Origin of the sequence: Humitalea sp. 24SJ18S-53 (assembly GCF_050632385.1) — a bacterium.
Lineage (GTDB): Bacteria > Pseudomonadota > Alphaproteobacteria > Acetobacterales > Acetobacteraceae > Humitalea.
In genome coordinates this window covers 1,398,422-1,455,289 of record NZ_CP192599.1, presented here as the reverse complement: position 1 = coordinate 1,455,289, position 56,868 = coordinate 1,398,422, and the positions used below count along the sequence as shown (strand labels likewise).

Annotated in this window: 54 protein-coding genes (1 of these 54 running past the window's edge); 36 read left to right on the top strand and 18 right to left on the bottom strand. The window is 68.8% G+C overall.

All coding sequences use genetic code 11. From position 1 onward, the window contains the following. On the top strand, positions 1-668 hold the 3' portion of the coding sequence (locus tag ACQW02_RS07095) for a Bug family tripartite tricarboxylate transporter substrate binding protein (RefSeq protein WP_431284564.1). 301 nt of this gene lie to the left of the window's left edge; the window shows 668 of its 969 coding nt (coding positions 302-969); the start codon falls outside the window, past its left edge; its stop codon occupies positions 666-668. On the opposite strand, the gene ACQW02_RS07090 is transcribed toward ACQW02_RS07095, so the two are convergent. After that, positions 649-1,116 (bottom strand): hypothetical protein, encoded by a 468-nt coding sequence (locus ACQW02_RS07090; RefSeq protein ID WP_431284563.1) that lies wholly within the window; start codon positions 1,114-1,116, stop codon positions 649-651. The two genes, ACQW02_RS07095 and ACQW02_RS07090, sit on opposite strands and share 20 nt — an antisense overlap. A gap of 200 nt (positions 1,117-1,316) precedes the next feature. Here ACQW02_RS07090 and ACQW02_RS07085 point away from each other — a divergent pair, with 200 nt between their 5' ends. Further along, on the top strand, positions 1,317-3,470 hold the full coding sequence (locus ACQW02_RS07085; protein WP_431284562.1) for a catalase: 2,154 nt from the start codon (positions 1,317-1,319) through the stop codon (positions 3,468-3,470). A 2-nt stretch (positions 3,471-3,472) separates the two neighbouring features. On the opposite strand, the gene ACQW02_RS07080 is transcribed toward ACQW02_RS07085, so the two are convergent. Next, a complete protein-coding gene (locus tag ACQW02_RS07080; protein ID WP_431284561.1) occupies positions 3,473-4,216 on the bottom strand; it encodes an IclR family transcriptional regulator in 744 nt (247 codons plus the stop codon). A gap of 110 nt (positions 4,217-4,326) precedes the next feature. Here ACQW02_RS07080 and ACQW02_RS07075 point away from each other — a divergent pair, with 110 nt between their 5' ends. The 4 genes from ACQW02_RS07075 to ACQW02_RS07060 all read left to right on the top strand — a co-directional run bounded on the left by ACQW02_RS07075 (position 4,327) and on the right by ACQW02_RS07060 (position 8,558). Continuing rightward, entirely contained in the window at positions 4,327-5,304 is a 978-nt protein-coding gene (locus ACQW02_RS07075; RefSeq protein ID WP_431284560.1) for a hydroxymethylglutaryl-CoA lyase, read from the top strand. Then, positions 5,301-6,482 (top strand): CaiB/BaiF CoA transferase family protein, encoded by a 1,182-nt coding sequence (locus ACQW02_RS07070; protein WP_431284559.1) that lies wholly within the window; start codon positions 5,301-5,303, stop codon positions 6,480-6,482. Before ACQW02_RS07075 ends, ACQW02_RS07070 begins: the two co-directional genes overlap by 4 nt. A gap of 41 nt (positions 6,483-6,523) precedes the next feature. Then, on the top strand, positions 6,524-7,498 hold the full coding sequence (locus tag ACQW02_RS07065; protein ID WP_431284558.1) for a Bug family tripartite tricarboxylate transporter substrate binding protein: 975 nt from the start codon (positions 6,524-6,526) through the stop codon (positions 7,496-7,498). A gap of 79 nt (positions 7,499-7,577) precedes the next feature. Further along, complete coding sequence (locus ACQW02_RS07060) at positions 7,578-8,558, top strand: tripartite tricarboxylate transporter substrate binding protein (protein ID WP_431284557.1); 981 nt, start codon at positions 7,578-7,580, stop codon at positions 8,556-8,558. Positions 8,559-8,888: 330 nt separating this feature from the next. Here ACQW02_RS07060 and ACQW02_RS07055 read toward each other — a convergent pair whose 3' ends face one another. Both ACQW02_RS07055 and ACQW02_RS07050 read right to left on the bottom strand, forming a co-directional pair. Further along, positions 8,889-9,728, bottom strand: a complete 840-nt coding sequence (locus tag ACQW02_RS07055; protein WP_431284556.1) for a molybdate ABC transporter substrate-binding protein — start codon at positions 9,726-9,728, stop codon at positions 8,889-8,891. Then, a complete protein-coding gene (locus ACQW02_RS07050; protein ID WP_431284555.1) occupies positions 9,728-10,126 on the bottom strand; it encodes a hypothetical protein in 399 nt (132 codons plus the stop codon). The genes ACQW02_RS07055 and ACQW02_RS07050 overlap by 1 nt, the downstream gene beginning before the upstream one ends. 185 nt (positions 10,127-10,311) lie before the next feature. Here ACQW02_RS07050 and ACQW02_RS07045 point away from each other — a divergent pair, with 185 nt between their 5' ends. From ACQW02_RS07045 to ACQW02_RS06980, 14 genes are all read left to right on the top strand, one after another. Further along, positions 10,312-11,502, top strand: a complete 1,191-nt coding sequence (locus ACQW02_RS07045; protein WP_431284554.1) for a DUF2325 domain-containing protein — start codon at positions 10,312-10,314, stop codon at positions 11,500-11,502. A gap of 61 nt (positions 11,503-11,563) precedes the next feature. Then, positions 11,564-12,349: a molybdate ABC transporter substrate-binding protein gene (gene modA, locus ACQW02_RS07040; RefSeq protein WP_431284553.1), complete on the top strand. Its 786-nt coding sequence runs from the start codon at positions 11,564-11,566 to the stop codon at positions 12,347-12,349. 22 nt (positions 12,350-12,371) lie between these two features. Then, positions 12,372-13,064, top strand: coding sequence for a molybdate ABC transporter permease subunit (gene modB / locus ACQW02_RS07035; protein WP_431284552.1), 693 nt, complete (start codon positions 12,372-12,374; stop codon positions 13,062-13,064). Then, positions 13,064-14,212: a molybdenum ABC transporter ATP-binding protein gene (modC, locus tag ACQW02_RS07030; protein WP_431284551.1), complete on the top strand. Its 1,149-nt coding sequence runs from the start codon at positions 13,064-13,066 to the stop codon at positions 14,210-14,212. Before modB ends, modC begins: the two co-directional genes overlap by 1 nt. A gap of 84 nt (positions 14,213-14,296) precedes the next feature. Next, positions 14,297-15,151: a ModD protein gene (gene modD, locus ACQW02_RS07025; RefSeq protein WP_431284550.1), complete on the top strand. Its 855-nt coding sequence runs from the start codon at positions 14,297-14,299 to the stop codon at positions 15,149-15,151. 14 nt (positions 15,152-15,165) lie between these two features. Continuing rightward, positions 15,166-15,318, top strand: a complete 153-nt coding sequence (locus ACQW02_RS07020) for a TOBE domain-containing protein (RefSeq protein ID WP_431284549.1) — start codon at positions 15,166-15,168, stop codon at positions 15,316-15,318. A 15-nt stretch (positions 15,319-15,333) separates the two neighbouring features. Next, entirely contained in the window at positions 15,334-15,702 is a 369-nt protein-coding gene (locus tag ACQW02_RS07015) for a winged helix-turn-helix domain-containing protein (RefSeq protein ID WP_431284548.1), read from the top strand. 186 nt (positions 15,703-15,888) lie between these two features. Further along, positions 15,889-17,418 carry an ABC transporter substrate-binding protein gene (locus ACQW02_RS07010; RefSeq protein WP_431284547.1) on the top strand — a complete coding sequence of 510 codons (1,530 nt, stop codon included), beginning with the start codon at positions 15,889-15,891 and terminating at the stop codon, positions 17,416-17,418. Beyond that, positions 17,418-18,368 carry an ABC transporter permease gene (locus ACQW02_RS07005; protein ID WP_431284546.1) on the top strand — a complete coding sequence of 317 codons (951 nt, stop codon included), beginning with the start codon at positions 17,418-17,420 and terminating at the stop codon, positions 18,366-18,368. The genes ACQW02_RS07010 and ACQW02_RS07005 overlap by 1 nt, the downstream gene beginning before the upstream one ends. Beyond that, the gene (locus ACQW02_RS07000; protein ID WP_431284545.1) at positions 18,365-20,161 is read left to right on the top strand and encodes a dipeptide/oligopeptide/nickel ABC transporter permease/ATP-binding protein; all 1,797 of its coding nucleotides are present in this window, start codon (positions 18,365-18,367) and stop codon (positions 20,159-20,161) included. The genes ACQW02_RS07005 and ACQW02_RS07000 overlap by 4 nt, the downstream gene beginning before the upstream one ends. Continuing rightward, positions 20,158-21,108, top strand: a complete 951-nt coding sequence (locus ACQW02_RS06995; protein ID WP_431284544.1) for an ABC transporter ATP-binding protein — start codon at positions 20,158-20,160, stop codon at positions 21,106-21,108. The genes ACQW02_RS07000 and ACQW02_RS06995 overlap by 4 nt, the downstream gene beginning before the upstream one ends. A gap of 13 nt (positions 21,109-21,121) precedes the next feature. After that, the gene (locus ACQW02_RS06990; RefSeq protein ID WP_431284543.1) at positions 21,122-21,937 is read left to right on the top strand and encodes a creatininase family protein; all 816 of its coding nucleotides are present in this window, start codon (positions 21,122-21,124) and stop codon (positions 21,935-21,937) included. Positions 21,938-22,075: 138 nt separating this feature from the next. Further along, positions 22,076-22,774 (top strand): DUF6792 domain-containing protein, encoded by a 699-nt coding sequence (locus ACQW02_RS06985; RefSeq protein WP_431284542.1) that lies wholly within the window; start codon positions 22,076-22,078, stop codon positions 22,772-22,774. Positions 22,775-22,950: 176 nt separating this feature from the next. Continuing rightward, entirely contained in the window at positions 22,951-23,685 is a 735-nt protein-coding gene (locus ACQW02_RS06980; protein ID WP_431284541.1) for a FadR/GntR family transcriptional regulator, read from the top strand. Between the two features lie 255 nt (positions 23,686-23,940). Here the strand turns inward: ACQW02_RS06980 and ACQW02_RS06975 are convergent, their stop codons facing one another. Further along, a complete protein-coding gene (locus tag ACQW02_RS06975; RefSeq protein ID WP_431284540.1) occupies positions 23,941-26,151 on the bottom strand; it encodes a molybdopterin cofactor-binding domain-containing protein in 2,211 nt (736 codons plus the stop codon). A gap of 13 nt (positions 26,152-26,164) precedes the next feature. Next, positions 26,165-26,611 (bottom strand): (2Fe-2S)-binding protein, encoded by a 447-nt coding sequence (locus tag ACQW02_RS06970; RefSeq protein ID WP_431284539.1) that lies wholly within the window; start codon positions 26,609-26,611, stop codon positions 26,165-26,167. 144 nt (positions 26,612-26,755) lie between these two features. Here ACQW02_RS06970 and ACQW02_RS06965 point away from each other — a divergent pair, with 144 nt between their 5' ends. The 6 genes from ACQW02_RS06965 to ACQW02_RS06940 all read left to right on the top strand — a co-directional run bounded on the left by ACQW02_RS06965 (position 26,756) and on the right by ACQW02_RS06940 (position 34,881). Then, a complete protein-coding gene (locus ACQW02_RS06965) occupies positions 26,756-27,667 on the top strand; it encodes a LysR family transcriptional regulator (protein ID WP_431284538.1) in 912 nt (303 codons plus the stop codon). A 135-nt stretch (positions 27,668-27,802) separates the two neighbouring features. Beyond that, positions 27,803-28,765: a hydroxymethylglutaryl-CoA lyase gene (locus tag ACQW02_RS06960; protein WP_431284537.1), complete on the top strand. Its 963-nt coding sequence runs from the start codon at positions 27,803-27,805 to the stop codon at positions 28,763-28,765. After that, on the top strand, positions 28,755-29,990 hold the full coding sequence (locus ACQW02_RS06955; RefSeq protein WP_431284536.1) for a CaiB/BaiF CoA transferase family protein: 1,236 nt from the start codon (positions 28,755-28,757) through the stop codon (positions 29,988-29,990). Before ACQW02_RS06960 ends, ACQW02_RS06955 begins: the two co-directional genes overlap by 11 nt. Before the next feature lie 312 nt (positions 29,991-30,302). Continuing rightward, positions 30,303-31,484, top strand: coding sequence for an IS481 family transposase (locus tag ACQW02_RS06950; RefSeq protein ID WP_431284535.1), 1,182 nt, complete (start codon positions 30,303-30,305; stop codon positions 31,482-31,484). 70 nt (positions 31,485-31,554) lie between these two features. Then, entirely contained in the window at positions 31,555-32,463 is a 909-nt protein-coding gene (locus ACQW02_RS06945) for an SMP-30/gluconolactonase/LRE family protein (RefSeq protein ID WP_431284534.1), read from the top strand. A 75-nt stretch (positions 32,464-32,538) separates the two neighbouring features. Next, positions 32,539-34,881 carry a xanthine dehydrogenase family protein molybdopterin-binding subunit gene (locus ACQW02_RS06940; protein WP_431284533.1) on the top strand — a complete coding sequence of 781 codons (2,343 nt, stop codon included), beginning with the start codon at positions 32,539-32,541 and terminating at the stop codon, positions 34,879-34,881. A gap of 4 nt (positions 34,882-34,885) precedes the next feature. On the opposite strand, the gene ACQW02_RS06935 is transcribed toward ACQW02_RS06940, so the two are convergent. The 5 genes from ACQW02_RS06935 to ACQW02_RS06915 all read right to left on the bottom strand — a co-directional run bounded on the left by ACQW02_RS06935 (position 34,886) and on the right by ACQW02_RS06915 (position 40,103). Next, on the bottom strand, positions 34,886-35,851 hold the full coding sequence (locus ACQW02_RS06935) for a Bug family tripartite tricarboxylate transporter substrate binding protein (RefSeq protein WP_431284532.1): 966 nt from the start codon (positions 35,849-35,851) through the stop codon (positions 34,886-34,888). 14 nt (positions 35,852-35,865) lie between these two features. Next, positions 35,866-37,272: a CoA transferase gene (locus tag ACQW02_RS06930; protein WP_431284531.1), complete on the bottom strand. Its 1,407-nt coding sequence runs from the start codon at positions 37,270-37,272 to the stop codon at positions 35,866-35,868. A gap of 62 nt (positions 37,273-37,334) precedes the next feature. Next, positions 37,335-38,105, bottom strand: a complete 771-nt coding sequence (locus ACQW02_RS06925) for a class II aldolase/adducin family protein (protein WP_431284530.1) — start codon at positions 38,103-38,105, stop codon at positions 37,335-37,337. A gap of 101 nt (positions 38,106-38,206) precedes the next feature. Beyond that, positions 38,207-39,088: a LysR family transcriptional regulator gene (locus tag ACQW02_RS06920; protein ID WP_431285870.1), complete on the bottom strand. Its 882-nt coding sequence runs from the start codon at positions 39,086-39,088 to the stop codon at positions 38,207-38,209. A 10-nt stretch (positions 39,089-39,098) separates the two neighbouring features. Continuing rightward, positions 39,099-40,103, bottom strand: coding sequence for an NADP-dependent oxidoreductase (locus tag ACQW02_RS06915; protein WP_431284529.1), 1,005 nt, complete (start codon positions 40,101-40,103; stop codon positions 39,099-39,101). Positions 40,104-40,286: 183 nt separating this feature from the next. Here ACQW02_RS06915 and ACQW02_RS06910 point away from each other — a divergent pair, with 183 nt between their 5' ends. The 10 genes from ACQW02_RS06910 (at position 40,287) to ACQW02_RS06865 (ending at position 49,555) form a co-directional block, all read left to right on the top strand. After that, positions 40,287-40,823 (top strand): carboxymuconolactone decarboxylase family protein, encoded by a 537-nt coding sequence (locus ACQW02_RS06910; protein ID WP_431284528.1) that lies wholly within the window; start codon positions 40,287-40,289, stop codon positions 40,821-40,823. A 30-nt stretch (positions 40,824-40,853) separates the two neighbouring features. Further along, complete coding sequence (locus ACQW02_RS06905) at positions 40,854-41,819, top strand: Bug family tripartite tricarboxylate transporter substrate binding protein (protein WP_431284527.1); 966 nt, start codon at positions 40,854-40,856, stop codon at positions 41,817-41,819. Positions 41,820-41,850: 31 nt separating this feature from the next. Then, entirely contained in the window at positions 41,851-42,858 is a 1,008-nt protein-coding gene (locus tag ACQW02_RS06900) for a Bug family tripartite tricarboxylate transporter substrate binding protein (protein ID WP_431284526.1), read from the top strand. 108 nt (positions 42,859-42,966) lie between these two features. Then, a complete protein-coding gene (locus ACQW02_RS06895) occupies positions 42,967-44,121 on the top strand; it encodes an acyl-CoA dehydrogenase family protein (protein ID WP_431284525.1) in 1,155 nt (384 codons plus the stop codon). 25 nt (positions 44,122-44,146) lie between these two features. Next, entirely contained in the window at positions 44,147-44,608 is a 462-nt protein-coding gene (locus tag ACQW02_RS06890) for a MaoC family dehydratase (RefSeq protein ID WP_431284524.1), read from the top strand. Further along, complete coding sequence (locus ACQW02_RS06885) at positions 44,601-45,791, top strand: CaiB/BaiF CoA transferase family protein (protein WP_431284523.1); 1,191 nt, start codon at positions 44,601-44,603, stop codon at positions 45,789-45,791. The genes ACQW02_RS06890 and ACQW02_RS06885 overlap by 8 nt, the downstream gene beginning before the upstream one ends. A gap of 18 nt (positions 45,792-45,809) precedes the next feature. Further along, positions 45,810-46,685 (top strand): HpcH/HpaI aldolase/citrate lyase family protein, encoded by an 876-nt coding sequence (locus ACQW02_RS06880; RefSeq protein ID WP_431284522.1) that lies wholly within the window; start codon positions 45,810-45,812, stop codon positions 46,683-46,685. Continuing rightward, complete coding sequence (locus ACQW02_RS06875) at positions 46,682-47,539, top strand: MBL fold metallo-hydrolase (RefSeq protein WP_431284521.1); 858 nt, start codon at positions 46,682-46,684, stop codon at positions 47,537-47,539. Before ACQW02_RS06880 ends, ACQW02_RS06875 begins: the two co-directional genes overlap by 4 nt. A 25-nt stretch (positions 47,540-47,564) precedes the next feature. Next, positions 47,565-48,533: a Bug family tripartite tricarboxylate transporter substrate binding protein gene (locus ACQW02_RS06870; RefSeq protein WP_431284520.1), complete on the top strand. Its 969-nt coding sequence runs from the start codon at positions 47,565-47,567 to the stop codon at positions 48,531-48,533. A 281-nt stretch (positions 48,534-48,814) separates the two neighbouring features. After that, positions 48,815-49,555 (top strand): SDR family NAD(P)-dependent oxidoreductase, encoded by a 741-nt coding sequence (locus ACQW02_RS06865; protein WP_431284519.1) that lies wholly within the window; start codon positions 48,815-48,817, stop codon positions 49,553-49,555. Positions 49,556-49,559: 4 nt separating this feature from the next. On the opposite strand, the gene ACQW02_RS06860 is transcribed toward ACQW02_RS06865, so the two are convergent. From ACQW02_RS06860 to ACQW02_RS06830, 7 genes are read right to left on the bottom strand one after another with little or no spacing between them, the layout of a single operon-like run. After that, positions 49,560-50,525, bottom strand: coding sequence for a 2-hydroxyacid dehydrogenase (locus ACQW02_RS06860; RefSeq protein ID WP_431284518.1), 966 nt, complete (start codon positions 50,523-50,525; stop codon positions 49,560-49,562). A gap of 12 nt (positions 50,526-50,537) precedes the next feature. Continuing rightward, positions 50,538-52,175, bottom strand: coding sequence for a gamma-glutamyltransferase (ggt, locus tag ACQW02_RS06855; RefSeq protein ID WP_431284517.1), 1,638 nt, complete (start codon positions 52,173-52,175; stop codon positions 50,538-50,540). Beyond that, a complete protein-coding gene (locus tag ACQW02_RS06850; protein WP_431284516.1) occupies positions 52,172-52,837 on the bottom strand; it encodes an RraA family protein in 666 nt (221 codons plus the stop codon). The genes ggt and ACQW02_RS06850 overlap by 4 nt, the downstream gene beginning before the upstream one ends. Before the next feature lie 5 nt (positions 52,838-52,842). Then, on the bottom strand, positions 52,843-53,649 hold the full coding sequence (locus tag ACQW02_RS06845) for an ABC transporter permease (RefSeq protein ID WP_431284515.1): 807 nt from the start codon (positions 53,647-53,649) through the stop codon (positions 52,843-52,845). After that, on the bottom strand, positions 53,646-54,467 hold the full coding sequence (locus ACQW02_RS06840) for an ABC transporter permease (RefSeq protein ID WP_431284514.1): 822 nt from the start codon (positions 54,465-54,467) through the stop codon (positions 53,646-53,648). Before ACQW02_RS06840 ends, ACQW02_RS06845 begins: the two co-directional genes overlap by 4 nt. After that, complete coding sequence (locus tag ACQW02_RS06835) at positions 54,464-55,504, bottom strand: ABC transporter ATP-binding protein (RefSeq protein WP_431284513.1); 1,041 nt, start codon at positions 55,502-55,504, stop codon at positions 54,464-54,466. The genes ACQW02_RS06840 and ACQW02_RS06835 overlap by 4 nt, the downstream gene beginning before the upstream one ends. Before the next feature lie 52 nt (positions 55,505-55,556). Beyond that, positions 55,557-56,591 carry an extracellular solute-binding protein gene (locus ACQW02_RS06830; RefSeq protein WP_431284512.1) on the bottom strand — a complete coding sequence of 345 codons (1,035 nt, stop codon included), beginning with the start codon at positions 56,589-56,591 and terminating at the stop codon, positions 55,557-55,559. Between the last annotated feature and the right edge of the window lie 277 nt (positions 56,592-56,868).

The window sequence follows — 56,868 nt, the reverse complement described above, 5'->3', positions numbered from 1 at the left end:
CGCTGGTCTACTCGCGCCTTACCTACGATCCGGTCGCGGGCTTCGAACCGATCACCGTCTTCGCGAATGGGCCCTTCGCCCTCGTCGTCCGCTCGGGGCTCGGGACGGATTCGCTCGATGCCTTCGTCAATCTCGCGCGGAGCCGCCCGGGCCAACTGACCTACGCGTCCTGGGGCATCGGGTCGACATCGCAGCTTGCCGCGGCAAGCGTGATCCAGCGCGCCGGGCTGGATCTGCTGCATGTGCCCTACACGGGGGCGGCCCCGGCCTATACGGCCCTCGTGGCGGCCCAGGTTGACGCCATGTTCATGAACGCGGGACCGGCCGAGGCGCTGGCGCGCGATGGGCGCGTCAAGATCCTGGGCATCGGCTCGGCCGAACGCGTGCCGCTGTTGCCCGCCGTGCCGACCCTGCGGGAACTCGGCATGCCGCTCGACGCCGCGAACTGGTTCGCCCTGCTCGCCCCGGCCCGCACACCGCCCGCGGTCGTGGCGCGCATCGCCACCGCCTCGTCGGAGGCCCTGCGCACGCCGGCGGTGCAGGAGGTTTTCCGTGCCCAGGGCATCCTCCCTGTCGGGATGTCGCCCGAGGAGACGCGCGCCTTTATCGCCGCCGATCGGGAAAGCCTGGGCGTGGTCGTGCGCAGCCTCAATATCCGCCTGGACTAAGGATCGCCCGACCGGGAGGCAGGCAGCCCGTTTGGCGGCTCCCTGCCTCCCTCGGTTGGTCAGCCGGCTGTGTGGGGAACATGACGTCACCACCACCATTGTAACCGTTCCAGCCCGCCTTGCGGTATTCCGCCTCGCGGCTGGCAATGTTCACCGGCATATGGCGCGTCAGAATGTTCGCCGCGTGCGAGACGCGGGTCGCGTCGGTGCGGACCGTCACGATCGTGCCGCCACGCCGAATGCCCTCGGCATGGACATGGGCGTCCTTCTCATCGACGCCACCCTCCGTCAGCAGGCCAAGCAGCCCGCCAGCACCGGTCGCCATGTCCGCGTAGTTGCCGACGATGCGAATTTCTTCATTGGTGAAGCCCGTCGCCTCAAGGTCGCGCACCGCGGCAATGGCGTCACTATGGGTGTCGAACAGGCTGGTGTGCGTTCGAATGCTCATGGTCTGACTCCTGTTCTCGGGCGTGGTGTCGCTCTCCGGCCGCGGCGAGCGCGCCGAGAAGCACCAGGACGGCGGCCCCCGGGAGGGCAACTATTGCGGAGGGAGAAAGTTGCCCTGGCCCCGCAAAGCGGTGATCGCGCAACCATCCAGCCCGGGAAACGTTCCTGATCCACGACCCGTGCGATCGAGGAATCGGACCCATGCCTGGAAAAAAAACGCCGCGATCCGTTCAGAGCAGCCCGCAAGGCTTTCGTGGCAAGGGCGGCGAGACCCATCAGACCGCCGGCGGCGATGTGCCCGTTCTGACCACGCAGCAAGGCAGCCCGGTATCCGATGACCAGAACAGCCTGCGCATCGGCGCACGCGGCCCTGCCCTGCTGGAAGATGCGCATTTCCGCGAGAAGATTTTCCACTTCGACCACGAACGCATCCCCGAACGCGTCGTCCATGCACGCGGCTTTGCCGCGCATGGGTTCTTCGAGACCTACGAACCGCTGACCGATATCACCCGTGCCGACATCTTCGCCCGCAAGGGCGAACGCACACCGGCCTTCGTCCGCTTCTCGACGGTCGCCGGCAACAAGGGTTCGCCGGATCTCGCGCGCGACGTGCGCGGTTTCGCGGTAAAACTCTACACGCAGGAGGGCAACTGGGACATCGTCGGCAACAACATTCCGGTCTTCTTCATCCAGGACCCCATCAAGTTCCCCGACCTGATCCATGCCGCGAAGGAAGAACCCGATCGCGGCTTCCCCCAGGCCGCGACGGCGCATGACAACTTCTGGGACTTCGTCTCGCTCACCCCGGAATCCACGCATATGCTGATGTGGGCGATGTCCGACCGGGCGATCCCACGGTCGCTGCGCTTCATGGAAGGTTTTGGCGTCCATACCTTCCGCCTGGTCAATGCCGAAGGGCGCGCCACCTTCGTGAAGTTCCACTGGAAGCCCAAGGGCGGCATGCAGTCGGTGGTGTGGAACGAGGCCGTGAAACTGAACGGCGCCGATGCCGATTTCCACCGCCGCGACATGTGGGCGGCGATCCAGTCCGGTGATTTTCCCGAATGGGAACTCGGCCTGCAATTGTTCGATGAGGAATTTGCCAAGACCTTCGCGTTCGATGTCCTGGACCCGACCAAGCTGATTCCGGAGGAGCAGGTCCCCATCCGCCGCGTCGGGCGCCTGGTGCTCGATCGCGTGGTGGACAATTTCTTCGCCGAGACGGAGCAGGTCGCCTTCATGACCCAGAACATCGTCCCCGGCGTGGACTTCACCAATGACCCGCTGCTGCAGGGACGCAACTTCTCCTACCTCGACACCCAGTTGAAGCGGCTTGGCGGGCCGAACTTCGTGCACCTGCCGATCAACGCACCGAAATGCCCCTTCGCGCATTTCCAGCAGGATGGGCACATGGCCTTCCACAACCCGAAAGGCCGGGCGAATTACGAACCCAATTCCTGGGGCGGCGCCGCCGGCGGCCCCCGCGAATCGCCAAAGCACGGCTTCGTGACGCATCCCGTGGAGGAATCAGGCGCCAAGCTGCGGGCGCGGCCGGAGCGCTTCGCCGACCACTACAGCCAGGCGCGGCAGTTCTACATCAGCCAGACTCCCGTGGAGCAGGGCCATATCCGCGACGCCTTCGCCTTTGAACTCGGCAAGGTGGAGACGCTGGCGATCCGCCTGCGCGTCGTATCCCACCTGCTCAATGTGGATGGCGCGCTGGCGGCCGCGGTCGCGGAAAAACTCGGCATCGCGAAACTGCCGGCGGCCGCCGAGCCGGCCCGCCCGATCCGCACCGACCTGCCGCCTTCATCGGCGCTGAGCATATTGCTCAACCCGCCGCCGAACTTCGGTGGCCGCAAGGTGGGCGCCCTGGTGACCGACGGCACCGATGCGGCCCTGCTGACGGCACTGCGTTCGGTGCTTGAGGCCGAAGGCGCGACGCTGGAACTGGTCGCACCGAGCATCGCCGGCATCGTCGCCAGCGATGGCAACACGATCGCCGCGCATCATGCCCTGGTCGCAGCCCCCTCCGTGCTGTTCGACGCGGTGGCCATCCTGCCATCCACCGATGGCGCGGCGCTTCTGGCGACGATGCCCGCGGCGCGCGATTTCCTCGCCGATGCCGTCGCCCATTGCAAATTCATCGGCCATGTCGAAGCCGCCGGAACACTATTCGCGAAGATTGGCGTGCCGACCGATGATGGCGGCTTCGTGCCGCTGCGCGGCGCGGCCGACGCGACAGGCTTCGTTGTCCGTTGCCGGGCGATGCGGTTCTGGGACCGTGAGGCCGACCTGCCCCCACCACGACCGACGTCGGCCGGCCCAACGAAACCGCATAAGAAGCAAGCTTGACCTCAGCCTGGCGCCCGGCCGCCGAGCAGGCGCGTCAGCACCTCGGCCGCGGCGACAATGACGCCCGCGCGCTCGTCGCGATCGACGCGTTCGAAGCGCTCGCGCGGGCCCGTCACGCCGAGCGCGCCGACCAGCCTCTCCGGCCCGAACACCGGGGCGGCCACCGCGACGCTGTCCTGATCGCGCTCGCCCATCGAGATATGGAAGCCCTGCTTCCGCACGATCGCATCCATCGCCGTCACCCCGCCGGTGAAGGCGGTCAGCACGCGCCCGCTGGCACCGCGATCGATCGGCAGCGCTGAACCTTCCTCGATATGATGCCGGATGCTCCGGTCGGCGTGGTGGCGGAACAGGCAAACACGGGTGTCGCCCTCGCGGATGAAGAAGGACGCTGTCTCCCCGGTGCATTCGGTCAGGGCCATCAACGCGGGGCGGACGCGGTCGGCCAGGTTGAAATTCGCCTGGTAGAGCAGTCCCAGGCGCAGCGGCGCGGGGCCGAGGCGAAACTGCCCATCGGCCTCACGATGCAAATAACCGAACCGCGCCAGCGACCCGGCGAGCCGTAGCACCGTGCTGGGATAAAGCCCGGCGCGGGCGGCCAGTTCGCTCAGCGCCAACCGGGCGCGACCATCGGCGAAGGCGTTCAGCAGGGACAGCGCCCGTTCGACCGCTTCGACGCGGGGTTCGATCGCGTCCTCGGCCGCGACGGATCGCGGACGGCCACGACGTTTTGCTGGCGCCTCCATCCACCCGTTTCCTTGACCATGGCTGAAGCTCTTGATAGTTTTCTCTACACAAGAAATATTTTCTGTACAATAGAAAATTGCCTCGTCCGCAGTTTTGAGGGAACATCGCAATGAACATCCTCGTCAGTGAGGTCGGGCCGCGCGACGGCCTGCAATCCATCCACCGTACCATGCCGACCGAGGCCAAGCTGCGCTGGATCCGCGCCCTGGCCGCGGCCGGCCTGCGGGAGATCGAGGTCGGCTCCTTCGTCAATCCGAAGAAGCTGCCGCAGATGGCCGATGCCGCCGCCGTGGTGCGCGGCGCGCTCGACCTGCCCGGGGTCACCGTCATGGCGCTGGCGCCCAATCTGCGCGGCGCGCAGGCGGCCGGTGCGGCCGGGGCGCATAAGATCACCATGCCCGTCTCGGCATCCTACCTGCACAGCCTGGCCAATATCGGCGTCACGACCGACCAGGCGATCCTGCAGGTCGGTGAAGTCGTGGCCTGGCGCGACAGCCTGCCGGCCGGCGCGCGACCCGATATCGAAATCGGCATCTCCACCGCCTTCGGCTGCACCATCGAAGGCCCCGTGCCGGAAGACCGCGTCATCGACATGGCGGTGCGCCTGGCCGAACAGGGCGCCGACAGCATCGGGCTCAGCGACGGCGTCGGCTACGCCAATCCGGCGCAGGTGAAGCGGTTGTTTACCCGGCTGCATGCGGAAATCGGCGCCAAGGCCGGCGGCGCGCATTTCCACAACACCCGCGGCCAGGGCCTGGCCAATGTCATCGCGGCGCTGGACGTCGGGGTGACGACCTTCGATGCCTCCCAGGGCGGCATCGGCGGCTGCCCCTATTCGCCGGGCGCCACTGGCAACATCGTCACCGAAGACCTGGTCTGGATGCTTGAGGCGATGGGCCTCGACACCGGCATCGACCTCGCCCGCCTCGCGGAGGCGCGGGCCATCCTGCTGGAAGGGCTGCCTGGCGAAGCCGTTTACGGCTACCTGCCCGAAGTCGGCGTCGAGAAGGGCTTCCACTACGCCTCCGGCGCCGCGGCGCCGGAGGGCACCGGCAAGCTCGTCGCGCGCCCGGCGGTGGCGGCGTGAGCGAGACAATGGCGGCCGGCCCGCTGCCCCTGGCGGGCGTGCGGGTCATCGAATTCTCCCACATGGTGATGGGGCCGAGCTGTGGCCTGGTCCTGGCCGACCTCGGCGCCGAGGTCATCAAGGTGGAACCGCCCGGGCCCGGCGATCGCACGCGCTATCTGACCTCGACCGGCACGGGCTTCTTCGCCGCCTTCTCGCGCAACAAGAAGTCGGTGCAACTCGACACCGCCAATGGTGACGACGTGGCGACCCTGCTGCGGCTGATCGACACCGCCGATGTGCTGATCGAAAACTTTCGCCCAGGCGGCCTCGCCGCGCGCGGCCTCGGCTATGAGGAATTGTCCAAGCGACATCCGCGGCTGATCTACTGCTCGCTCAAGGGCTTCCTCAGCGGCCCCTACGAGAATCGCACGGCGCTGGACGAGGTCGTGCAGATGATGTCGGGCCTCGCCTACATGACCGGCCCGCCCGGGCGGCCGCTGCGCGCGGGCGCGCCGGTGAACGACATGATGGGCGGCATGTTCGGCGCGATCGGCGTCATGGCCGCGCTGCGCAAGCGGGAACTCACCGGCAAGGGCGAACTCATCCAGTCCGGGCTGTTCGAAAACGCGGCCTACCTCGTCTCCACCCACATGCTGCAACAGGCCATCACCGGCGTCGCACCGCCGCCGATGGCCGCGGGCAAGCGGGCCTGGGGCGTCTATGACATCTTCACCACATCCGACGGCGTGGCGCTGTTCGTCGGCGTCGTCACCGACAGGCAATGGACGATCTTCACGCGCGAACTGGCGGAGCCGGCGCTGCTCGACCCGCAATGGGCCAGCAACACGCTGCGCTCGCAGGGACGGGAAACGCTGATCCCGCTGGTGCAGACCCTGCTCGGCAAACGCGACGCCGCGACCTTGGAGGCGCTGTGCGAAACCGCGGGCCTGCCCTTCGCGCGCATCACCCAGCCCGGGGATCTCTACGATGATCCGCATCTGAATGCCGGCGGCGGCATGCTGCCGCTGACCCTGCCGGATGGGCGCGCTACCTCGGTGCCCGCGCTGCCGCTGCAATTCGGCGACACACGGCTCGGCGTGCGCTTCGACCTGGCGACCCCAGGCCAGCACACCGCCGAAATCCTTGGCGCATTGGGGCCGGACCCGGAAGCGAAACGCCGCGCCGCATCGGGCTGATCGCCGACTACGAAAAAAACCAAATCGGGAGATCCAAGAACATGAATCGTCGGCACATGCTGCTGGCCGCGGGCGCCACCTTGGCAGCCCCGAATCTTGCACACGCCCAGGGCGCCACCTGGCCCGACCGGCCGCTGCGCCTGATCGTGCCCCAACCACCGGCCGGCGGCACCGATGTCGTCTCGCGTGAAATGGCGGCACGGTTGACCGCCGTTTCCGGCTGGACCGTCGTTGTCGAAAACCGGACGGGCGCGGGCGGCAACATCGGTATCGATGCCGTGGTCAAGTCGACCGATGACCACACCATCGGCATGGGCCAGACCGCGAACCTCGCCATCAACCCGACGCTCTATGCCGCGAATATTCCCTATCAGCCGCTGCGCGACCTGTCGTTGATCTCGCTGGTCGCGACGCAGCCGAATGTGCTGGTCGTCGGCAAGGGATCGCGGCTGCAATCGCTCGCCGATGTGGTGGCGGCCGCGCGGGCGGCACCGGGTGGACTGACCTGCGGGCATCCCGGCAGCGGCACGGTCGGGCACCTCGCGGCCGAGATCTTCAAGCGCCGCGCCGGCATCGACGTGCTGATCATCCCCTATCGTGGCGGCGCGCAGGTTTCGACCGACCTGATCGCCGGGCGGCTCGACCTGTTCTTCGCCAATCCGCTGGCGGTGCGGGGCATGTTGGAAGGCGGCGAGATGCGGGCACTGGCCGTCACCTCGGCCGGGCGGCTGCGGACCATGCCGACGGTGCCGACCGTGGCGGAATCCGGCTATCCGGGCTTCGAGGCGGTGAACTGGACCGGCCTTGTCGCGCCCGCCCGCATGCCGCCGGCCATCGTCGGGCGCATCAATGCGGAGGTCCGCCGCGCGCTCACCTCCCAGGCGATGATCGAACGCCTTGCGGCCGAGGGCTCCGACCCCACGCCGTCAACGCCCGACGAATTCCGCACCTTCCTGACGGCTGAAATCGAAAAATGGGGGAAGGCCGTCACCGACGCCCGCGTGCAGGTGGATTAGCGGCGCAATCGGGCGCGGTTGCCGACGCAAGCGACGCGCCCCAGTCTGGTCACAAATGAAACCGTGGGGGAAAAACAACATGTCCAAGACCACATTGACCCGCCGCGCCGTCATCGCAGGCGTCGCGCTGGCGGGGCTTGCCGCCCCGCGCCTGGCGCGCGCCGCCGGCTGGCCGACCGATCGCGCGATCGAAGTCATCGTCCCCTTCGCCCCAGGTGGCGGCGTCGATCTGATGGCGCGGCCGATCCTGCAATTCGTCGCCCCCCGCCTGCCCGGTTCGCGCTTCGTCGTGGTGAACCGGCCAGGTGCCGCCGGGCAACTGGGGTTCGAGGCGAATTTCAACGCCGCCCCCGACGGCTACACGCTGGGTGCCATCACCAATACCGCGATGAACACGATCGCGATCGAGCGCACGCCGCGCTACCGCGCCGACCAGTTTTCCTGGATCGCCAATGTCGTCGATGACGCGGGCGGCTTCTGGGTCCGTCCGGACAGCGCCTTGCGGACCCTGGCCGACCTGCAGGCCGCGGCGAAGCGCGCGCCGGACACCATCACCATCGGCACCGCCGGCATCGGATCGGACGACCACCTGCTGCAACTGGCCTATGAGCAGGCGGCGGGCGTCCGGCTGACCCACGTCCCCTATGCCAGCACGCCGCCGGTGATGCGCGACCTGCTGGGCGGGTCGCTCCAGGTCGGCTCGATCAACATGAGCGAGGGCCTGCCGCTGATGCGCGAGGGAAAGATCCGCTGCCTCGGCCAGGGCGGCCCGGCGCGATGGGAACCCGCCGCCGATGTGCCGACCTTCCGCGACCAGGGATTCGACGTGGTCGGCGGCAGCGCCCGCGGCATCGCCGGCCCCCCGGGCCTGCCGCCGGACATCCTCGCGCGGCTGCGGGAGGCCTTTGCCGGCGCACTGACGGACCCCGCCTTCCTGGCCGTGGCGGCGCAGCAGAACATGCCGCTGCGGCCGCTGATCGGGGACGCCTATCGCGACATGATGCTGGCCGACCAGGCCAGCCTGCGGGCGCTATGGGCCGTGCGGCCCTGGCGGGAATAGCGGGCGCGCCCGGATGCCGTGACGCGGCGCATCGTCGAGGCCTTGAGGGCGCTGCGTCACGGATTTCTACATGTCACGCTGTCGGCGAGAGGTTGGCATCAAGCCGCCTCGGATCCGATCAACGCCTCGACCTCCAGAAATTCCTCCAAGGCCCATTTCCCCTCGTCCCGGCCATTGCCCGACTGCTCCGCAACCGTCGTCGGACCCTCTCCGATCGAGGGCTTTTCGTGTCAGGCACCCCGCCAGAGGCGCTTCGCTCCGCCATCCAGGAGCGGATGAAGCGCGTTCTGCATTTCGATGTTCACACGACGCTCGCCCTTGCCAGGATTCTCATGGCGTGTCCGCGATCTGTGTCACCGGCGCGAAGCCATGCCGCGCGAGGATCGTCTGCCCGGCCGGCGACAGCGCGAACAGTGCCAGCCGCACCGCCTCAGGCCGCGCGGACAACAAGGCCATGCCGTAGTCGGCGCCGACGGCCAGGCTCGGCGGCAGATCCTGGACCGTAATGCCTGGCACCTCCCGCGCGGCCTGAGCGCCCGATGTGCAGTAGCCGAGGAAGACATCCGCCCGGCCTTCGCGGAAGTGCCAGCCGACGGCACCGATGCCGGCGGGCGGCGTCGCCGAACTCGGCCCGCCCACCAGTTGCAGCGCCTTACCCTCCAGCATCGCGCGGCTGCCCGGCCGCACTGCCTCCGCCCGTGCGAACAAGGCCCAGGCATAATCCCCCGACGGATCGGCGCGCGGCGTCGAGGTTCCGAGCCTCACCACAGGATCAAGCAGCGTATCGAGCACGGCCGACGGCGTGACGGTCAGCCCCGGCCGAACCAGCAGGCAAAGCCGGTTGCGCACGAAGACCACCGCCGGCGCCACCGCGCGCCCGGCCTGTTCAAGGCGGGTCGCGTGTTCCAGGCTGGCTGAAAAGAACACATCGGCACGCGCCTCGCCGCGCTCGATCCGCTCCCGCAGCAGGCCCGAAGGGCCGAACCCCGTCGCGACCTGCTGGCCGCCTGGCGTGCCGGCAAAAGCGGCCGCCACCTCGCCCATCGCCTGCGTCAGGCTTCCCGCGGCGAGCAGCCGCAGCGGCTCCGCCTGTGCCCACACCGGGCTGGGCCCTGCCACGATCATGCACAGGGCGACACAAAGTGACCGCCAGCTTCGAATGCCGGGCATCAGTGGGTAACCTCCGGGGCCGTCGGAACGGCTGACGCGGATGCGAGCGCGATGGCATCGAGTTCGTCGTGAAGGAGGAGAAAGGTCAGGCGGAACCCCTCTGTCGTGGTCAGGGTGAGAAGGCGATGGTCCGGCGCCTGCACGCCTTCCAACCGCCAGCCGGCAACGGGATGCATGATGTCCGACGCGCCCCGACGATGCAGCTCCGTCAGCAGGGCGAGCAGTGCCATGGTGGCCTGTGGCACGCTCTGTGCTGGCAGGGAGAGCGCCACCTCGCCCCCCGCCTCGGTCAGTAGGCCGAGCGTCACGCCGCGGCCGTCGCGGTCCACGGACCAGTCGAGCAGGGCTTCCGCCGCGACGATGTCGCGCCTTGCATCGGCCTGCGTCGGATCACCCATCGCCCTCCCCCCTTGCGCGTTTCCATCGTTATACTCAATCATATATATCGAAATGCAAGGGGTGACTGGCGATGATGCCGCTTCGTGACGATGGACGCAGGGACGACGCACCCCGGGGCATTTCTTTCGCAGCCAGCAGCGCCTCCATCAGATCCTCCGGGCGCGATTGCGATTGTGCGGTCGTCATGCACCCGGCGCCGCGCGCAGGGCTGCTGCCCGCCCCTGCCGTCCCGGCCGGGCCGGTCCGTCCGGCATTGCCCCGGCGCCGCAGGCTCTGGGACCTCGGCGACAGCCTGCATTGTTCGATCGTCGGCACCTGCCTCTCGACCGATGAGTTGCGCCGCCTGCTGCGCAAGCTCGGCCTTGGCGCTGCAGGTGCGACCGATCACGCGCTGCACAGCATGGCCGTGGGCCTGGCGGGTCGGCAGGATGCGGCGTCGAAACTGTTGAACAAGGCGCTCGATGAACGGCATCGCGCCGTCATTCGTCGGTTTAACGACGCCAGGGACACGGCGTCCCTCCGCGACCATTGGCGGGCCGCGATGGCTGCGGGCGACATCCCCGGCGCCTATTGGGCGGTGCTCACACATCCGGTGACGGACCAGGCGCTCATCTCCGCCGTCTTTGGCGAGGTTCACATGCTTTCGCACCTCGTCGGCGCCGCGAATCGCGCCGACATCCGCCGTCTCGCGGATCAGGAGCGGGAGATCGCGGCGTTGCGGGAGACGGTGGCGCGGCAGCAGGCCCGCTTGCAGGCCGACATCACCGAACGCGACGGCCGCATCCGCACCTTGCAGGAGCTGATAGCCCGCCAGGCAGGGCAGCGCGCCGAAGCAGCACCCGGACGCGTGGCCGAGGTCGATCGCCTGGTGGGCGATCTGCACGGGCGCCTGCAACGTGAGATCGCTCGCCGTGAGGCTGCCAAAACCCGGGAACTGGCAGCCCGCGCCGCGCAGCGGCAGGAACATGTCGCGAGGCTCAAGCTTGTCGATGAGGTCGCCAGCCTGACCCAGGAGGTGGCGGCGGCCGAGGCGGCGATGGTGCAACCCGACGTGGCGCCGTCGCGCCCGTCGCCTTTTGGCACAGTGCTGTATGTGGGCGGGCGGTCCGGCCAGACGGCCCTGCTCCGTCGCGCCGCGGCGGCGCAAGGGGCGGCCCTGCTGCATTTCGACGCCGAGCAGGGCAGCGCCACCCTGCCCGGCCTGGTGGGCCGGGCCGATCTGGTCGTCTTTCCGGTGGATTGCGTGAGCCATGATGCGGCCCTTGGCGTGAAGCGCCTGTGCCGGCAGTTGGGGCGCCCGTTCCAGCCCTTGCGCTCGACCGGCGCGGCCAGCCTGCTGGCCGCCTTGCGGCAAGGCCCTTCGCCACCGGCCTGATGGACGCGGTCGATGCGATCCGCTATCTCCCAATACATACAACGTAGCCAGGAGATGCCGGATGCGTCGCAGCCGCTTCCTTTCAGCCGTCGCCGCCCTCGCGCTGGCCTGCACCCCGCTCGCGGCCCGGGCCCAGCCGGCAAGCGAACCCGCGACCGTCTTCGCCGCCGCCAGCCTGACCGACGCGCTGCGCGACCTGGGCGGGCAATGGGCCGCGCGCGGCAATCCGGCGCCGCGCTTCTCCTTCGCCGCCTCCTCGGCCCTGGCCCGGCAGATCGAACAGGGCGCGCCCGCCGACCTGTTCATGAGCGCGGACGAAGCCTGGGCGAATTACCTGCAGGACCGCAACCTGCTGGTGAATGCCACGCGCAGCAGCCCGCTCGGCAATGCGCTCGTCCTGATCGCGCCGGCCAATGCCGCCCGCCCCGTCGCCTTGGCGCGCGGCACCGATCTCCTGGCGCTTCTCGGCACCAATGGCCGCATCGCCACCGGCGACCCGGCGCATGTGCCGGTCGGGCGCTATGCCCAGGCGGCGCTGACCTGGATGGGCCAGTGGGACGCCATCGCCCCGCGGCTGGCACGGGCCGACAACGTCCGCGCCGCGCTGCTGCTGGTCGAGCGGGGCGAGGCACCCTATGGCATCGTCTATTCCACCGATGCCGCCGCCAGCGCCGGCGTGCGCGTGGTCGGCACGTTCCCCGCCGAAAGTCATGAGCCCGTCACCTACCCCTTCGCCCTGACCCGCCGTGCGGAGGGCAATGCCCAGGCGCGTGCGCTGCTGGCCTTCCTGACCGGGCCGGAGGCGACGCCCACCTGGCAGCGCTTCGGCTTCTTGCTCGCGCGGTGACGCGCGGAACAGGCAGCACGCGGTGACCCTTTCCGCCGAGGAATGGCAGGCCGTCCGCCTCAGCCTCGACGTCGCCACGCGTTCGGTGCTGCTGTCGCTGATCCCGGCGGTCGGCATCGCCTGGCTGCTGGCGCGCCGGCGTTTTCCGGGCCGGACGCTGCTGGATGCCTTCGTGCACCTGCCGCTGGTGGTGCCGCCCGTCGTGGTCGGCTGGGGGCTGCTGATGCTGTTCGGCATCCGCGGGCCGATCGGCGCGCCGCTGCATGACTGGTTCGGCATCAGGCTGGTCTTCACCACGGATGGCGCGGCCCTGGCCACCGCGGTGATGTCCTTCCCGTTGATCGTGCGTTCGGTGCGGCTGGGGCTGGAACATGTGGACCAGGGGCTGGAGGCTGCGGCCCGCACATTGGGGGCCGGGCCGGTCGACCGCTTCATCACCGTGACCCTGCCCTTGATGTCGCCCGGCATCCTGGCCGGCGCCGTCACCGCCTTCGCCGCGGGCCTGGGCGAATTCGGCGCGGTCATCACCTTCGCCTCCAACATCCCCGGCCAGACGCAGACCCTGCCGCTGGCGATCTACAGCGCGACGCAGACGCCGGGGGGCGAGGCGGTGGCGGCGCGGCTGGCACTGGTCTCCTTCACCCTCGCCATCTCCGGCCTGCTGCTGGCCGAGCTGATCGCGCGGCGCATGCATGTGCTGCTGGGGCGCGGCTGATGCTGGAGGTCGCCTTGCGACACCGCTTCGGGCGCGACGGCTTCGCCATCGATGCCGCCTTCACCGCGCCCGAGGTCGGCGTGACGGCGCTGTTCGGCCCATCCGGCTGCGGCAAGAGCACCATCCTCGCCGCCGTCGCGGGGCTGTTGCAGCCGCACGAGGGTCGCGTAGCGGTGGATGGCGGCGTGGTGCTGGACACGGCGCGCGGGATTTCCGTGGCGGCGGAACACCGGCGCTTTGCCGTGGTGTTCCAGGAGGCACGGCTCTTCCCGCACCTCAGCGTGGACACCAACCTGCGCTACGGCCTGCGCCGCGCGCCGCGCGACGCCACCGGGCCGGGGTTCGAGGAGGTGGTGGCCCTGCTCGGCATCGCGCCGCTGCTGGCACGCCGGCCCGGCCGGCTGTCGGGTGGTGAGCGGCAGCGCGTGGCCCTGGGGCGCGCCCTGCTGGCGCGGCCCCGGCTGCTGCTGATGGATGAACCCCTGGCGGCGCTCGATGCCGGGCGGCGCGGCGACGTTCTCCCCTTCCTCGCGCGGCTGCGCGATGCGGCGCGTATCCCGATCCTCTACGTGACCCATGCGCTGGACGAGGTCGATGCCCTGGCGGACCGCCTGGTGCTGCTCGACGCCGGGCGCGTGCTGGCCGAGGGAGCGGTGGAGCAACTGGCCGCGCGCACCGACCTGCCGCTGGCGGCCCGCCGCGATGCGGGATCGCTGATCACCTGCACCATCGATGCGCATGATCCGGTGCGCGGGCTGACGCGGCTGGGCTTCCCCGGCGGCGCCTTCTTCGTCTCGCTGCGCGCGGAGCCGCCGGGCAGCCGGGCGCGCATCCGTCTGCGCGCGCGCGATATCGCGGTGGCGACCGAACCCCCGCGCGGCATCTCCACGCAGAACATCCTGGCCGCGACGCTGACTGGCATCAATGAAGCCGCGTCGTCGCATGAAGCCTTCCTCACGCTCTCGATCGGCCCGACCGTGATGCTGGCGCGGGTGACGCGCGACAGCGTGACGCGGCTTGGCCTGGTGCCCGGCATGGCGCTCTGGGCGGTGGTCAAGGCGGTGACCTTCGACCACGCGGCGGGCCACCCGGGCGATGAGGCGGCCGAACCGGTCCCCACGCCGGCCAGCATGGCGTCGTGGGGATGACGGACAGCTTGCTGGACTTCCCCGCCCCGGCGCGGGCAGCTTTCGTCTGGCGGCGGCATGGTGTCGCGCCGATGGAGGGCTGAAGTGCCTTTTCTGCTCCCGGACGACCGGTTGCTCGCGATGCTGCGCGAGGATGTGCCCTATGGCGATGCCACCACCCTCGGGCTTGGCATCGGCGGCCGGCGCGGCCAGGCCGTGTTCCGCACCCGCACGATCATCACCGCCTGCTGCACGGAGGACGCGGAGCGGCTGATGCTGCTGGCCGGCTGCACCGCGACGCGGCAATTCGCCGCCTCCGGCGCGCAGGTCGAGGCTGGGGGCGACCTGCTGGTGGCCGAGGGCGATGCGGCCGCGCTGCATCGCGCCATGAAGGTGGCGCAGACCCTGATCGAAGTCGCCTCCGGCATCGCGACCCGGGCCCGGCGCATCCTGCGCGCCGCGCGGGAGGGCCGGTCCGGCATCATGGTGGCCTGCACGCGCAAGCACGTGCCGGGCGCGAAGGATGTGATGCTGAAGGCGATCATGGCCGGCGGCTGCGTGCCGCATCGCCTCGGCCTGTCCGACAGTGTGCTGGTCTTCGCTCAGCACCGCGCCTTCCTGGGCCGGACGCCGCCGCATCTATGGGTCGCGCAACTGCGCGCCGCCCAGCCCGAACGCAAGATCACCGTCGAGGCCGAAAGCGTGGACGAGGCGGTGTGGTTCGCCGGGGCCGGTGTCGATTCCCTGCAACTCGACAAGCTGACGCCAGAGCAGGTGGCCGATGCGGTGCGCGCGATCGCGGCCCTGCCGCGCAAGCCCCTGATCGCCGTCGCGGGCGGGGTGAATGAGGCCAATGCCGCGGCCTACGCCGCCGCCGGCGCCGACCTGCTGGTGACCTCCGCCGCCTATGCCGCGCCGCCGGCGGATGTATCGGTCACCGTCACCGAATTCCCAACCTAGAGAAAGCAACCACGATGAAACGCTCCGCCCGCAACGTGATCCCCGGCAACGGCGTCGTGCCGACCGCCGCCATCACCAATGAGGCGATGGAGGAACCGGGCCTGGCGCCCGGGAAGACGGCGAGCGCGGTGGTCAAGGCATCCGGCATGATGGTTGGCGTGGAATGACGCCAGGCTAGGCCGATGACCCGCCAGGCCCCCCTTGCCCCGACCGACGCCGGCGTGCTGAGCCTGCGCATCGACCTGCCGCAAGGCCGGATCGGGCCGGGCAAGATCACCTTGCTGGAGGCGATCGACCGCGAAGGCTCGATCTCCGCCGCCGGGCGGGCGCTGGGCATGAGCTACAAGCGCGCCTGGGACCTGGTCGATGCGCTGAACAAGCTGCTCGGCGTCGCGGTGGTGGAGGCGAGCACCGGCGGCTATCGCGGCGGTGGCGCGACCTTGACCGATGCCGGGCGGAATTTGGTCGCCGATTACCGGGCGATCGAACGCGCCGCGCAGCGGGCGGCGGAACCACGGCTGCTGGCGCTGGTCCGCCGGGCCACGGGCTGACCGAAGCTGGCACCGCACGGCCACGCGCGTGCCCATGTCCGGCCGCCGCGTCCTGCTCAATTCCAGGCAGGCCCCGCCCGCGGCCATCCCAACCCCGGGCCGCGGCGGCCAGACAGCCCGCATAGATTGATTGACGCCCCTGGCCCCGCGCCGCAGCCTCGGGGCCTGATCCGCCCGAGGTGTCCGATGCCCCTTCCGACCCGTCGCCTCCTGCTCGGCAGCATGGCCGGCCTCACCGGCCTGCATCTGGCGGGGCCTGCCGCCGCGCAATGGCGGCCGGGGGTGCTGCGCTACGGCCTGTCCGCCTGGCCGCCGAACCTGCAGCCCTGGGTCTCGACCGGCGCCTCGGCGGGCACCGTGAAGATGCTGCTGCATCGCCGCCTGCTGGGCTTCGACAGCAAGGGCGACCTGCGCGGTGAATTGGCGACCGAATGGAGCCTGGATGCCGATGGCGCCTGGGTCTTCAAGCTCAACCCCAACGCGGTCTTCCACAATGGCGAGAAGGTCACGTCCGAGGACGTGAAGTGGACGATCGAACAGATCGCCGGCGAACGCTCCACCGCCTATTACCGCGCCCAGATGCAGCAGATCGCCCGCGTCGAAACGCCGGATGCGCATACGGTGCGGCTGGTGATGACCACGCCGCTGGTGACCGTGCCGATGTGGTTCACCAACTACAACATGCCGATCGTCTGGCGCGGGTCGCGCGACATGAATGCGCCGATGGGCTGCGGCCCCTATCGCATCGCGTCCCAGGAACGCGGCACCTTCCTGGAATTGCAGGCCGCGCCGAACTACTGGATGCCCGGCCTGCCGAAGTCGCGCACGTTGCGCATGACGGTCTATGCCGACGAAAGCCTGCGCCTGGCCGCCCTGCAATCGGGCGATGTGGACATGATCGAATACGTGCCCTGGTCCGGCATGGCGGCGGTCGAGGCCGATCCACGCCTGCGCCTCGCCGCCCAGAACGGCCCCTTCATGGACCTGCTGTTCAACGGCACCCGCCCGCCCTTCAACGACCCCCGCGTGCGCCGCGCCTGCGCCCATGCGATCCGGCGCGACGACATCGTCCGCGTCGCTTTTTCCGGCCGCGGCTCCGCTTTGGAAGGCGTGCCGATCGTCGAGGGCACGCCCTGGTTCGATGCCGAATTGTCGAAAGGCTGGAACTACGACCCCGCCCGCGCCCGCGCCCTGCTGGCCGAGGCCGGGCACCCCAACGGCTTTTCCACCACCCTGCTCGCGACCAGCCAATTCGGCATGCACAAGGACACCGCCGAAATCGCCCAGCAGCACCTGGGCCAGATCGGCATCCGCGCCGAACTGCGCCTTACCGACTGGTCCACCCGCGTCTCGCTCGGCACGCGCGGCCAATACGACATCGCGGTGCACGGGGTTTCCGCCGATTTCAACGATCCCGACGGGCTGACCGTGGTGCTCGACACCAGCCTGTCGGCCGCGCATGGCCGATCCTTCGGTGTGCAGGCGCCGCGCACGGTGGAATTGCTCGCCAAGGGCCGCGCCGAATTCGACACCGCCAAGCGGGTCGAGGTCTATCGCGACATGCAGCGCGCGGCGCTTGAGGAAGTGCCCATGGTCGGCCTCGCCTGGCGCAGCCAGGGCTATGGGCTGGACCGCCGGTTGCAGGGGTTCGAGAACCTGCCCGGCGCGCTCAGCACCTCCTCTGGCGCGTTGCTGGAGTTCACGGGCGCCGGCTGATGTTTTGGCTGCTGCGCCGCCTGGGCGTGTCGCTGGCGCTGATGTGGGTGGTCGCCTCGATCGTCTTCCTGGCCCTGCATCTCGTGCCGGGCGATCCGGCCGAAATCCTGCTCTCCACCGGCGGCACCGCGCCCGATGCCTTTGCCGTGGCGGAATTGCGGACGCGCCTTGGGCTCGACCTGCCGCTGCACCAGCAATACACGGCCTTCCTGGCCGGGCTGGCGCGGGGCGACCTGGGGCTGTCGCTGGTCGATGAATACCCGGTCATCGACGAAATCCTGCTGCGCCTGCCGCGCACCCTGGAACTGATTTTCGCGGGCACAGTGATCGCGCTGCTGGTGGGCCTGCCGACCGGCACCCTGGCCGCGGTGCGCCAGGGCGGCGGCTTCGATCGCGGCAGCGCGGCCGCGGCCGCCATCCTGCAATCCGTGCCGGTCTTCGTCCTCGGCACCGTCTTCATCCTGGTCTTCGCGCAATGGCTGCGCTGGATGCCGGCCGGGGGCTACATGCCCTTTGCCGAGAACCCGGCGCGGCACATGCTGTTGCTGCTGCTGCCGGCGCTGGCGGTCGGCAAGGGGCTGGCGGCGGTGGTCTTCCGCATGACCCGGGCCTCCGTGCTCGACGCCCTGTCGCGCGATCATGTCCGCACCGCCCGGGCCAAGGGTTTGTCGCCCCGCCAGGTCTTGTGGCGGCATGTGGTGCGCAATGCGCTCAGCCCCGTCGCCACGGTGCTGGGGCTGCACATGGGTGCGCTGCTGGGCGGCACGGTGCTGGTCGAATACGTCTTCAACTGGCCCGGCCTGTCCACGCCCCTGCTGCGGGCGGTCGAGGCGCGGGACTATCCCATGGTGGTCGGCATCGTGCTCACGGTGTCGGGGCTGTTCCTCTTGATCAACCTGGCGATGGACCTCGTCTACGCCGCCCTCGACCCCCGCGTCGCGCGGGCATGAGGCGCCTGGCCATCCCCGGCGCCGCCGTGGGGTTTCTGATCCTGGTCGCGATCCTCGCCCCCTGGCTGCCGCTGCCCGATCCGGTGGTGCAGGATGTTGGCAACCGCCTGGCCGCCTGGCTGCCGGGCAGCCCCCTCGGCCGCGACGAATTCGGCCGCGACGTGCTGTCGCGCCTGGTCTGGGGCGCGCGCTCGTCGCTGGCCGTCGCTTTCGCCGCGACCTTCATCGCGGCGGTCGCGGGCACCGCGCTTGGGTTGCTGGGCGGCTGGTTCCGAGGGCTCGCGGAGTTGCTGGCGATCCGTGGCGCCGACGTCCTGCTGTGCTTCCCGCCGGTGCTGCTCGCCCTGCTGGTCGTCACCCTGATGGGGCCGGGCACCGGCACGCTGATCTTCGTCCTCTCGATCCTCTACCTGCCCGGCTTCATTCGCGTCGCCTATGCCGAAGTCCTGAGCGCGCGCGGCCAGGACTATGTGGAGGCCGTGCGCTCCCTCGGCGCCTCCAACCCCCGCATCCTGTCGCGCACCGTGCTGCCCAACATCGCGGGGCCGGTGCTGGTGCAGGTGTCGCTGGCGGTCGCCGCCGCCGTGGTGCTGGAAAGCGGCTTGTCGTTCCTGGGCCTCGGCGTCGTGCCGCCGACACCCTCCTGGGGCCTTATGATCCGTGGCGCGCGGGCGACGATGGAAGCTGCCCCCAGCCTGCTGCTCTGGCCCTGCGTCGCCCTGACCCTGACCGTCCTGGCCATGAACATGTGCTGCGACGCCCTGCGCGATGCGCTGGACCCGCGCGGCGCCGCCCCGCCCCGCCGAATGCTCGACCGCCTGCTGCCCGGCCTGCTGCCGCCCGAACGCCCTGCGCTGTTGGAGGTCCGCGGCCTGACCGTGGAAATCGCCACCCCCACCGGCACCATCCGCCCGGTCGAGGACGTCTCCTTCTCCGTCGCCGCCGGGCGCACCCTGGCCATCGTCGGCGAAAGCGGATCCGGCAAGTCCATGGCCGCCACCGCCATCATGGGGCTGCTGCCCCCCGCCGCCCGCGTCGCCGCCGGAAACGCCTGGTTCGAGGGCAACGACCTGCTGCGCCTGGCCGAACCCGCCCGCCGCCGGCTGCGCGGCCAGGCCATGGCCATGGTCTTCCAGGACCCGATGAGCAGCCTGAACCCCGTCCATCGCATCGGCGACCAAGTGACCGAGGCCATTGCCGTCCACCGCCGCCCCGCCCGCGACGAGGCCGTCTCCCTGCTCACCCGCGTCGGCATCGCCGACCCCGCCGGCCGCGCCCGCGCCTGGCCGCATGAACTTTCGGGCGGGATGCGCCAGCGGGTGATGATCGCCATGGCCATCGCCAACCACCCCCGGTTGCTGATCGCCGACGAACCGACCACCGCCCTGGATGTGACCGTCCAGGCCGCCATCCTGGACCTGCTGGCCGATCTGAAGAGCGAGGGCGGCATGGGGCTCGTCCTGATCACCCATTCGCTCGGCGTGGTGGCCGAGGTCGCGGATGAGGTCGTGGTGATGTACGCCGCCCAGATCGTCGAAAGCGGCCCGGTGAGCGAGGTCTTTGCCCGCCCCCGCCACCCCTATACCCGCGCCTTGCTGGCCGCCGTGCCGGATGGCGACACCCCGCCCGAGGGCATCCCCGGCACCGTCCCGCGCCCGGATTCCTACCCCCCCGGCTGCCGCTTCGCCCCGCGCTGCCCCCAGGCCGCAGCCGTCTGTGCCGAACCCGTGCCGCTGGAAACCGATCGCGGCCGCGACATACGCTGCTTGCGCTGGCGGGAGATCGCGGCATGAGCCTGGTCGTCGCCCAAGGCGTGGAAAAGACCTTTCCCGGCCGGGGCCTGTTCCGCCGTGGGCGCCCGGTGCGCGCCGTCGCCGGCATCGATGCCAGCGTCGCGCGCGGCGAAGCCCTGGGCGTGGTCGGTGAAAGCGGATCGGGCAAGAGCACCCTCGGCCGGCTGATGCTGGGGCTGTTGCCCGTGACCGCCGGCACCCTGCGCTTCGACGGCGCGCCGATGCCGCCGCCCGGCAGCGCCGCCTGGCGCCAGTTGCGCGCCCGCATGGCCATCGTCTTCCAGGACCCCTTTGGCAGCCTGGATTCCCGCCGCACCATCGGCGCGCAGATCGGCGACGGCCTGGCGATCCATGGGCAGCGCGCCGAGGGCGTCGCCGCCCTGATGGCCAAGGTCGGGCTGGACCCGGCGCGAAAAGATGCCTTTCCCCATGAATTCAGCGGCGGCCAGCGCCAGCGCATCGGCATCGCCCGCGCCCTGGCCTCGGGGCCGGAGTTTCTGGTGGCGGATGAACCCGTCTCGGCGCTGGATGTGTCGATCCAGGCGCAGGTCGTGCGCCTGCTGGCCGATCTGCGCCGGGACCTGGGCCTGGCGCTGCTGTTCATCAGTCACGACCTGCTGGTGGTGCGTCACCTCTGCGACCGGGTGCTGGTCATGTATTGCGGAAGGGTGATGGAGGAAGGCCCCGTCGCCGCCCTCTTCGCCAAGCCCGCCCACCCCTATACGCGGGCGCTGCTGTCCGCGACGCCGATGCTGGACCCGGCCCGGCGCATCGCGCGGATCATCCTGCCGGGGGAACCGCCCAGCCCCTCGGCGCCCCCCTCCGGCTGCGTCTTCCGCACCCGCTGCGAACATGCGATTCCGGCCTGTGCCGACACCGTGCCGGCCCTCCGCCCGATGGGCGAGGGCCGGCGCGTCGCCTGCATCCGGGCGGAAGAACTCGCCTAACAGGAGACAACACATGGCCGAAAAATCGCCAACGAAAGTCCGCATGGGGGAAATCACGGGGGATGAGGCGCGCACCCTCTACGCCCGCAACCCGGTGATCCTGCTGCCGATGGGCAGCCACGAGGACCAGGGACCGCACGGCCCGATGGGCGACTACTTCCTGGCCGAGAAGATGGCCGAGGAAATCGCCCTGCGCGCCACCGCCGAAGGCACGCCGACCGTCGTCGCCCCCGTCATGCCCTTCGGCAAGGCCGATTTCTTCGGCGCCATGCCGGGTGGCATCGCGCTGTCCTACAGCACGCTGCGAGCGGTGCTGGACGATGTCTTCGCCAACCTGCTGCGCCACAAGCTGACCAAGCTGATCGTCATCAACGGCCATGGCGGCAACGTCGGCGTCATCAACGACGCGACCCGCGCGGTGCTGCAGAACGACGGCGTGCTGATCCCGGCGATGTACCTCTGGCGCATCGCCTATGGCCTGTTGCCGAAGCTGATCGGCCCCGAGAAAGCCAAGGCCGTGTCGAGCCATGGCGCCGATCCGCTGACCAGCCTGGGGATGCATTTCTTTCCGCAGAACCTGCGGCCCGACCTGATCCCCAACCCGCCGACCGGACCCAAGCCGACGCATATCGGCCTGGGCTTCCAGGGCTGGGGCGCGCTGGATTTCCAGGGCGCGGAAGTCACCGTGCCGCTGGAATACGACGCGGTCAGCCCGAACGCGGTCGGCGCTGGCGATCCGCGCCTGTGCAGTGCGGAGACGGGCGCCCTGCTGGCGGCGGAACTGACCCGGATCGGCGCCGCCTTCTGCGCGCATTTCGCCAAGCAATAGGGGCCTTCCACCCAGGATCCGGCGCGTCGCCGGATCCTGGGTGCGGATCCGGATCAACCCCCCGTTTACGATCCCAGGGCTATGGGCCGGAGGCAGACGGGCGACGCGACGAACGTCCCTGCCAACGGAGGTTCACCTGTGTCGTTCATCACGATCCTGGACTGCGCGCAGGGCGCGAAAGCCATCTACAAGAATCTGGACTTCGACAACTTCCGGCTCCTGGGCGGCTTCTTCGACCCCAAGAACACCCCAAGGTTTGGCTGGGCCGAGGAAGGCGACGCCGGCGGGGCCTCCACCGGCCTCTACAAGTTCGAAAAGAATGCCGCCATGTACATGGTCAGCTTTCGCGGCAGCGCCGGCAAACCCCACAAGGATGGGAAGGACTGGCTGGACGACGATGTCTCGATCGCGCTTGGCCGCATGCCGGATCGCGCCAATGACGCCTTGCGCTACACGCAGAGCATCAAGCAGCAATACCCCAATGCCTTCATCATCCTGGTCGGCCATTCGCTCGGCGGGCATTTGGCCCAGGTGTGCGGCGTTCATTGCAACCTGCCCTTCATCACCTTCAACGCACCGCCGGCGCTGGGCACCTGGTCCGGCAAGCTGGCAAACGGCGCCTCCACCCGCCATTTCAAGCTGGGATTGAACTTCCGGGTGAACTGGGACCCGGTGAGCCGGGCCTCCGGCAAGCATGTCGGGCCGCTTCAGACATTGCCGCACCAGGGGCTGAACATCACCAATGCCCATGGCGGCGCCGCCGTCGTGAAGTCGGTCATGGCGTCAGGACTGGGCGGCCTGCCGGCCATGGGGGCGATCACGGCCGCCAATCGATGATCCGGGCGGAAGCGGGGCCGCCACGCGGGCGCGATGCTCCGGGGTGAAGGGGTTGCTGGACGGGCGGGCATTCGGGCGGTAGGACATCGAAACCGCTTCGGATCAGCGTGGTCGGCCATGTGTCATGTCCCGGTATGGTGACGTCATGACCAACCCATCCTTAGAGAAAGGCCCAGATGCCCGCGTCGGGACGAAGCCCCTTCTCCGTCAGTAAAGTGTCCGCCCCCAAGTCTTACGACCTGCTGGCATCGCAACTGCGAGAAGCCATCCTGACCGGTGACATCCCGGAAGGCTCCCGACTCCCGACCGAGCGAGAGCTTGTGATCCAGACCGGCCTGAGCCGTGGCTCGGTGCGCGAGGCCTTGCGGATGCTGGCGACCGAAGGGCTGGTGAACCCCAGGCGCGGTCGCCTCGGCGGCAACATGGTCTCCCTGCCCGGCAGCGAAAACCTCGCACATCTCATCGGCCAATTCGTCCGCGGCAGGAAGATTTCGGTCCACGCGCTGCACGAGACGCGCGAACTCATCGAACCCCTGCTCGCCCGCATCGCCGCGCAGCGCCGCACGCCGCAGGATCTGGATCGCCTCTGGGCACTGCAGAACGAACTGGTCGCGGCCGCGGGAAACTTCCAACGCTTCTCGATCGTCAACGTGCAATGGCACCTGGCCGTGGCCGAGGCCAGCGGCAATGAATTGCTGGCGACCTTCCTGAAATCACTCTCCTTCGGCGTCGCCGCCGCGACCACGACCGAAGTCTACAACACCACCGAAACACGCAACGCCGTCATCAAGATCCACGACATGATCAACCAGGCGATCGAACAACAAGACGGCGACAAAGCAGAACGCTACATGCGCCGCCACCTGACCGCCACGACCGCCCGTTCGACCGCGCAGGATGTCGAGGCCTGACGGGGGCGCATTGGGGGCGGCGCCATGAAAGGGGCTTCGCCCCTCTCATACTCTCCCCACCAGGGGCCGCCGCCCCTGGACCGGCGCGATATATTGGCAAAAGAAAGGGAGGGGCGAGACCGCGCCTCCCGCAGGGCGCATCAGTGACGCCCCTCCCTTTCTTTTGCCAAATCCCGTGGGTTCCAAGGGGCCACGGCCCCTTGGTGGGGGAGGTGTGGAGGGGGCGAAGCCCTCTCCACGGCGCGCCCCCCCAATTCACACCGCCCCGAACTGCGTCTTTGACAGTGGCAGCGTGCGGATGTGCCGGCCGGTCAGTGCCGCCACCGCGTTGACGATCGCTGGCGGCACGGCCGGCAGCCCCGGCTCGCCGATGCCACCCATCGGCGCGCCGCTTTCGACGATGCGCACATGCACGCGCGGCATGCGATCCGGTGGCAGGATCGGGTAGCCATCGAAGTTCCGCGCGCCTGGCGTGCCGTTCTCGTAGGTGAATTCCTCCAGTAGGGTGATCGACACACCCAGTGCAATGGCGGAATTCATCTGCGCTTCGACGATGGCCGGGTTCACGATGCTGCCCGGATCGATCGCGATCCAGACATCATGCACGACGACGGCGCCATCCTTGATCGACACCTCGGAGATCGCCGCGACCTCGCTGCCAAAGGGCGATGCCATGGCGACACCCCGCGCGCGCCGCGTGCCATCGGGTGCGGTGAAGGGACCGCGCTTCCAGCCGCCGGACAACTCGCCCACCGCTTCCAGCAGCGCCTTGTGGCGCGGCTGGTCGGCCAAGAGGGCCAGGCGCAGCGCGAACGGATCCTTGCCCCCCACATCGGCCAATTCATCGAGGAAGGATTCCGAGAAGAAATCATTCATCGAATGCCCGACCGAGCGCCAGAAGCCGATGATGGCCGGGTTCTGCATCGGCACATGCGCGATGCGGCGATGCGGAATGGCGTAGGGTTTCTTGGCGATACCCTCGATCATCGTGTCATCCGCCTTGTCCGCCGGCGCGCCGAACAGGCGGATCAGCAGCCCATCGCCGACCGCTTCCGCATCCAGCGCGACCGGCATCCCCGTGGAATCCAGCCCAGCCCGCATCCGCACCAGCCCCATGGGCCGCAGCGCGTCGCGCAAAAACTCCTCCTCGCGGCTCCAGATCACCTTCACCGGCCGGCCGGCGGCCTTGGACAGCAGGATGGCCTGCGCGAAGGGGATGCTCGCCGGATACAGGAAGTGCCGCCCGAAAAAGCCGCCGAGGATGGGCGAATGCAGGGTCACCTTCTCCGGCGCGATGCCCGCCACCTCGGCCGCGGCGCGCTGGAACATGTCCTGCGCCTGGTTCGGCAGCCAGAGTTCCAGCGACCCATCCGGCTTCCAGGACGCGATGGCCGAAGGCGGTTCCAACTGCCCATGCGCCAGGAAGGGCGCGTCATACACGGCCTCCACCGTGCGGGCCGCTGTCCGCAGCGCCGCGGACGCATCGCCCACCTCCTCCCCCACCATGCCGGGGCCAGGGGTCGCGAGCAGCGTCGCGCGCAGCCCGGCCGAGGAGAAATCGGCCGGCATCACATTGGCCGTGCCAGGCGCCGGATCGGTCCAGGCGACCTCCAGCGTTTCGACCGCGCGACGCGCCCGCCACCAGCGATCGGCCAGGACCGCGACGGCCCCGGGCAGGCGATGGATGGAATGCACCCCCGGCATCGCCCGGACCGCGGCCTCATTGGCGATGGCCCCCGGCTCGCCGCCCAGGCGGGGGGCGTGCTGCACGGCGGCCTGCAACATGCCCTCCACCACGAGGTCGATGCCATAGGTGGCGCGGCCGGTGGATTTGTCCTGCACGTCGATCCGCGCGACGGGCTTGCCGATCCAGCGGAAGGTGGTCGGCGACCGCAGCGGCGGGTTCGCCGGCACCGGCAGCGCCGCCGCGGCCTGCGCCAGGTCGCCATAGGCGATCGCGCGGCCGGATCGCGCATGCAGCACGCGGCCGGGTTCGGTCGTCAGGCTATCGGCCGGCACGCCCAGCCGCGCGGCCGCGGCCTGGACCAGCATCAGCCGGGCCGTCGCACCAAGTTCGCGCATCGCCTGGTAGCTGGTGCGGACCGAACGGCTGCCGCCGGTGACGCGCAAGCCGTCCTCGGCATTGAAGGCCGGGCCGGGCGGCGCGCATTCCACGATGAAGCGCGCGGGTTCGACATCCAGCTCCTCGCCGATGATCTGCGCCATGGCGGTGGCGACACCCTGCCCGCCCTCGACGAAGGGGCTGCGGAACAGGACCGAGCCATCGGCGCGGAGTTCCAGCAGTGCCGACATCGGGTTGCGCCCCGCCGCGGCGGGCGCCGCCTGCCCCAGGGCCGCGCCCCGCGGCAGCACCGCCCCAAGCACGAGCGTGCCGAGGGCCGCACCCAGCGCGCCACGGCGGGACAGGTTGACCGGCCGGCCCGGGGCCTGCGTGATCGCGTTCATCATCATCGCTCCCTCAGGCCTGGGCGGCCTGCCGCACGGCGGCGGCAATGGCGTTGTAGGTGCCGCAGCGGCACAGGTTGACCATCGCGGCGGCGATATCCTCGTCACTCGGCCGCGGGGTCTGCTTCAGCAGGGCCGTCGCCGCCATCACCTGGCCCGACTGGCAGTAACCGCATTGCGGCACCTGCTGCGCCACCCAGGCCGCGACGACACGCTGGCCGACCGGGTCTGCCGTGATCGCCTCGATCGTCATGATCGGTTGGCCCACCACTGCCTCGGCCGGGGTGACGCAGGACCGCGTCGGCTGGCCATCCACCAGCACGGTGCAGGCGCCGCACTGGGCCGCGCCGCAGCCGTATTTGGTGCCGGTCATGCCCAATTCGTCGCGCAGCACCCAAAGCAGCGGGGTATCCGCCTCGGCCTCGATCTGGCGCGTCGCGCCGTTGATGGTCAGTTCCATGGACTCATTCCCGAAGAAGAGAAGCGGCATCGCGAGGGGCGCCGGAATTCAGTCGCACGCCTAGCTGGTGCCGGAAGATGGCAGGCGACACGACTGTCAGGAATGCCCTATAATATTCATGGGCTATTGCGGATTTTTGACATAATGCGCGGCGGCGAATACACCGAACTCCGTTCCTTCGTGGCCGTCGCCGAACGCGGCAGCTTCGCCCGCGCCGCGACGCACCTGGGCGTCACCCCCTCCGCCCTCAGCCAGACCATCCGGGGGCTGGAGGACCGGCTGGGCGTGCGGCTGCTGAACCGCACCACCCGCAGCGTCGCCCCGACCGACGCCGGGTCCAGGCTGCTCGACCGCATCGCGCCGGCTTTCGCCGACCTGGAGGCCGCCGTCGCCGATGTCCGCACCCTGGGCGATCGCCCCTCCGGCAGCCTGCGCATCAATGCCAGCCAGTCGGCCACCGCCGTCTACCTGGCCCCTTTGGTCGGGCGTTTCCTGAACGCCTATCCCGCCATCACGCTGGAAATCGTCGCCGACGACACGCTGGTGGACATCGTCAGCGGCCGCTTCGACGCCGGCGTTCGCTTCGGCGAACGCCTGGAACGCGACATGATCGCGATCCGGCTGAGCGGCGACCTGGAAATGGCCATCGTCGCCGCCCCCGACTACCTCGCCCGCCACGGCACGCCGATGGTGCCGCAGGAGTTGCGGCACCATCGCTGCATCAACTTCCGACTGCCCACCAACCAGAATCTGTATCGCTGGGAGTTCGAACGCGACGGCGCGATGCTGGAGGTTCCGGTGGACGGTCCCCTCATCGCCAACCACACGTCCGTGCAGATCCAGGCCGCGCTGGATGGCGTCGGGATCGGCTATCCGATGCTGGATGACGTGCGCGACCACATCGCCGCCGGCAGGCTGGTGCATATCCTGCGGGACTGGACGCCGCCCTTTCCCGGCTTCTACCTCTACTACCCGAAACACCGGCAGACCCTGCCCGCGCTGCGCGCCTTCATCGATTTTTTCAGCCCATCGCGCGGACCCGCCGGGGGGCCATAGACGCAACCTATGGAACGCGTGGATCATTCGATTTGACGCCCGGGCAGCACCGGCCGATGTCGAACACCAAGGGAGGCAACCACGCCGGCACGGAAACGAGACCGCGCGCTGGCGTCGCCTGAGGGAAACCGACACATGCCAGACCTGCCGCGCCGCATAAAAATCTTCGAAGAAGGCCCACGCGAAGGCTTCCAGTTCGAAAAGGGGCCGATCCCCACCGAAGCGAAGATCCGCCTGATCGACGCCCTGTCCGACACCGGCCTGCGGCACATCCAGATCGCATCCTTCGTCGATCCGCGCCGCGTGCCGGGCATGGCCGATGCCGAAGCCGTCGCGCGCGGCATCCGCGTGCGGCCGGGCGTGGAATACAGCGCGCTTTGGATGAATGAACGCGGGCTGCGCCAGGCGCTGGACATCCCGCACCTGCGCGTCGACGGCAAGGTGCGGCTCTATCCCTCGGGCTCCTTCCTGCGCAGCAACCTCCAGCGCACGCCGGAGGAAAACCGCGCGAAGAATGTCGCCCTCATCCAGACCTGCCTCGCGATCGGCGTGCCGGTGACCGAAGCCAGCATCTCCTCCGCCTTCGGCTGCAATTTCGAGGGCGATATCCCCCTGCCCAGCGTGCTGGCCATGGTCGAGGAAGCGCTGCAACTCTTCACCGAACACGGCTGCACATTGCATCACCTGATCCTGGCCGACACCATGGCCTGGGCGACCCCCCTTTCGGTGCAACGCATGATCGGCGCCATCCGCACCCGCCACCCCGACCTGCCGCTGCGGCTGCACCTGCACGACACGCGCGGCATGGGCCTGGCCAATGCCTTCGCCGGGCTGGCCATGGGCATCGACCTGTTCGACGCCTCGATCGCCGGCCTGGGCGGCTGCCCCTTTGCCAAGCATCGCGCCGCCGCCGGAAATGTCTGCACCGAGGATCTCGTGTCGATGTGCCACGAGATGGGCATCGACACCGGCACCAACCTGGAGGCCCTCGTCACCGCCTCCGAGATCGCGCAGCAGGTCGTCGGCCACCCCCTGCCGGGCCGCGTCGCCCAGGCGGGAAGCCTGTCCGCGATCCGGGAGAAACGCCGTGCCGCATGATGACCTGGGCGCGGTCCTTTCCGCCAGCACCGCCACAGCGCCTCGCCCGCTGAACGGCCTGCGCATCATCGACGTGTCGAACGTGCTGGCCGGGCCGCTTGCGACCTACCTGCTCGCCAGCCTCGGCGCCGAGGTGATCAAGGTCGAGCGCCCCCAGGGCGGCGACCTGGCCCGCAAGATGGGCGCCGATCCCGCGCGCGGCCGTGCCTTCATGGGCACATCCTACCTGGCCACCAGCGCCGGCAAGCGTTCGGTCACGCTCAACCTGCAATCGCCCAAGGGGCAGGAGATCTTCCGCCGCCTGGTCACCAAGGCCGATGCGGTGTTCGAGAATTTCAAACCGGGCACGATGCAGAAACTCGGCCTCGACTACGACGCGCTGCGCCTGGTCAAGCCGGATCTCGTCTACTGCGCCATCTCCGGCTTCGGGCAGGATGGGCCGCTGGCGATGCGCCCGGCCTATGACCAGATCATCCAGGGCATGTCCGGGCTGATGAGCCTGACCGGCACCGATGGCCCGACGCCGAGCCGCGCCGGCTTCGTCGTCTGCGATTCCTTCGCCGGCGCGGTCGCCGCCCTCGGCGCCGTCTCCGCGATCTTCCGCGCGCGCGCGACAGGGGTCGGCGCGATGGTCGATGTCTCCATGCTGGAATCCAGCATGGTCATGGCGGCCTGGATCGTCTCCGACTTCGCCAATGCCGGGCGCGCGCCGACACGCCTTGGCAATGACAGCCGGTCGGCCGCGCCATCGGGCACCTTCCCGACCAAGGACGGCCACATCAACATCGTCTGCAACGAAGACCGCCAGTTCCTCGCCCTCTGCGACGCGCTGGCCTTGGGCGAGATGAAGCAGAGCCCGGTCTGGACCGACCGCCAGGAACGCTTCCGCCGCCGCGACGAGATGAAGGCGATCCTGCACACCGTGCTGGCCCAGAAAACCTCGGCCGAGTGGGACGAGATCCTGACACGGCACGGCGTCCCCTGCGGCCCCATCCTGACGATCCCCGAGGTGCTGGACCTGCCGCATCTGCACGCCCGCGGCTTCCAAAAACCCTGCGCCGGCTCCGACGTCGTCGTCGGCGGCACCGGCATGCGCTTCGCCGGAGAGGCCGAGGACGCACCGCCACTGCCGCCGGAACTCGGCCACGACAATGACGGAATCTACGCCGAACTCGGCTACGACGCCGCCGCACTGGCGGCGTTGCGTGCCGAGCACATCATCTAGCGAGGTTGCGCCATGAAAGGGGCTTCGCCCCTCTCAAACTCACCCCACCAGGGGCCGCCGCCCCTGGACCGGCGGAGTTTTGGCACAATGGAGAGAGGGGCATGATGCGCCCTCGCCCAAGGGCACGCCCGTGACGCCCCTCTCTCCATTGTGCCAAATCCCGTGGGTTCCAAGGGGCCACGGCCCCTTGGTGGGGGAGGTATGGAGGGGGTGTTCAGACCGGAGACATCCCTGACGCCTGTTCGGAGACATGCTTGACGCTTTTGGGCTTGGTTTCTCGGGAGAGGGACGATGCCCTGGAAGGCGTTATCTGTGATCGACACCCGTCGGGAGTTCGTCCGTCTGGCCAGCGTCGGCGATGTCAGCGTGGCGGCGTTATGCCGTCGCTTTGGCATCAGCCGGCAGAGCGGTTTCACCCTGTTGCGGCGTCACCGCGAGGTTGGCGATGCGGGCCTCGTGGAGCGCTCGCGCCGGCCGCACGACAGCCCCAGGCGGGTGGCGCCCGAGATCGAGGCGCAGCTGCTTGCCCTGCGCGCGGCGCACCCGCGCTGGGGCGGGCGCAAGCTGGCGCGGCGGCTGCGCGACCTGGGCGTGGAGGGGGTGCCGGCGCCATCGACGGTGACGCAGGTGCTGCGCCGTGCCGGCCAGATCGACCCGATCGAGGCCGAGCGGCATCGCGCCCTGACCCGCTTTGAACGCCCAGCCCCGAACGAGCTGTGGCAGATGGACTTCAAGGGCCACATCCCGGCCGGCAGCCGGCGCTGCCACCCGCTGACCGTGCTGGACGACCATTCGCGCTACGCCCTGGGCATCGCCGCCTGTGCTGGCGAGACGCTGATCGAGGTCCAGGGTCGGCTGACCGCGCTGTTCCGCCGCTATGGCCTGCCCGGCGCCATCCTGTGCGACAATGGCTCACCCTGGGGCGCCACGGGCCATACCGGCAGGCTGGCGGTGCAGCGCAGCGCCTTCGAGGTCTGGCTGATGCGGCTGGGCGTGGCGACCCTGCATGGGCGGCCGCGGCATCCGCAGACCCAAGGCAAGGACGAGCGGTTCCACCGCACGCTGGATGTGGAGGTGCTGCAGGGCCGGCGCTTCGCCGACCTGGACGACTGCCAGGCGGCGTTCAACGCCTGGCGGCCAGTCTACAACGAACAGCGCCCGCATGAGGCGCTGGGCATGGACGTGCCGGCGAGCCGCTACCGGCCCAGCAGCCAGGGCTTTCCCGAGGTGCTGCCGACGCCCGACTACTACCAGACCGACCTGGTGCGCCGGGTGCGGCCGAATGGCTGCTTCAAACTGCATGGCAGGATGGTCGGGCTGTCGCAGGCCTTCGCCGGGCTGGACATCGCGCTGCGTGCGACGGGGCGGGATGGCGTGCTGAGCCTGCACTTCATGCGCTTCAGGCTGGGTGAGGTGGACATCACCGGGCCAGAAACGATAATCGGACCCGTCAGGGATGTCTCCGAACACCCGTCAAGCATCTCTCCGGTCTGAACAAGGGGGCGAAGCCCTCTCCACGGCGCAACCGCCCCGATGTTTCCACAACCTGCCAGGACGATCCCGCATGTTCGGCTTCCCGCCGCCCCGCGTCATTCCGACCGAAGTCTTCGCCACCCTGCCGGACACCTACCGCAGGACCGGCGTCGGCGCGCCGCGCACGCGGTCCCGCAGCGGATCGGTGCTGGAGGGTCCGTCCTTCGACCTCGCGGGCAACCTCTACATCACCGACATCCCGAATGGCCGCGTCTTCCGCATCGCGCCGGACGGCACCTTCGCCCTGGTCGCCGAATATGATGGTGAGCCGAACGGGCTGAAGATCCACCAGGACGGACGGATCTTCATCGCCGATCACCGCCACGGCTTGATGCTGCTGGATCCCGCCAGCGGCGCCGTCACCTCCTTCCTTGAAGGCCCGGACAAGGAGCGTTTCAAGGGCGTCAATGACCTGGTCTTCGCGCGCAATGGCGACCTGTTCTTCACCGACCAGGGCCAGACCGGGCTGCACGACCCCACCGGCCGGGTCTATCGCCTGACACCGGACGGCCAGTTGACCGCGCTGGTCGGCAATGTGCCGAGCCCGAACGGCATCGTGCTGAACCGATCGGAAAAAGTGGTCTTCGTCGCCGCCACCCGGTCGAACGAGATCTGGATCCTGCCACTGACCGACAAGGGCGGGGTGACCAAGGCCGGGCTCTTCGCCCAACTCCCCTGCCCCGGCCCGGATGGCATGGCGCTGGATGCCAAGGGCAACCTGGCCGTGGCGCATCCCGGCCTCGGCATCGTGTGGCTCTTCGACAAGCGCGGCTTGCCGATCGGGCGCGTCGAATCCTGCGCGGGTGCGATGGTGATGAATGTCGCCTATGGCGGCCCCGACAATCGCTGGCTCTACATCACCGAGGCGGCAAGTTGCTCCGTGCTGCGCGCCGAGATGCCGGAGCCGGGGCTGGCATTGTTCTCCCATGCCGGGGCCTAGTGCCAATAGGACGCCATGGGATACCCTACCGCGACCCTGTTCGCGCACGATCACCACGCTGGAGACTCCTCCCCGATGCCTGACACAATGATCGACACCACGCGTCTGCGTTACGGCGTCGGCCAGTCGGTTCCACGGCAGGAGGATCCGGTCCTGCTGCGTGGTGAGGGCCGCTACACCGACGACCTCGCGCTCCCTGGCCAGGCCTGGGGCGTCATGGTGCGCAGCCCCTACCCGCACGGCATCATCCGCGGCATCGGCACGGAAGCCGCACTGGCGATGCCGGGCGTGCTGGGCGTCTATACCGGGGCCGACATGGCCGATTACGCCGGGCTGAAATGCGCCTTCGCCTTCAAGAACCGCGACGGCACGCCCTACACCAACGTCTCCCGCCCGATCCTGCCGCAAGACAAGGTCCGCTTCGTCGGCGATCCGGTCGCCCTCGTCGTGGCCGAGACGCGGATGCAGGCCAAGGATGCGGCCGAGATGGTCGAGCTGGACATCGACGCGCTCGACGCGGTCACCGATGCCGTTGCCGCCAGCCAGCCCGGCGCGCCGCAGGTCTTCGACGAGGTGCCCAACAACCTTGTGCTGGACTTCCATTTCGGCGACGCGGCGAAAACCGCCGCGGCCTTCGCCGGCGCCGCGCATACCGTCAAGCTGGATATCCGCAACAACCGCATCGTCGTCTGCCCGATGGAACCACGCAGCGCCATCGCCGCATACGATGACGGGCGCTACGTCCTGCGCATGCAGAGCCAGGGCGTCTTCGGCATGCGCAACCTGATCGCCAATATCCTGAAGGTGCCGACGGGCCAGGTGCAGATCCTGACCGGCAATGTCGGCGGATCCTTCGGCATGAAGTCCAACGCCTATCCGGAATATACTTGCCTGTTGCATGCGGCCCGCGCACTGGGCCGGCCGGTGAAATGGACCGACGAACGCACCGGCGGGTCGTTTCTCTCCGACGGGCATGGCCGCGACAATGAGGTGACGGCGGAACTCGCGCTGGACAAGGACGGCCGCTTCCTGGCCGTGCGGTTGACCACGCTGTCCAACCTCGGCGCCTATCTCAGCAACACCGGGCCGAACATGAGCACCGGCAATTTCATCAAGAACATCCAGTCCAACTACAGCACGCCGCTGATCGAAATCTCCACCCGCTGCCTGCTGTCCAACGTCACGCCGATCGTCTCCTACCGCGGTGCCGGCCGGCCCGAGAGCAACTACTTCATGGAGCGGCTGATCGAGACGGCGGCCGCCGAGATGGGCATCGATGCCATCGACCTGCGCCGCCGCAACCATATCCGCCCCGACCAGCTTCCCTATGCCTCGGCATCGGAATCGCTCTACGACAGCGGCGATTTCTCCGCCGTGCTCGACGATGCGCTGGCGGAGGCGGATTGGGACGGGTTTGCCGCCCGTGCCGAAGATAGTGCCGCGCGCGGAAAACTGCGCGGGCGCGGCATCGGCAACTTTTTGGAATGCACCGGCGTGCCATCCAAGGAGATGGGCGGCATCCGCTTCAACGACGATGGCACCGTCACCATCGTCACCGGCACGCTGGACTACGGCCAGGGCCATTGGACGGCCTTCGCCCAGGTCTTGCAGGCCGAACTCGGCGTGCCGTTCGAGAAGATCAAGCTGCTGCAAGGCGATTCCGACCAGCTCATCGCCGGCGGCGGCACCGGCGGTTCGAAATCACTGATCGCCTCCGGCACCGCCATCGTCGAGGCCTCGGCCCTGGTCGTCGAAAAGGGCAAGCTCGCGGCGGCGCATGTGCTGGAAGCCTCGGTCGCCGATATCGAATTCGCCGCCGGCCGCTTCAGCGTCGCGGGCACCGATCTTGGCATCGACATCATGGAACTGTCCCGCACGCTCCGCGTCACGCCGGCCCTGCCGGATGAGGTGCCGCGCAGCCTGGATGTCAGCCATCTCTTCGACCAGGTGCCGATGGCCTTCCCGAATGGCTGCCACATCGCCGAGGTCGAGATCGATCCCGACACCGGCCAGGTGCAGGTCGTGCGCTACCACGCGGTCAACGACTTCGGCACGATCGTGAACCCGATGCTGGTGCAGGGCCAGGTCCATGGCGGCATCGCCCAGGGCATCGGCCAGGCGATCATGGAGCACGTCGAATACACGCAGGACGGCCAGATGCTGACCGGGTCCTTCACCGACTATGCCCTGCCGCGCGCGAGCGACCTGCCCTCCTTCGCGCTCAGCAGCCATCCGGTGCCGGCGACGTCCAACCCCCTGGGCGCGAAAGGCTGTGGTGAGGCCGGATGCGCCGGCTCACTGCCCGCCGTGATGAACGCGGTGGTCGATGCGCTGAAAGTCTATGGCATCACGCACATCAACATGCCGGTGCGGGCCGAACAGGTCTGGGCCGCGATCCAGGCGGCCAAGCCCGGCTGAGGGTTCAATTCGCCTCGGGGTTCGCGTGGCGCGCCAGGATGCGCAGCCGCGCGATCTCCTCCTCCATGAAGGCGCGGAAGGCTTCGGGGCTGTTGAGCACAGGCTCGGCCCCTTCCGCCGCCAGGCGCTGCCGCACATCGGGCAGGTTCATGATCTCGCGGAACTGGCCGAGCAGCGTGTCGACGACCGGCCGCGGCGTGCGCGCCGGCGCCAGCATCCCGTACCAGGTGTCGAACAGGAAGGCGGGCAGCCCCGCCTCGTCCGTCGTCGGCACCTCCGGCATCGCGATCGACCGCGTGCGCGACGGCACGGCCAATGCGCGCACCCGGCCGCTGGTCACAAAGGCCTTCGCCCCGCTGACGCTGCCGAAATAGGCATCGACCTCACCGGCGATCAGCGCATTCAGCGCCGGCCCCGCGCCCTGGTAGGGGATGTGGGTGATGTCCACCCCGGCCGCCTGCTTGAAGGCCTCGCCCGCCAGATGCGTCGCCCCGCCGACGCCGGTCGAGGCGAAATTGTATTTCCCCGGCGACGCCTTCGCCAATGCGATGAAATCCTGCAACGTCGACACACCCAGCGAGGGATGCACCAGCACCACATTCGGCACGATCGCGATCTCGGTGATCGGCTCGAAGGAGGCAACGGGATCGAAGCCGGCCCTGGTCGGCGTCACCGCGTTCAACACGTGGGATGTCGTGATCATCAGCAGCGAATAGCCATCCGGCGCAGAGCGCGCGACATTCTCCGCGGCGATACTCGAATTGGCACCCGCCCGGTTCTCGATGAAGGCCTGGGCCCCGAAGCGTTCGCCCATCTTCTGCGCGATCAGCCGCGCCAGCGTGTCCACCGCGCCGCCAGGCGCGAAGCCGACGACGATGCGGATCGGCCGGCTGGGATAGGTTTGCGCGAAGGCCGGGGCGGACAGCCCCAGCAGCGAGGCGGCGATGACGCCGCGGCGGGTGGATGGCATGGTTTCCTCCGATTTTATCTGGTTGGCCACTCGGGCGGGTGGGTGCCGAGCCGCACCGGCGGCCGATCCGCCCGCAACGGCGTGCCGCTCATCGCCAGCACCGGGCCGAGATAGCCGACTGCGCCTTCGGTGCTCGCGACCGACATCATGAAGGGGGCCGTCACATCGGCGGGCAGCCCTGGCGGCACAGCCTCCAGCGCCGCGGCATCCACCAGGCCGAGGCCGACGAGCCAGTGCTGCGTCGTCACCAGCGACACGCGCACGCGCCAACTGCCGCCCTCGGTCGCGCGCCGCGCAAGGGCCGCCATGATCCCCAGGGTCAGCAGGTTGCCGGCGATGTAGTCCAGCGCCGAAACCGGCAGCACCGCGGGCTGCCCCGGGCCGCCCGTCCGATCGGCGATGCCGGTCGCGGATTGCACGACGGTGTCGTAGCCGCGCCGGTTTCGCCACGGCCCCTCATGCCCCCAGGCGCTGAGCGTCGCGACGACGATCCCCGGCCGCATGGCCGCCAGGTCCTCCGCGCCGAAGCCATGCGATGCCAGGGCGCCGGGGCGATAGGATTGCAGGAAGACATCGCCGTCGCGCACCAGCGCCTTCAACTGTTCGGCCTGCTCCGGCACACGGACATCAAGGTAGGTGGACAGCTTCCCGACGCCGCTGTCGATGTCCAGGATGCCGGAATCCGGCAGGTCGGGGCGCGAGACCTTCAGCACCTCGGCGCCATGTTCGGCCAGCGCCCGCCCGCAGGCCGGCCCCGCGATGACGCGCGTCAGATCCAGCGCGCGGATGCCGGCCAGGGGGCGGTCGCCCGGCGGCAGCGCCTCCGGCGGTGCGTCGCCGATGCGGGTGATCTCCAGCACCGGCATCTGGGCGACAAAGGGGTAATGCGGATGCGCCTGCCATTCGGCGGCGGTCCGGGTGAAGGATCCGCAAGCGCCACCATCATGAAGCGCGGTCTCCAGCGCCTCGCCATCCCATTCCGCGCAGGCGCGTTCCATCGCCGCGCGTTCGGCCGGCACACCCAGCACGGCGGCGGCCCGGTCACGCAGGTTCGGGAAATTGCAGTGCAGGTAGACCGAACGGCCGTCCTTGACGCGATAAAACCCGCTCAGCCTGTCGCCATGCGGCTTCGGCCGCGTGCCATCGATGGTCAGGTAATGGTTCGCCCGCAGCGAGGCGACCGCCGCAGGCACCCCGACCGACACCACCTGGGGCGCCCCGCCGCGCAGCCTGGAAAGGTCCGCCGCCGCAAGGCCGACGGCCAGATGCACCGCGGCCCCCGCCGTGCCGATACGGTAGGGCGTCGGCAGCACCGGATCGCTGCCCGAGGCCGTCGCCGCCTTCGCCGCGATCCCCGCCGCGGTGCAGAGGTCGGCCAGCGCCGCCCAAACCCGTGGTGCCGATGCCTGAATCTGGTCCATGATCTTGTCCTTGGAAGGTCCCGGCCCGGATGCTTGCACAGCACCGGATCTTTGCCAGGGCGCTAGTCCCGGAAACTGGATGCGACACCATCCAGCTTGCGCATCAGCGACGGCCATTCGAGCAACCCGTAGCGCCGCGAATTCCGCACATCATACATCGACGTCGAGGCCTCGATGACCTCCGGCGACAAGGTGTTCAACTCGGTATTGCAGGCCAATGCGCGCAGTTGCGCGTCGCAGGCGCGTTCCAGCCCCCACATCGCGATGAAGGCCTCCGGCACGCTTTCCCCCAAGGTCAGCAAGCCATGGTTCCGCAGGATCATCGCGTTGTTCTGGCCCAGGCTGCGCGCCAGCGCGTCGCGATGCGCGGGATCACGCTCCGGCCCCACGAAATCATGATAGGAGATGCGGCCGTAGAAACGCGTCGCCGTCTGCGTCAGCGGCAGCAGCCCGCATTTCAGCGCCGACACGGCCATGCCCGCGACCGTATGGGTATGCATGACCGCCTGCGCATCCGGGCGCGCGCGATACAGCCCGCTGTGGATGGTGAAGCCCGCCGGATGCAGCCCATAGGGCAGGTCGGGCTTGTAGAGGATCTCGCCCTCCAGCGTGACCTTCAGCAGCGACGTCGCGGTGATCTCGCCGAACAGCATGCCATTGGGGTTGATCAGGAAATGCCCGGGGCTGTCCGGCACGCGCGCGGAGATGTGGGTATAGATCATATCCGACATCCCGTAGCTCTCGCAGAGCCGGTAGCAGGCCGCGAGATTGACCCGCGCCTCCCATTCCGCCGCGCTGACGCGCTCGCGCAGGGGCATGATCATATCGTTCATTGCCATATGCCTTCATCTGGACGTTGGACGGGACGCGCGGAAAATGCGGCGTGGCCGGATCAGCGTCCAATCAGCATTCAGGCCGATGACATAGACGCAGGCTATGCACCCACGACCTGGCGCAGATGCGTGACGAAGTGATCCATCAGCCGTGACCGCGGCGCCGACCTGGCCCGCACCAGCAGCGCCGAGAATTCGATACGCGGCAGCAGCGGCCGCGCCAACAATCCCGGCAGCGGCATGGACTCCAGCAGATACGGCTCGACCAACGCGATGCCCGCGCCGTGATAGGCCAGGATGATCCCGGTCAGCGAAAAACTGACCTGCACCGAAATCCGCGGCGCGATCCCGGCCTGCGCCAGGGCCCGGTCCACCGGCAGGCGGAACAGCGTCTGCGGCAGGTAGGTGATCAGCGGATAGGGTTCGAGGTCGCGCACCTCGATCTCCGCCCGCGACGCGAGGGGATGATCCTCGCGCAGCACGCAGGCAAGGCCGGACCGCGCCAGGACCTCCGTCTCCACTTCCGGGCTGTCCACCGGCTCATGCGCGATCCCCAGCTCCACCTCGCGGCTGACGACGCGATCCACCACCTGCGGCGAGGTGAGGGATTGCAGCACCACGCGAATATTCGGCCGATCCTCCAGGAAGCTCGCCACCGCCTTGGCCAGGTAGCCATTGGCGATCGGAAAGGCCGCCGCGACCGACAGCGTGCCGAGCCGCCCACCGGCCAGGTCCGCCGTCAGCCGCCCGACCGCGTCCAGCCGGCCAAAGACGGCGGCGACATCCGGATAGATCGCCTGGGCTTCGGGGGTGGCACGCAAGCGGCCGCCGACACGCTCGAACAAGCGCATCTTCATGCTGGTTTCGCAGTGCTTCAGCACGGTGCTGACCGATGGCTGCGTCACGCCAAGCAAGCGCGCGGCACCCGTCACCGATCCCGTGCGCATGATCGCGTGAAACACCTCCATCTGCCGAAGATTCATCACGATGGAGTCAAAGCCGCACGAGCTGCTTGCCGAAATTCTGGCCACTCATCATCCGCACAAACGCCGCGGGCACCTGGTCGAAGCCATCCAGCACATCCTCGCGGAACTGGAGCCTTTTCTCCGCCCGCCATCGGGACAGCCGCTTCACCGCCTCATCCCGCCGATGCATCCAGTCGAACATCGTCAGCCCCTGGATCGTCGCGCGCGTCGCGATCATGCGTGAACTGGCCCGCAGCCCGATATCCTCATTCGCCGAAAGATTGGCGACGGCGATGCGCCCGCAGATCACCACCTTGGCGAAATTCGCGAGGTTCCGCAGCACGGCATCATGAATCTCGCCGCCCGTATTGTCGTAGAAGAAATCGACACCGTCAGGGCAGCAGGCCGCCAGGCTCTTGGTCAAATTGTCGGTGGTCTTGTAGTTGATGACCTCGTCGAAGCCGATCTCGCGGCACCACGCGAGCTTCTCATCCGATCCGGCGATGCCGACCACGCGGCATCCCGCGATCTTGGCGATCTGGCCGGCGATCTGCCCGACACCGCCCGATGCGGCGGACACGACGACGGTATCGCCGGGCCGCGGACGCCCGACCTCCATCATCCCGAAATACGCCGTCAGGCCCGGCATCCCGAGCCAGGACAGGAAGGCCTCCGGCGGCAGGCCCCGCGTGCAGCGGATCACCCCAGTCAGGTCCGGCGTCAGCACGGCATGTTCCTGCCAGCCGATATCCAGGGATTCGACCACATCGCCCACGCGCCAGGCGGGGTGGTTGGATGCCACGACCTCCCCCACGCCACCGCCGATCATGACATCGCCGATGCCCAGGCCCTTTGTGCCAGGGGCCGGCTTGTTCAGCCGCCCGCGCATATAGGGGTCCACGGACAGCCACAGCGTGCGGACCAGGATCTGTCCCGGCCCCGCGACCGGACGGTCGTCCTCGGCCATCGCCCAGGTGCCGACACCCGCGGCGCCCGTCGCGTAGTCCGCAAGCACCCATTTTCGATTGCGCATCAAGACGCTCCCTGCAACTGCGGCGACCATTTGCCATGATGGCGTTAAAAGTCAAACCATTTGACCTTATCAAGCCGCCATGTGATGGTCGCCACGCACCGGGACGACACCTGTGGCCCGGCGGCCGGATGAGCGACGCCCGTCAGGGGAACCAAGCGCTCACATTTTCGGGGGAGAATCTCGTTGGCACGCCTGGCATACGCCGACACGTCACAGCCGGATCATGCCGGTCTGGTGCAGGACATCCTTGAACAGCGCGGCGAAGTTCCGCACTTGTATCGCATGTTGCTGCATGCCCCCGCCGTCACGGCGGGCTGGCTGCATCACCTGACGAATGTGCGGCAGCAGACGCGCCTGCCTGGCCTGCTGCGCGAATTGGTGATCATCCGCATCGCCCTGCTTAACAACGCCCCCTACGAGGCGGAGCAGCACGCGCCGATCGCGCGGAAGGAAGGGGTCACGGAAGCCCAGTTGCAGGCGCTGGCCGACTGGCCAGCCGCCGATGTCTTCGACGACGTGCAGCGCGCGGTGCTGGCCTATACCGATGCCATGACCAGGCAGATCCAGGTGCCCGACACGGTTTTCGCCGATGTGCGACGCGTCTTCGATGACCAGGGCATCGTCGAGCTGACCGCGGCGATCGCCACCTACAACATGGTGTCGCGCTTCCTCGAAGCCCTGGAAATCCATTCGACCGACCAGGTCGAGCCGGGAGGCTGACGGCGAGGTTTCACCAGAGGGAGGAAAGCAATGAAAACCGTCAAGATCCTGGTCGCGGCACTCGCCGCGTTCTGCGTGTCGTCAATCGCCCAGGCGCAGCAGGAATTCCCGAACCGCAACATCACCCTGGTGGTGCCCTTCCCCGCCGGCAGCACGACCGACACGGTCGCGCGCCGCATGGCGGAATACTGGCGACCGCTGGCCCGGGTCCCCGTCCTCGTCGACAATCGCCCAGGCGCGGACGGCAACATCGCCGCGTCCTTCGTCCTGCGTGCGCCGGCCGACGGCCACACGATCTTCGTCACGGGCAATTCGGTGCATGGCGCCAATCCCAACATCTATCGCCAGATGCCCTTCGACGCGGTGGCCGATTTCGCCCCCGTCGCCGGCGTCATGTCGATCCCGATGATCCTGACCGTGCGGGCGGATTTCCAGGCGCGGACCATCGGCGAGTTCATTGAACTCGCCAAGAACCGCCAGCCGCCGTTCCTGTTCGCGAGCGGCAACATGTCGACGCTCGGCTCCGCCGAATTGTTCGGCGGCCGCGCCGGCATCCCGCGCGAACACGTCCCCTATCGCGGCTCGCCACAGGTGGTGACCGATCTCCTGGGCGGCCAGTTCTCCTGGGCCTTCATCGATGCGCTGACCTCCATGAGCCATATCCAGAACGGCTCCCTCCGCGCGCTGGCCGTGACCAGCGCCACCCGGCTGCCGAGCCTGCCGAACGTGCCCACGGTGGCCGAAAGCGGCTTCACCGGCTTTGAGATGGGCGCCTGGGTCGGCCTCGTCGTCCCCGTGCGCACGCCGCAGGATGTCGTGGACCGGTTGAGCCGCTGGACGCTGGATTTCGCCAACGACCCCGCGACGGTGCAGTTCCTCGCGCAGATCAGCGCGACGCCCCTGCCCTATACCGCGCCGCAACTGCGCGCCTTCATCAACAACGAAGTCGCCACATGGTCCGAAATCGTCAGCATCGGCAACATCGAGCGCAAGTAGCGCATCGCCCAAAAAGCACGGAGAGAAACGCATGACCGAAAGCGATCGCCTGGGCGGCGCGCTGCAACGCCGTGGCGTGCTGCTGGGCGCCGCGGCGCTGGCGGGGCTGCAGGGCCGCACCGCGACGGCGCAGACGGCCGCCCCCGCCTGGCCGGTGCGCCAGGCGCGCTTCCTTATCCCCTTCGCCGCGGGCGGCGCCCAGGACATCCTGATCCGCCTCATCGCCCAGCGACTGAGCCAGAAACTGGGTTCGACCTTCATCGTCGAGAACAAGGCCGGCGCCGGCGGCGCCATCGGCACCATGGAAGTCGCACGCGCCGCACCCGATGGCGCGACGCTGCTCGCCACCACGATGGGCATCTCCATCCTGCCCGGCATCCAGCCCCGCCTCGGCTTCGATCCGGTGCGCGAACTGGCGCCAGTCTCGCTGCTCAGCGACATGGCGCTCGGCTTCATGGTGCGTGCGGATTCACCGATCCGCGACCTCGGCGACCTGCTGGCCAAGGCCAAGGCGGAACCCGACCGCTACACCTATGGCTCCGGCGGCGTCGGCACGGCGGCGCATCTGGCGGGCGCGATGCTCAATGCCATGGCGGGGGTGGAGCTGACCCACGTGCCCTATGGCGGCGTCGCCCGCGCGGTCACCGCGATCTACACGGGCGAAATCGACACGGTCTTCGGCAGCGCGCTGGAGATCCTGCCGCATATCCGCGCCGGACGCGGCCGGCTGCTGGCCATCACCCTGTCCGAACGCCTGCCGAACCTGCCCGACGTGCCCACCATGGCCGAATACGTGCCCGGCTATACCGCGCCAAGCTGGTTCGCCCTCTTCGCGCCCAAGGGCTTTCCGGCACCGCTGATGGACCGGCTCGTCACGGAATTGGCGGAGATGCGGACCGAGCCCAGCGTGCTGGCCTGGATCGCCCAGGGCGAGGCGCTCATGCGCCTCGACGGGCCAGCGCCGCTGGCCGAACGCCTGGCCACGGATATCGCGAAATGGCGTGACGTGATCGCGCGCGCCAACATTCGCGCGGAGTGACGTATAAGGTTTGACCATTTGACATTCGGCCTGTCGCATGGCATCGAAAGCCCATGCCGGGCCGACAACATCGGCGAGCATCAAGCGGGCGGATCCAAGATGTTCAACATGACCCAAGAACAACGCGCGATCCGGGACAGCGTCGCCGCGTTGTGCAAACGCTTCGGCGACGACTACTGGGCGGCTTGCGAGCGCGACGAACGCTTCCCCACCGAATTCCACAAGGCGATGGCCGCCGACGGCTGGTTCGGGCTGACGACGGCGGAAAAGCACGGCGGCGCCGGCCTCGGCATCAAGGAAGCCGCGATCGTCATGCACACCGTCGCCCTGCATGGCGGCGGCATGGCGGCGACCTCCTCCATCCACATGAACATCTTCGGCTTCCACCCGGTCGTGGTCCACGGCAACGACGAACAGCGCGCCGCCTGGGTCCCGGGCCTCATTGCCGGCGACGACCAGGTCTGCTTCGGCATCACCGAACCCGATGCCGGCCTCGACACGACGAGCATCACCACCTTCGCGACCAAGGTCGACGGCGGCTACCGCGTGTCCGGCCGGAAGATGTGGACCTCCACCGCCCAGGTCGCCAACAAGATCCTGTTGCTGACACGCACGACCCCGAAGGCCGACGGCAAGCGCCCGACCGACGGCATGACGCTGTTCTACACCGACCTTGATCGCACGAAGGTCGAGGTGCGGCGCATTCCGAAGCACGGCCGCGCCGCCGTGGATTCCAACGCCGTCTTCATTGACGACCTCTTCATCCCCGACGGCCACCGCGTGGGCGAGGAGGGCCGCGGCTTCCGCTACCTGCTGGACGGGCTGAACCCGGAGCGCATCCTGATCGCGGTCGAAGCCATCGGCATCGGCCAGGATGCCCTCGGCCGCGCCGCGAAATACGCCCAGGAACGCGTCGTGTTCGGCCGCCCCATCGGCAAGAACCAGGGCATCCAGCACCCCCTGGCGGAATGCTGGCTGAACCTGGAAGCGGCCCTGCTGATGGCCGAACGCGCCGCCGAACTCTACGACCGCGGCGAGTCCTGCGCGACCGAGGCCAATGGCGCAAAATTCCTGGGCGCGAAGGCCGGCTACGACGCCTGCCTGCAGGCGGTCCTGACCCATGGCGGCATGGGCTATGCGAAGGAATTCCACGTCGAACGCCTGCTGCGTGAGGTGCTGGTCTGCCGCATCGGCCCGGTCACCGAACAACTCATCCTGTCCTTCATCGCCGAGAAGGCGCTTGGGCAGCCGAAGTCCTACTAGATCACGCAATTTGGGAGGACGCCGCATGGCGGGGCTTTTCTACGAGCAGTTCGAAATCGGCATGACCTTCGACCACGCCGTGCGCCGCACCGTAACCGAGATGGACAACGTGCTCTTCTCCGCGCTGTCGCATAATCCGGCCCCGCTGCACCTCGACGAGGAATACTGCCGCGACCACACCGAATTCGGCCAGCGCATCGTCAACAGCGCCTTCACCCTGGGGCTGATGGTCGGCGTCACGGTGGGCGACACCACGCTCGGCACCACCATCGCCAATCTCGGCTGGGATGAGGTGCGCTTCCCCAAGCCGCTTTTCCACGGTGACACCGTGCATGTGAGCACGACCGTGCTGGAGATGCGCGAAAGCCGCTCCCGTCCGGAAACAGGAATCGTCATCTTCCGGCATGACGCCTTCAACCAGCGCGACGAACTCGTGGCGACCTGCAAGCGCTCGGCCCTGATGAAGAAGCAGCCCTCCGGTGGCTAAGCCACTCGACGGTCTGCGGGTTCTCGATTTCGGCAAGGTGCTGGCGGGGCCGCTGTGCACGCTCTACCTCGGCGAGATGGGGGCCGAGATCATCAAGGTCGAACAGGTCGGCACCGGCGACGAAACGCGCGGCTGGCCGCCGTTCCACGGCCCGGGGCTCGGCACCGTCTTCCTCACCGTCAACCGCAACAAGCGGAGCATCGCGCTCGACCTGAAGACGAAGGAGGGGCGCGAGATCGCCCATCGCCTGGCCGTCACGGCCGATGTCGCGATCGAAAGTTTCGGCACCGGCGTCGCCGAACGCCTCGGCATCGATGCCGATACCCTGCGCGGCCTGAACGACCGGCTGGTCTATTGCAGCATCTCCGGCTTCGGCCGCTCCGGCCCGATGAGTAGCGCACCCGGCTACGACGTCATCCTGCAAGCCTTCAGCGGCATGATGGCGCTGACGGGTGAGGATGGTGGCGGCTACGTCCGCAGCCCCGTCTCGCCAATCGACCAGATGACCGGCATGCACGCGCTGACCGGCATCCTCGCCTGCCTGGTCGAACGCGATCGCACGGGCAAGGGCGGCAAGGTGAATGTCTCCCTCTTCGACACCGCCGTCGGGCTGCTCGGCTACAACATCCACAGTTTCTGGAACAAGGGCGTGCAGCCCGCGAAATGCGGGTCGAGCCATGAGGCGCTGTGCCCCTACCAGGCCTTCGAGGCCGCCGATGGGCCGATCATGATCGGCGTCGCCAACGACAACCTCTGGCGCAAGTTCTGCGTCGTCGTCGGGCTGGAACACATCGCCGACGATCCGCGTTTCCGTACCAATGCCGACCGCGTCACGCATCGGGCCGAAACGCTGGAACTGGTGCAGGACGCTCTCGGGCGCGGCTCGGTCGCGCATTGGTATGCAGCGGTTGCCGCCGCCGGCGTCCCCTGCTCCCCGATCAACAGCCTTGGCCAGTTGCTGGCGCACCCGCACACCAAGGCATCGGGGATCGTGCTGGACTACGACCACCCGACCGCGGGTCCGCTCAATGGCATCGCCCAGCCGGTGCTGTTCAACGACGAACCGCGCAAGCCCGGCCTGCCGCCGCCGAACCTTGGCCAGCACACGACAGAGATTCTCGAAACCCTGGGCTACGGCAGCGCCGAGATCGCGCGGTTGCAAACCCAGAACATCATCGCCTGACACACGGAGGACACTGGCGTGCCGAACATCCGTTCCTGGCTCTTCATCCCAGGCGACAGCGACAGGAAGATGTCCAAGGCCGATGCGTCCGGCGCGGATGCGATCGTCCTCGATCTCGAGGATTCGGTCGCGGAGCACAATCGCCCCATCGCGCGCCAGAAAATCCGCGCCTTCCTCGACGAACGCCCACCCGCCTCACGCGACTACCAGATCTGGGTCCGCATCAATGCCCTGGATGAATCCGCGCTGATCGACCTGGCCGCGGTCGTCGGCGGCGTGCCCGACGGGATCATGCAGCCGAAGATCGACAGCCCCGCCGATGTCCAGACCCTGAGCCACTATCTGGACGCGCTGGAGGCTCGTGATGGCGTTCCCGCCGGCCATATCAAGATCGCCCCGGTCGCGACGGAAACCCCGGCCGCGCCCTTGCGGCTCGGCGAATTCGCGACCGTGAAGATCTCGCGCCTGCTCGCCATGAACTGGGGCGCGGAGGATCTCAGCGCCGCCATCGGCGCCGCCACCAACCTGGCCGAGGACGGCCGCTGGGCGCTGACCTTCCGCTGGGCCAGGTCGGTCATGCTGCTGGCCGCCAAGTCATCCGGGGCGCAGGCGGTCGAAACCGTCTATGTGAACTTCCGCGACCTCGACGGGCTGCGCGCCACCAGCCGCGCCGCCGCGCGCGAAGGCTTTACCGGCCGCGTCGCCATCCATCCCGACCAGGTCGCCATCATCAACGATGCCTTCGCGCCCTCCGCGGAAGACATCGCGCTGGCCCAGCGCATCGTCGCGGTCTTCGAAGCCCAGGGCGGCATCGGCACCATCGGCATCGACGGCGAGATGTTCGACATCCCGCACCTCAAGCGCGCCGTCAAACTCCTGGCAAGCGTCCGATGAAGGCCCTCGAAAGCGTCACGGTCCAGGCGATCGTCGAACTTGAATCGCCCTTCATGAACATCCGGGAGTTGCTGCCCGACCTGACCAGCGAGGTGCTGGAGGCAAATCGCGACTGGATGCCCAAGCGCCTCCTCGGCGACGGCGACATGGCGAATCTCGTGTTCCAGTCCTTCATCGTGAAGACCCCGCGCCAGACCATCCTGATCGATAGCTGCATCGGCAACGACAAGCACAACCGCCGCGACCTCTTCAACATGCGTCGCAACGACACCTACATGCGCGCGCTGAAGCAGGCCGGGCTGACACCCGACGACATCGATGTCGTCATGTGCACGCATCTGCACGCCGACCACGTCGGCTGGAACACCAGGCTCGACGGCAACCGCTGGGTGCCGACCTTCCCCAAGGCGCGCTACGTCTTTGGTCGCGAGGAATTCGATCACTGGACCGCGCTCCAGGGCGGCAAGCCCGAGACGGTCTACACCGAAAGCGTCCTGCCGGTCGTCGAGGCAGGACTCGCACAGATCGTCGACTACAACTTCGAACTTGAAGAAGCGATGCGCCTTCTCCCGACACCCGGCCACACCCCCGGGCACTTCGCCGTAGCCTTTGGCACCAGGCGCGACGAGTTGGTCATCACCGGCGACCTGCTGCACACCTCGATCCAACTTCGCCATCCGGAACTGTCCGTCGCCTTCGATACGGACAAGCTGTTGGCCGCCCAGTCGCGCCGCGGCCTGCTGGAAGCCTACTGCGACCAACCCACGCTGTGCTGCTTCGGCCATTTCCCCATGGCCCTGAACGGCCGCATCACCCGTTGGGAGACGGGGTTCCGCTGCGAACCAATGGCCTGAACCGACACCAAGGGAGGAACCAATAATGATAAGCCGTCGCCATCTCGCAGCCCTGGCCGCCGCCGGCCTGCCGTCGCTCGCCGTCGCGCAGTCCTACCCCACGCGCCCCATCAAGATGATCCTGCCCTTCCCCGCCGGTAGCGCCACCGATAGCGCCGCCCGCTTCGTGGCCGGCGAATTGCGCAAGAACCTCGGCCAGGCGGTCGTCGTCGAAAACCAGGTCGGCGCCGATGGCCTTATCGCCACGCAGAACGCCAAGCGTTCGCCAGCGGATGGCTATACCATCCTCGTCAGCACGAATTCCGGCCACGGGGTCAATTCGGCGATCTTCCGCGAACTGCCCTATGACCCGATCAAGGACTTCGACCCGATCGGCGGGCTGATGCGCAACCCCATGATGATCATGGTCGCGCGCAACTTCCCCGCCGATGACTTCGCCGGCTTCATGGCCATCGCCAGGGAACGCAGCGCGTCGCGGCCCCTGACCTATGGCAGCGGCAATACCTCCGGCCGCGTGCTCGGCGAATTGCTGAAGGCCACGGCGCGGGTCGACATGCTGAACGTGCCCTACCGCGGCACGCCGCAGGTCATCCAGGATCTGGTCGGCGGGCAGATCGACGTCGGTTGCCTCGATCCCGTCTCCGCCGTCGGCATGATCGCATCCGGCGACATCAAGGTCCTCGCCGTCGCCGATGCCATGCGCACACCGGCCTTGCCGAACGTGCCCACCATGGCCCAGGTCGGGCTGCCCGGCGTGGAGGTGGTGAGCTGGGCCGCCTTCTTCGTGCCCTCCGGCACCGATACCGCGATCGTCGACCGCCTCAATCGGGAGATCAACGCGATCCTCCGCTCACCACAGACGGATCAATTCATCACCACCCTCGGCGCGACGCCGATGCCGATGACGCCAGCGCAGCTGCGCACCTTCGTGGCGGCCGAAATCCCGCACTGGGCACGCCTCGTCGAAATCGCCGGCATCGAGCGCAATCGCTAGGGAGGTTGCGCCGTGGAAGGGGCTGTTCGCCCCCTCCACACCTCCCCCAACCAGGGGCCGCCGCCCCTGGACCGGCGCGATGTCATGGCAAAAGAAAGGGAGGGGCGAGACCGCGCCTCCCGCAGGGCGCATCAGTGACGCCCCTCCCTTTCTTTTGCCAAATCCCGTGGGTTCCAAGGGGCCACGGCCCCTTGGTGGGGAGAGTTTGAGAGGGGCAACGCCCCTCTCAAGGCGCCACTCCCCCAGCCTTGCCCCTGACGAAGCCTGACGGAGACCAGCACATGAGCGAAGCACACCCCGGCAAGACGCGGCGCCTCGCCGGGCGCCGCATCCTGATCTCCGGCGCGGCTTCCGGCATCGGCCGGGCGACCGCGCAGCTCTTCGCTGCCGAGGGTGCGGCCCTGGCGCTGCTCGATCGTAACGCCGATGGACTGGCCCAGGTCGCGGCCGAAACCGGTGGCCATGTCTTCCAGGTCGATATCACCGATGATGACGCCGTCGCCTCGGCCGCCGAACAGGGCGCCGCCGCCATGGGCGGCATCGATGGCGTGGTGAATGCCGCCGGGATCGCGCTGCGCGGCTCGGTCAAGGATGTCGATATCGCGGAATGGCGGCGCGTCATCGACGTGAACCTGACCGGATCCTACAGCGTCGTGCGCCATTGCCTGCCGTGGCTGGCGAAGGAAGCCTCGGCCTCCATCGTCAATATCTCCTCCGGCCAGGGCCTGCTGCCGAACATTCCGAACAGGACGGCCTATGCGGCCTCCAAGGGCGGTCTGGTGAATTTGACGCGCGCATTGGCGGCCGAACTCGCCCCGTCGATCCGGGTGAACAGCGTCTGCCCGGGGCTCGTGAACACGCCGCTGATCGCGGGCGTTCCGGGCAACCCCAATGCCTATGCGCTGCGGCGCATCGCCGAACCGATGGAGGTCGCCCAGGCCGTGCTGTTCATGATCAGCACGGACTCATCCTACGTCACCGGCGCCGCCCTTGCCGTGGACGGCGGCCGGTCGTTTCACTGACGCTTCAGGCCACCATATCCTGCGGCGGAATCGCCTCGCCCCGCGACACGCGCTCGATATTCCCAAGCCAATGCCGGATGCCCTTGGCGGAGTTCTCGTAGGCCGTGGCGGCGCAATGCGGCGTCACGATCACATTGTCCATGTGCAGCAAGGGATGATCGGGCGGCGGCGGCTCCTGGTCGAAGACATCCACGGCCGCCCCGGCGACGACCCCGCTGCGCAGGGCCTCGACCAGATCGGCCTCCACCACCACGCCACCGCGCGCCACGTTCACCAGCAGCACGCCGCGCTTCATCAGACCGAAGGCGCGGGCGTTGATGATCCCCGCGGTCTGCGGCGTCAGCGGGCAGTTCAGCGAGATGATGTCGGATTCAGCCAGCAGCGAATCCAGCGGTCGCCATTCGGCGCCCAGCTTGGCTTCCTCGGCCGCCGGCAGCCGGTTGCGGTTGTGGTACAGGATCGGGCAATCGAAAGCCGCCAGGCGCTTTGCCAATTGCAGCCCGATGCTGCCCATGCCGATGATGCCGACGGTCTTGCCCGACACCATGATGCCTTGCTTCCAGACGTCATTCTTCGCCCAGCCGCCAGCCACGGTGGTGTTGTGTGCGAAGACGATCCGCCGGGCCAAGGCCACCAGCACGCCCACGGCGAATTCCGCCACCGGCGTCGCATTGCTGCCGGTGGTGCGGGCGACCTGGATGCCACGCCCACGCGCCGCGTCCAGGTCGATGTTGTCGATGCCGACGCCCCACTTGTGCATCAGCTTCAACTTCGGCCCGGCGGCCAGCACCTCGGCCGGCACGCCGACGTCCCACCAGACGCCGTAATCGGCATAGGCCACCGCGGCCGACAGGTCCGCGACGGTGCGGCCCTTCACGGAAATGATGCGAAAGCCCGGTGAGAGCAGGCTGTTGATGATCGCCTCGATCTCATCGGAAATCGGCTGCAGCATGGCGATGGTTTGGGTCATGGCACTCTCCTGTCAGGTGGCCGGCGCATCGGGCGAAAAGCGCACGCCGGCGCGGGCCAGGCCGCCACCCAACGCCACCACGCAGCCATCGGCGCGCCAGCAGGCGGCGCCCGTCATGGCGCCGTCGTCGTCGAAGGCGATGGCATTCATACCACCGCCGATGGTCTTTACGCGCTTCACGTCATGGCCGAGCGCCGCCAGGTCCTCGACCGGCTCGATGGCCGGTTCGATCTCCAACTCCCCGCCCATGGTCCAGACACGGGGGGATTCCACCGCCTCCTGCAAGGGCATGCGGTGGTCGATCAGGTTGACGATGGCCTGCATGGCCGAGCCAAAGATCCGCAACCCGCCCGGCAGCCCCAGCGCGAACACCGGCTTCTGGTCGCGCAACACGATCATCGGCGCCATGGACGTGAACACCCGCTTGCCCGGTTCGATCGACAGCGCCCGCCCAGGATGCGGGTCGAAGTTCAGCATGTAGTTGTTGGCGATCAGCCCGGTGCCCGGCACCGCGATGCGGGCGCCGAACAGGCTGTTGATGGTCTGGGTGGTGGCGACGATGTTCCCCGCCTCATCCGCGACGGTGACATGGGTGGTATTGGCGGATTCCCGCAGCGACGGATCCGCCGTCCAGACGCCCGCCCGCTCCATGTCGATCTGCGCCCGACGCGATGCCGCGAAGGATTTCGCGATCAACCGATCCACCGGCACGTCCACGAAGGCCGGATCGGCGGTCGCCACGGCGCGGTCGGCAAAGGCGATTTTCAGCACTTCCGCCAGCAGATGCACCGACCGGGCCGAACCGAAGCCCAGGCTCGCGACATCGAACCCCTCCAGAATATTCAGCATCTGCGCGACATGCACGCCCGATGACGCCGGCGGCGGCGGCCCGAACACGTCGAAGCCGCGATAGTCGCCGTGGATGGGCATCCGTTCCAGCGGCACCGCCTCCGCCAGGTCAGCCGCCGAGACCAGCCCGCAAGCAGCCGTGATCGCCTGCCCCAAGGGGCCTTCCCAGGCGGCGGCGCCCTTGGCCGCAACCTCCCGCAGGGTCGCGCCATAATCGGCCTGGACCAGCCTTTGGCCCGCCGCGATCCTTGTGCCACCCGGCAAGAACCGCGCGGCCAGGTCGGCATCCTGCGCCAGGTCGGCCGCCGCATCGGCAATGGCGTCGGACAGGTAGGAGGTCGCCAGGAACCCCCGCTCGGCCAGGCGGATCGCCGGTTGCATCACATCATCCAGCGACCAGGTGCCATAGGCTTCCAGCGCATGGCACCAGGCCGGCAGCGCCGCCGGCACCGCGACTGCAAGGGCGCCATAGACATTGGCCCGGCCCAGAACCTCGCCCGCCTTGTCCAGCGCATACATGTCCGGGGTGGCGGCCGCCGGCGCGCGGCTCAGCCCGTCGATCACGCTGTGCCTTCCATCGGCCATGCGCAGATGCGCGACGCCCCCGCCCAGCAGCCCGACCATCATGGGTTCCACGACAGTCAGGCTGAACAGGGCGGCGATCGCGGCATCCACGGCATTGCCGCCGGCCGACAGCACCTCCGCCCCCGCCGCCGAAGCGAGCGGGTGGTTGGTGCAGACCATGCCCCGCGCGCCGCGGGCCGGCTTCTTCTGGCAGGCGCCCAGGCCGGCGATGGTCACAGCCCGGCCAGCACCTTGGCGGTCGCGCCGCTGATGTCGCCCAGCTTCTCGCCCTTGGTGCAGCGATCCTGCACCAGCAAGCCGCGCGCCTGGCGGGCGATGGCGGCACGGGCTTCTTCCTCGGCCTCGTCCGGCGGCAGGATCAGCACGCCGCTGTCGTCGCAGAGCACGGCATCGCCCGGCATCACCACCACGCCGCCGATCGACACGGGCACGTTCATCCGCCCGCCCAGGTCGTAGACACGGGTGGTGATGGGCGCGAGGCCCCGGCCATAGAGCGGGAAGTCCGATGCCTCGACCTCCTCCAGGTCGGTGCAGGGCCCATCGACGACGCCGGCCTTGGCGCCGGCGGCCTTGGCCGCGACGGTGACGCCGCCACCCCAGCAGGCGTGGCGCACATCGCCCAGCCGATCCACCACCAGCACATCGCCCGGGCGCAGCAGGCCGAGCGCGTGGTGCAGCAAGGTGCTGTCGGCGCTCGGGATCTGCACGGTCACGGCGGTGCCGGCGACGCGCTTGCCCTTCAGCATCCCCTGGATGCCGCGGTCAACGAAACCCCAGTGGCGCCAATGGCCAATGGTAGCGGTCTCGGCCTGCTCCAGCAGGGCAACAACCTCGGCGCTGATCTGGCTGGGCATCGGGCCCACGACATATTTCTGCACGGTGTTCAATCCTTGGACAGGGAGCGGGTCAGCCCCGCGGCGCGTTCGACAATCAACACGATGGCCAAAGCGATGACGATAAGAACCATGGCAAGTGCGGCGATCAGGGGATCGTTGCGGTTTTCGGCATAGCGGAACAACTCCACCGGAAGGGTGGTCAGGCGCGGTCCCACCAGGAACAGCGAGATCACCGTTTCGTCGAAGCTGACCAGGAACGCCAGGGCGGCGGCGGCAAAAAGTCCGGGCGCCGCCAGTGGCAGCGTCACCCGCACCACCGCCCGCAAGGGCGAGGCACCGAGCGTCCGGGCCGCGGCCTCCAACTCATCCGGCACCGCGGCGATGGCGGCGGTCATGATGCGCACGGCAAAGGGCACCGCCAGGGTGCAATGCGCCAGCACCAGCCCGGGCCAGGTCGCCACCAGCTTCATCGGTTGCAGCGCCAGCAGCAGCGCCAGGCCCAGCACCAGGGTCGGCAGCAACAACGGCGCCGCCAGCACCCCGGCGACCAGCCCCCGCCCAGGAAACCGCAGCCGCGCGATGGCATAGGCCGCCGGCGTGCCGATCAGCAGCGACACCACCGCCACCATCAGCGCCAGCATGCCGGAGGTCGCCAGCGCCGCCCGGATATCCTGGTTCGCCAGCAACGCCGCATACCAGCGGAGCGAAAACCCCGGCGGCGGGAAGGACAGGAAGGCGCCGGAGGAAAACGACACCACCCCCACCACCAGTGCCGGCGCCAGCAGCAGCCCGAAACCCGCGACCGCCAGCAGCCACAGCACCGGCCCCGGCCGGCGCGGCCCGGCCCGGCTCACTTCCGGGGGCTCCCGATGGCGCTGCGCAAGGCGGCCAGGGCCATCAGCCCGCCCAGCAGCAGCATCGCCAGCGCCGCCGCCGCCGGCCAATCCACCGTCTGCAACGCCAGGTCGTAGATCTCGGTCGCGATCACGAAGACCCGCCCGCCGCCCATCAGCTTTGGCGTGATGAAGGCCGAGATCCCCAGCACCAGGCACAGGATGAAGGCCGCCAGCAGCGCCGGCGCCGCCAAGGGCAAGGTCACCCGCAGAAACGCCCGGGTGCGGGAGGCCCCAAGCGTCGCCGCCGCCTCATCCAGCCGCGGGTCCAACCGCCCCAACCCCGCCAGCAGCACCAGCACGGCATAGGGCATCAGGCTTTCCGTCAGCCCGATCCACACCCCGGTCCAGTTGTTGATCAACCGCTGCGCCGGCACGCCAAGCAGCACCAGCAGCATGTTCACCAGCCCCGAATCCCCCAGGATCGCCAGCCAGCCGATAATCCGCGCGGTGCCCGACACCAGCAGCGGCGCCACCGCCGCCAGCGCCAGCGCACCGCGCCAGGCGGGCGATGCCGCGCGGATCGCCAGCACCACCGGCAGCGCCAGCGCCGCCGCCATGGCGGCACAGCCGGCCGCCAGCCACAGCGTATCGATCGCCAACCCCAGCGTCTGGTCGTCGCCCAGCAGCTTGGCATAGGTGTCGAGCGTCACGGCCTCGCGCATCGCCCCCATGTCGTCGGTGCGGTTCAGGCTGATGCGGAACAGCACCGCGACGGGCAGCAGGAATCCCAGGGCCATGACGGCCAGGGCCGGGGCCGCGAGCAGCCAGCCGATCACGCCGGAAAAACCCGCCAGGCCCCGGGCGGCAGGGTGGCGAAGAGTTTTTCGCCCGCGCGGAAGGGGGCGGCGGCGGCGACCTCGGCCAGCAGCGGCCCGATGGGCGTGTCCAGGGTGATCAGCGCCATCGCGCCCTCATAGGTGCGGGTGGCGACCGTCGCGGGCAGGTCGCCCGACTCCCCCAGCGCCACGCGATGCGGCCGGATGAAGGCCAGGGCCGCGCCGGGGGCCGGCGTCGTCTCGGCGGCGAAGGCGGTGCCGCCGATGCGGATGCGGCCCGGCGCCTCGACCACCGCATCGAAGCGCGAATTGCGCCCGACGAAGCCGGCGACGAAGGCGGTGGCCGGGTGTTCGAACAGCGCCTCCGGCGGGCCGCATTGTTCCAGCCGGCCGCGGTCCATCACCGCGACCAGGTCGGCCATGGCCAGGGCCTCGGCCTGGTCGTGGGTGACGAAGACGGCGGTGGTGCCCAGGCGGCGTTGCAGGGCGCGGATCTCCTCCCGCACGCCATCCCGCAACTGGGCGTCCAGCGCCGACAGCGGTTCGTCCAGCAGCAGCAGGTCCGGGCGGATCGCCAGGGCGCGCGCCAGCGCCACGCGCTGCTGCTGCCCGCCGGACAGCGCGCGGGGCTTGCGCGTGGCCAGCGCGGACAGGCCGACCATCGCCAGCGCCTCGGCCACCCGCGCATCGCGCTCGGCGCGGCTCAGGCGCCGGGTCTCCAGCCCAAAGCCGACATTGCCCGCCGCCGTCATATGCGGGAACAGCGCGTAGGACTGGAACACGACGCCCATGTTCCGTGCCTCCGGCGCCAACCCGGTCACGTCGCGCCCGGCGACGAGGACTTGGCCCGCATCCGCCCGCTCCAGCCCCGCGATCAGCCGCAAGGTCGTGGTCTTGCCGCAGCCCGATGGGCCGAGCAGCGCCAGCAAGGCCCCCCGCGGCACATCCAGGTTCAGCGCATCGACGGCGGGGGCATTCTTGCCGAACCGCCGCGTCAGCCCGGTCAACGAAAGATGCGTGTCAGACAGTGTACTCAAGACAGGCGTCTCCGACGCGGGGTATTCAAGACATGCCTCTCCGACACGGGGCTCAGCGGCTCGACGCCGCAACGACCTCACGCCGCCAGCGCTGGTTCCAGGCCTCCCGCAGCGGGATCATCTGCGCCCAGTCGAGCGGGATAACACGGGCACGGGACTCCGGCGCCAGGGCCGTGCGCGCCAGCGCCGCCGGGGCGACCTGCGCGTTCGCATTGGTCGGGCCGTAGTACATGCGTTCGGTGAAGGCGGCCTGCGGGCCGGCCGACAGCGCATGCGTCACGAAACGCGCCGCCCCGGCGCGGTTCTTGGCATTGGCGACGATGTTGATGGTGTTGACCTGGAACACCGTGCCCTCGGCCGGCAGCACCACGCCGATGCGGCCCTGCGACTGGTCGGCATACAATTGCGCCCGCGCGTTCCAGCCCGTGGCCAGGCGCACCTGGTCGTTCAGGATCAAGGTATAGCCATCAGGGTTGGGATTGAAGGTCTGCACCGCGGGCGCCAGTTCGCGCAGCCGCGCGATGGCGGGATTGATGTTGCGCCAGTCGCCCGACAGCGAATGGGCCAGGATCGCGGTCAGGGCCAGGCCCTGGATGTTCGGGGGTGCTGCCAGCGCGACCCGGCCGCGCTGCGCCGGGTCCCACATGGCGGCAAGGCCCGCCGGCGCGGGGCTGATCGAGCGCGTGTCGTAGACCATGACCAGGTGGTCATACAGGACCCCCGGGCCGCAGGCGCCGCCGGCGCTGCGCGCCATCGGATCCAGTTCGGCGAAGACCGGGAAGTCGGCGGCGTTCAACGGTTCGACCAGGCCCTCGGCGCAGGCTTGGGCCGCCACGGTCACATCCATGATCACGACATCGACCTGCGGATCGGCCCGCTGGGCGCGCAGGGTGCCCAGCATCTGCGCGCTGGTGACCGCCTCGGCATATTGCACCGGGCCGAAGGGGGCCGTCACGACCTCGGAATAATTGTCCCGGAAGATCCCGGAATAGGCCAGGAGCGTGACCGGGGCGGGCGTTGCGGGCCCCTGGGCGATCGCGGGCGTCGCGATCGCCAGGGCGGCAAGGCAGGTGAGCAGAGGGCGCATGTCGGTTCCCCAGAAGAATGCCGGACGCTCGCACGCGGGCCGCGGCCGGGCAATCAAACCTAAGGCGGGAATCGCAGCCAGTGGGACGGCATTGCCCGCCATGGAACGCGGGCCGGGGCAGTTAGGTGATTTGCGCGCAAGGGGCTGTCATTGCCGCATGACGCCGCAACCGGCCAACACGATCATGCGAGAATGGCCCACCAGGCCCAATCGGAGCCTCGACAGTGCCGGGGTCCTACAGCGATCATTTCTAGTCCGTTACCGCGAACGAAGGAAA

Coding starts and splice junctions, on each gene's coding strand:
- ACQW02_RS06970 (WP_431284539.1), bottom strand. CDS start 26,611: ATGGAACTGACCATCAACGGCGCGACGCGCCAGATCGAGGCCGAGGCG.
- ACQW02_RS06965 (WP_431284538.1), top strand. CDS start 26,756: ATGCGCGGCGGCGAATACACCGAACTCCGTTCCTTCGTGGCCGTCGCC.
- ACQW02_RS06895 (WP_431284525.1), top strand. CDS start 42,967: ATGACCCAAGAACAACGCGCGATCCGGGACAGCGTCGCCGCGTTGTGC.
- ACQW02_RS06890 (WP_431284524.1), top strand. CDS start 44,147: ATGGCGGGGCTTTTCTACGAGCAGTTCGAAATCGGCATGACCTTCGAC.
- ACQW02_RS06995 (WP_431284544.1), top strand. CDS start 20,158: ATGAGCCTGGTCGTCGCCCAAGGCGTGGAAAAGACCTTTCCCGGCCGG.
- ACQW02_RS06870 (WP_431284520.1), top strand. CDS start 47,565: ATGATAAGCCGTCGCCATCTCGCAGCCCTGGCCGCCGCCGGCCTGCCG.
- ACQW02_RS07020 (WP_431284549.1), top strand. CDS start 15,166: ATGAAACGCTCCGCCCGCAACGTGATCCCCGGCAACGGCGTCGTGCCG.
- ACQW02_RS07000 (WP_431284545.1), top strand. CDS start 18,365: ATGAGGCGCCTGGCCATCCCCGGCGCCGCCGTGGGGTTTCTGATCCTG.
- ACQW02_RS07075 (WP_431284560.1), top strand. CDS start 4,327: ATGAACATCCTCGTCAGTGAGGTCGGGCCGCGCGACGGCCTGCAATCC.
- ACQW02_RS07090 (WP_431284563.1), bottom strand. CDS start 1,116: ATGAGCATTCGAACGCACACCAGCCTGTTCGACACCCATAGTGACGCC.
- ACQW02_RS06990 (WP_431284543.1), top strand. CDS start 21,122: ATGGCCGAAAAATCGCCAACGAAAGTCCGCATGGGGGAAATCACGGGG.
- ACQW02_RS07065 (WP_431284558.1), top strand. CDS start 6,524: ATGAATCGTCGGCACATGCTGCTGGCCGCGGGCGCCACCTTGGCAGCC.
- ACQW02_RS07085 (WP_431284562.1), top strand. CDS start 1,317: ATGCCTGGAAAAAAAACGCCGCGATCCGTTCAGAGCAGCCCGCAAGGC.
- ACQW02_RS06830 (WP_431284512.1), bottom strand. CDS start 56,591: ATGCGCCCTCTGCTCACCTGCCTTGCCGCCCTGGCGATCGCGACGCCC.
- ACQW02_RS06925 (WP_431284530.1), bottom strand. CDS start 38,105: ATGAACGATATGATCATGCCCCTGCGCGAGCGCGTCAGCGCGGCGGAA.
- ACQW02_RS06900 (WP_431284526.1), top strand. CDS start 41,851: ATGACCGAAAGCGATCGCCTGGGCGGCGCGCTGCAACGCCGTGGCGTG.
- ACQW02_RS07050 (WP_431284555.1), bottom strand. CDS start 10,126: ATGGGTGATCCGACGCAGGCCGATGCAAGGCGCGACATCGTCGCGGCG.
- modA (WP_431284553.1), top strand. CDS start 11,564: ATGCGTCGCAGCCGCTTCCTTTCAGCCGTCGCCGCCCTCGCGCTGGCC.
- ACQW02_RS06875 (WP_431284521.1), top strand. CDS start 46,682: ATGAAGGCCCTCGAAAGCGTCACGGTCCAGGCGATCGTCGAACTTGAA.
- ACQW02_RS06915 (WP_431284529.1), bottom strand. CDS start 40,103: ATGCGCAATCGAAAATGGGTGCTTGCGGACTACGCGACGGGCGCCGCG.
- ACQW02_RS07055 (WP_431284556.1), bottom strand. CDS start 9,728: ATGCCCGGCATTCGAAGCTGGCGGTCACTTTGTGTCGCCCTGTGCATG.
- ACQW02_RS06905 (WP_431284527.1), top strand. CDS start 40,854: ATGAAAACCGTCAAGATCCTGGTCGCGGCACTCGCCGCGTTCTGCGTG.
- ACQW02_RS07010 (WP_431284547.1), top strand. CDS start 15,889: ATGCCCCTTCCGACCCGTCGCCTCCTGCTCGGCAGCATGGCCGGCCTC.
- modC (WP_431284551.1), top strand. CDS start 13,064: ATGCTGGAGGTCGCCTTGCGACACCGCTTCGGGCGCGACGGCTTCGCC.
- ACQW02_RS06940 (WP_431284533.1), top strand. CDS start 32,539: ATGCCTGACACAATGATCGACACCACGCGTCTGCGTTACGGCGTCGGC.
- ACQW02_RS06980 (WP_431284541.1), top strand. CDS start 22,951: ATGCCCGCGTCGGGACGAAGCCCCTTCTCCGTCAGTAAAGTGTCCGCC.
- ACQW02_RS06920 (WP_431285870.1), bottom strand. CDS start 39,088: ATGAATCTTCGGCAGATGGAGGTGTTTCACGCGATCATGCGCACGGGA.
- ACQW02_RS07080 (WP_431284561.1), bottom strand. CDS start 4,216: ATGGAGGCGCCAGCAAAACGTCGTGGCCGTCCGCGATCCGTCGCGGCC.
- ACQW02_RS07060 (WP_431284557.1), top strand. CDS start 7,578: ATGTCCAAGACCACATTGACCCGCCGCGCCGTCATCGCAGGCGTCGCG.
- ACQW02_RS06860 (WP_431284518.1), bottom strand. CDS start 50,525: ATGACCCAAACCATCGCCATGCTGCAGCCGATTTCCGATGAGATCGAG.
- ACQW02_RS06945 (WP_431284534.1), top strand. CDS start 31,555: ATGTTCGGCTTCCCGCCGCCCCGCGTCATTCCGACCGAAGTCTTCGCC.
- ACQW02_RS06935 (WP_431284532.1), bottom strand. CDS start 35,851: ATGCCATCCACCCGCCGCGGCGTCATCGCCGCCTCGCTGCTGGGGCTG.
- ACQW02_RS06930 (WP_431284531.1), bottom strand. CDS start 37,272: ATGGACCAGATTCAGGCATCGGCACCACGGGTTTGGGCGGCGCTGGCC.
- ACQW02_RS06960 (WP_431284537.1), top strand. CDS start 27,803: ATGCCAGACCTGCCGCGCCGCATAAAAATCTTCGAAGAAGGCCCACGC.
- ACQW02_RS07015 (WP_431284548.1), top strand. CDS start 15,334: ATGACCCGCCAGGCCCCCCTTGCCCCGACCGACGCCGGCGTGCTGAGC.
- ACQW02_RS07045 (WP_431284554.1), top strand. CDS start 10,312: ATGCACCCGGCGCCGCGCGCAGGGCTGCTGCCCGCCCCTGCCGTCCCG.
- ACQW02_RS06975 (WP_431284540.1), bottom strand. CDS start 26,151: ATGAACGCGATCACGCAGGCCCCGGGCCGGCCGGTCAACCTGTCCCGC.
- ACQW02_RS06865 (WP_431284519.1), top strand. CDS start 48,815: ATGAGCGAAGCACACCCCGGCAAGACGCGGCGCCTCGCCGGGCGCCGC.
- ACQW02_RS07005 (WP_431284546.1), top strand. CDS start 17,418: ATGTTTTGGCTGCTGCGCCGCCTGGGCGTGTCGCTGGCGCTGATGTGG.